Below are 55,825 nucleotides of genomic sequence, written 5' to 3'. Positions count from 1 at the left end.
AAAGATAATGGCGATGATAGAAGCATCAGGGTAAAGAAATCACGCGATCGTTATAGACCACTATCCCCCTGTCAGTAATTTCATACGGCCTGATGGTTCCGTCGAAGCCGCTCCCTCTAAATTTGGTTATCTTGATGCCCCGGGAGAGTCTCCCGTCGACTTCGAAGGCCTTCAGCTCTATCACGCCGCTCACAAGGTACTCCTCGATGTCCGTTCTCTGAAGCTCCGATGTCAGCAGAACGGTCGTCCTCATCCTCATCATCGTCTTTATGAAGGTCAGGAAGGCCCTCCTGTACTCTATCTCCTTCGTCGCTGTCAGCTTGAGCATGGTTATGGGATCGAGAATTATCCGGGTGTAGTGCTTCGTGCGGAGCTGCTGCTTTATGGCCTCCGTCATCCTCTCTATGTTCTTAGCGAAGGACTCAAAGAAGTCGTCCACGAGAACGTATCTCTCAGCCGTTGGAGTCGCGTCTATCAGGGTGAACCTAGGATCGCGGAGGTTAAATCCCAGCTTGGTCATGTCCGCCCTGAGGTTATCTGCCGGCTCTTCTAAGGTCACGTAGAGAACGTTCTCTCCGTTGGCAATGCCGGCCATGGCAAAGTGCATCGCGAGCGTTGTTTTTCCCGTTCCGGGAGCTCCCTTGACTAAATAAGTCCTTCCTGGGATTAGGCCACCGTTGAGCATCGCATCGAGACCAGGAATGCCCGTCGATATCCTTGCGCTCTCCATGTTCCTGCCCCGGGTATATTCTCGTCCCCGGAAATATAAGAACTTTTCGAGCTCTGGCAGATTCTGGCTTCTGCTTGGAGTATTAGTTAAGAGTTATACATATTGAAAATTAGAGGAGAGGGCTAAGCCTCGAGAGTCTTAACAACAAACGCCAGCAGGTCAGTCAATTCTCTTGCCCTCGTCTCAGGCGAAGCGCCCATGTGGCCGCTCTTAGTTTCCACGCGCAGATAAACTGGCGCGCCGACCTCCTTCAACTTCATGGAGAACTTGATGGCATGTGCTGGGTGAACCCTGTCATCGTATAAGCCAGTGTAGAGGAGCGTTGGCGGATATTTCTGCCTTTTGACGTTGTGGTAGGGGCTGTACTTCAGCAGAAACTCCCTGTCCTTCGGGTCGTCGGGATTGCCGTACTCAGGGATCCAAACGCTGCCGATGTAGAGCTTGTGGAAGCGGAGCATGTCAATGACGGGGTAGCCTATCAGCGCCGCGTCCATGACGTCCGGCCGCTGGACGAGCGTCGCTGAGACGAGCAGCCCGCCGTTGCTCCTGCCCCAGGCGGCAACCTTGTAGCCCTCGGCCTTGAGCTTACCGAGAACGGCTATGAAGTCGTCGAAGACGTTCTGCTTGTTTTCCCTCATTCCGGCGCGGTGCCACTCTTCGCCGTATTCACTACCTCCCCTGAGGTTGGCCATCACAAAGGTTCCGCCGCGCCGTATGAACGGAATCGCCTGCGGGAAGAATCTCGGAGTTAAGGCAATGTTGAAGCCGCCGTAGCCGAAGACCCAGGCCTTCTTCTCGTCCCTCTCGCCTTTGACTAGGAAGTAATGAATCCTCGTGCCGTCCCTCGACATCGCAAAGTCCTCGCTCACCTGAAAGTCACCTTCAACTTTCCTCTCGTCGAGAAGCTTCAGCTCTCCGTCAAACTCGTAGAGCCTGTAGGGGACGGTGAAGCTCTCGTATCGGAGGATAACCTTCTTGCCATCGGTGTCGAGTGGGTAGAGGCTTCCGGGCAGGTCGAAGATAATCTCGTCGAGCTTCTTGCCATCAAGTGAGTAAACCTCGAGCCTGTGGCTGGCATGGACGAGCCTGCCGGCGAGGATTCTGTCGCCCACTACTACTGCCCACTCCAGCGGGAACTCGCCCTCGGGGATTATCTCCTCGATTTTGCCGTCCTCGATTGCGATGACCTTTCCGAGGCCCTTTCCTTCCTTCGTGAGGATGTAGATCTTTCCATCGATAACGTCTATCGGCTGTGCCGGAACCTCAGCTGAGTAAACCTTCTCCCACTTTTCGGGCTCCTTTATGGAGCCGAGGTATACCTCAGCCTTGTTCCAGCCAAAGGTCACCACTACCATCGCCCATTTTCCGTCGGTGCTCTTCCCCATGTTGATGAAGTAGCCAGAGCCGAGGCCCCCACCGAAGACCATCCTTTCACCGCTCTCGTCCTTGAAGAAGAGCCTCACCGCCGGCGGCTCCATTCCATCGGGGGTCTTCTCCTTTCTGTAGAAGCGCGCGAAGTAGTAGCCGTCCTCGAGGAAGATGATTCCCCAAACTGAAGGCCTAATCTCTTCGATGAGTTTCCCGCTCTCGAGGTCGATTATCCTTGTTATCCCCTCGTCTGCCCCTCCAATGGAGAAGCTGTAGGCGAGCCTCTTTCCTTCGCTATCTGCTGTGAAGCCCTGCAAAAGCACTTCATCGCCGAGCTCTTCTTCAAGCTTTTTGGAATCGACTATCACATCACCGTCAAGCCACTTAATGACCTGCCTTCCGGCCTCATTGACCATTACGAGCGTGCCCCGTTCGGTCAGCTTTGCCGTTCTGATAATGGGCAGAAAGTAGAGCTCCTTGACCTCCGGAAAAAGCTCGTCGCTGAGCTCTCCAACAAACTCCCTAAAGCGTTTGTTCTCCTCTTCAATCAGTTTAAGAACGCACTTATTGTTCAGATCCTCCATCCAGATGTAGGGGTCATCCATGAAAATCACCGCTTTAACGTTATGAAGGAGACAATAAAAAGATTCCGTGGTGTTGAGTTGATATGGACTTAAAAAGAGAAGGTTCAAGGCCTGACCGCCACTTCCCAGCCACTCTCTTTTTCAACCACCCCAATCGCCAGCACCGGATGGGCGAACTCCAGCCTTAAGACTTTCTCGGCCAGTTCTTCAGCATTCGAAAAGCTCAGCTCCAGCTCTTCAATGCCATCAACGTTGTACGTCGCGGTAAAGAATGCCTTCCCTTCCTCCAGCTTAATGGCTTTAACCCAGAGCTCTTCTCTGCCAACGAAGCCGAGCCAGCCCCTAGCTTTCCCGCACTCCACTATGGCAGCTATCCTCGGTGTGCTGTAGTCATCACGCTCGTAGTCGAGGGCGTCGAGGACATGGATTAACGCTTTTCTCGGGCTTTCCTCTTCGAGAGCCTGCGCTATAAAGACAGTCTGCAGTCCGTTGCTCACGACCGCGTAGTTTTCGAGCAGCTTCACAACGGAATAGCTCACGTAGGGGTTGTCAGTCTCGGTCTGGTTGGCTATGTAAATTTCGTTTCCCCGAATAACCGCCCTCCTGTTAGGGAAGGAGCGGGAGTTCAGGCGGTAGAAGGCGAAGGGCCTCCCGTTGTTTAGGCCCACGCCGAGCATTCTCCCGACGTACCTCAAGTTACCACCTCCTCGAGGTGGTCCTCCTCGAGGGCGAGCTTAATCTCGCGCGCTATCCTCTCGCCCATGAGCATCGGCCTCTCCCAGTAGAGGGCCGAGTACCAGTGTTTGGCATTGCTGCCGCCGTCTATGCGCGAGGCGAAGCCTATGCAGCGGAATTCACCATCGTAGGCGAAGTGGAGAGCGAAGGGACCTATGATGCCGGGAGGTTCAAGCTCTTCCATGGCCTTGACGAAAGCCAATCCGTAATCGTAGAGCATTGGAATGAGCGACTCCCTCAGCGCTATGGCCTTGTTTCCCGCTATGGTGTAGGGGAGGGTCTTGAAGGGCCGCCTCTTGTTTGCGTCCGCGATGACCAAGCGCTCATCAACGCCAAAGAGCTCCAAACGGTTTAAAATCGGCGAATAGAAGAAGTGGACGTAAAGGTAAACGCCGTCTGTGAAGCGTTCAATCCTGTAGGGTTCGCTCAGGCCTTTGATCTTCTCCTCCAGTTCATAGCCGTAAGCCAAGAAGTGCCCGCTTCCGCCCCTCGGTCCCTCAAGGCGGACAAAGTAAAGCTCGTCTGGCTTAGCCTCTTCGGGCTCGATGACTTCAACCATCGGAATGCCGGCCTTTTTAAGGGCCATATCCTGGAGCTCAAAGCTGGTTTCCCACTTGAGGAAACGCTTGTTGCCGAAGAACTTAGTGTTTGCTTTCTCGATGGCCTCTATGCCAAGGTAGGCCACGAAAGAGCCGTGGGGTACGACGATGCCGTCATCACCGAGTACTTCCCTCATGTTTTCCGTTACGACGATTTCATCGACGAGCGGGATGGAGGAGTAGAAGGCCTTTCTATTCGGTTTGACGTAGAGTCTCGTTCTGAAGCCCTCTCTCTTTGCCCCCATGAGTATCTGAAGGGAGGAGTGGGAAGCTATGGTGGAGATTATCATTCTACCACCTCCAGGAGCTCTTCCTGACTCAAAAGCCTTCCACCCTTCATAACGCGCATCGTGTCGCCGCTGAGCTCGTCTATCACCAGAAGCTCTCCATTCAGCCTGCCGAACTCCAGCTTGAAGTCTATTAGCTCAAGCCCCTTTGTAGAGAAGAACTCCGCCAGGACTTCGGCGACCCTTTTCGTTACCTCCTTCATTTCCTCCAGCTCCCCTTCGCTCGCTATACCGAGCCGTAATATTGCTTCTTCGGTTATGAGGGGGTCGCCGAGCGAGTCGTCCTTGAGGGTGAACTCGACTATTCCCAGCTCTTGGAGGGACTCCACCCAGCCGCTGTATCTCCTGAGAAAGCTTCCATAAGCCTTGAAGCGGTATATAGCCTCCAGCGGAATCCTCTCCGCATTCAGAAAGCGCGCCCTTCTCTCGTCAATCCGCTCGACGAAGTGGGTCCTTATCCCGTTCCTTTCCAGCAGGCTGAAGAAGAACTCCGTCTGCTTGAGAACTGCACTCCCCTTGCCAGGTCTCTCGCCTATCACCTCGTTGCCACCCGTGTCCTCTCTGCCGTCTTCGCCCAGCAGGGAGTCCTTGAAGTAAAAGACTAGATACGGGCCATCCTCGTAAACGTCCTTCGTTTTGCCGCGGTAGATGAGCCTCACTCGGCCTCACCCTTCCTCAGCATGTCGTTGATGAGCTTTATCGCGCATAAATCGCCGCACATAGAGCATGCCTCGGTCTTTGTCGGTCTCTCCTTCCTTATCTCAACGAACATCTCCTTGTCCTCGCTGAGCTCGAACTGCTTCGCCCAGTTCAGCCTTCCCCTCGCGAGGCTCATGAGGTAATCCTTCTTAAAATCGGCCTCGAAGCGCGTTAGATTGACTGCGTGAGCGGCTATCCTGGCAGCTATAACCCCCTCTCTAACGTGCTCGACAGTCGGGAGGCCGAGGTGCTCCGCTGGGGTGACGTAGCAGAGGAAGTCAGCCCCGTTTAGAGCGGCTATGGCTCCGCCTATGGCCGCCGTGATGTGGTCATAGCCTGGGAAGACGTCGGTAACTATCGGACCCAACACATAGAAAGGAGCGTTATCCGTGGCGATCTTGGCCAGCTTCACCTGGGCTGCTATCTGGTCTATCGGAACGTGGCCGGGCCCTTCAACCATGGTCTGAACTCCTGCCTCTCTGGCTCTCCTAACGAGCCTTCCGAGGGTGTAAAGCTCGGCTATCTGCAGTTCGTCGCCAGCATCGGGCAGTCCACCAGGCCTCAACCCGTCGCCGAGGCTTAGGACGACGTCGTACTCCCTGGCGAGCTCAAGGAGATAGTCGTAGTTCTTGTAGAAGGGGTTCTCCTCGCCCCAGTGGAGTATCCACGCTGCCAGGAACGTTCCGCCGCGGGAGACCATGCCGACGATCCTCTTGGTTCTCTTCATCTTCTCGACGACCTCTTTCGTAACTCCAACGTGTATCGTCGTGTAGTCAACGCCGTCCCTGAAGTGCTTCTCCACAGCCTTCCACATGTCGTCCTCGGTCATCTCGATGATGGCCTTTCCTTTGGCCAGCATCTCCTCGGCGGCCTGGTAGATGGGAACGGTGCCAATGGGAACGTCCACCGCCTTCATTATGCGCTTTCTTATTTCATCGAGGTCGCCGCCAGTTGAGAGATCCATTATGGTATCGGCGCCATATTTGACCGCGATTTTGGCCTTCTCTATCTCGGCCTCGACGTCTACTATGTCGCGCGAGGTGCCTATGTTGGCGTTGACCTTGACGCGGACGACTTCACCAACTGCAACGGGCTTGACCCAATCGTGCCTCACGTTGCGGAATATGACGGTGTGGCCTTTGGCGACGCTTCTCCTCAGCTTTTCAGCACTTATCCCCTCGCGCTCCGCTATGAACTTCATTTCCTCCGTAACTACTCCGCGCCTAGCTTCCTCCAGCTGGGTCATTGCCACCACCGTGTATAACAAAGTTTTTAAATTTCAAAACTCAGTTTTCACCGCAGCTTATAAGCTTTGGGGTGGTCAGAATGCTGAAGGACCTCGAGATAAGTGGGGCGATAATCGAGGCTTACATGAAAGACCTGCTCGACAACCTCACGCTTGATGTTGCCATCATCGGTGCTGGCCCATCGGGCATGGTTGCGGCTTACTATCTCGCCAAGGGCGGAGCAAAGGTGGCAATCTTCGAGAAGAAGCTCAGCGTGGGCGGTGGAATCTGGGGCGGCGCGATGGGCTTCAACAGGATCGTCGTGGAGGAGAGCGCCAGGGAGATACTCGATGAGTTTGGGATAGATTACAGGGAGTTCAGACCGGGTCTTTACGTAGCCGATGCGATTGAAGTTGCCACGACGATAGCCAGCAGGACGGTGAAGGCTGGGGTAAAGATATTCAACATGGTTGAGGTCGAGGACTTAGTAGTTAAAAACGACCGCGTGGCTGGGGTGGTCATAAACTGGACGCCGGTGAAGATGACGGGCCTCCACGTGGATCCCCTAACGGTAGAGGCAAGGTTCGTGATTGATTCAACAGGCCATGGCGCTCAGATAACCCAGCACCTGCTGAAGAGAGGGCTGATAGAGAAGCTCCCCGGGGAGGGCCCCATGTGGGCCGAGATGGGTGAGAGGCTCACGGTGGAGCATACCGGGGAGGTCTTCCCGGGACTGTACGTCACGGGCATGGCGGCAAACGCAGTTGCCGGTGCCCCGAGGATGGGGCCGATATTCGGCGGCATGTTCCTGAGCGGGAGAAAAGCAGCCATTGAAATCCTCGAGAAGCTCGGGAGGGCCTGAGATGGAGTGGATTGGGGAGGCCCTCAGGAAGGTGCGGGAAAGGAGGCCCCTCGTGCACAACATCACCAACTACGTCGTCATGAACGAGACTGCCAATGCCCTCCTCGCGGTAGGTGCTTCACCCGTAATGGCCCACGCCATTGAAGAAGTGCGCGAGATGGTGGCAATAGCCGACTCCCTGGTGATAAACATAGGAACCCTCTCCTCTCACTGGATAGCCTCAATGGAGGAGGCGGTTAAAGCGGCCTCCGAACTCGGAAAGCCCGTCGTGCTTGACCCGGTTGGAGCTGGGGCAACGAGGCTTAGAACTTCAACCGCCCTCAGGCTTCTTGAGATCGGGGATATCTCGGTCGTAAGGGGGAATTTCGGCGAGGTTTCAGCGCTCCTCGGGGAGCACGGGAAAACGAGGGGCGTTGATTCCGCGGAATACTCCCATGAGTCGGCCAGGGAGCTCGCAGAGAAGGCCGCCCTAGAGTTTGGAGCCACCGTCGCCGTTACCGGACCCGTTGACTTCGTCAGCGACGGAAAAACTACCTATGCCGTTGAAAACGGCCACAAGCTCCTCGGAAGGGTCACGGGGACTGGGTGCATGGCGACGGCGATAACGGGGGCGTTCCTTGCCGTCGAAGAGTCCTTGAAGGCGGCCGTTTCGGCCCTGGTGGCCTTCGAGGTCGCGGCGGAGCTGGCGAGTGAAGTCCCATATCCCGGCACTTTCCACGTGAAGCTCTACGACTACCTCTACGCCGTAACCCCCGAGACGGTAACGGAGAGGGCAAAGGTAAGGAGGGTCTGAGGTGTCCCTCCGCGATTCCCTTCTTCTTTACGTCATCACCGCCCGCGGCGACCGTGGGGAAGTTCAAAAGGTCAGGGAGGCCCTCGAAGGCGGTGCCACATCAATCCAGCTGAGGGCTAAGAGCGTCCCGGCGAGGGAGGCCTACCTGGCAGGTAAAGAGATTCGAAGGCTTACCCGGGACTACGGGGCCCTCTTCTTCGTTGACGACAGGATAGACCTCGCCCTTGCTCTGGACGCGGATGGGGTCCAGCTCGGCCCGGAGGACATACCGATAGAGGTGGCAAAAGAGATTGCGCCGAACCTCATCGTGGGCGCCTCCGTTTACAGCGTTGAGGAAGCCCTAATGGCGGAAAAGCTCGGAGCTGACTATCTCGGAGCTGGAGCCGTCTTTTCAACCCCTACGAAGCCAGAGGCGAGGGTTCTTGGACTGGAAGGCCTCAAGGAGATAGTCAGAAGGGTCAGCATCCCGGTGGTTGCGATAGGCGGAATAACCGCTGAAAACGCGGGGGAGGTAATGAAAGCTGGTGTGGACGGCGTGGCGGTGATTTCTGCCGTCATGAATGCACCTGACGTTAAAAAAGCCACACAGGAGCTGAAAAAAGCTGTGCTGGGGGTCTGACATGGCCGTCCTAATCATAGCGGGCCTCGACACCGGGGGAGGGGCAGGGATTAAGGCGGACATAGAGACTGTCTCCGCTTTAGGGGAGCACCCGCTCCCCGTTGTTTCTTCCATAACATACCAGAACCCCGGCGAGGTTAGGGGCTACCACGTCCTTCCTCCAGAGCTCATCCGCGGGGAGATAAGGGCCGTCAAGGATTTCTTCGAGATTGAGGCGGTAAAAATAGGTATGCTCGGTAACGGAGAGGCTGTAAAAATAGTCGCTGAGGAAACGGAGGGCCTTTTAAGGGTTCTTGACCCGGTTTTGACTTCCTCCACCGGTCATCCCCTGATAGATGTGGAGGGCATCGAGACGCTAAAGGACCTCCTGATTCCGGGTTCAATAGTCACGCCGAACGTTCCAGAGGCCGAGAAGCTTACGGGGATGAAGGTTTCAAGCGTTGAGGACATGAAGAAGGCCGCCAGGATTCTCGTTGAGGAGTTCGGAGCCAAGGCGGCCGTCGTTAAGGGGGGACACCTCGACTACACCGACGTCCTTTACTGGAATGGAGAGTTCTACGAGTTCCGAGGTGAAATGATTGAAGGCTTCACCCACGGAACGGGCTGCGCATTTTCCTCGGCTTTGGCTTCCCTCCTCGCCAAGGGGATGGAGCTTCCAGAAGCTGTGGAGGAGGCAAAGCGCTTCGTTGAAACTGCGATAAGGTTCTCTTCCAGCGAGGGCAAGTGCATCAACCCCCTTGCACCGCTTGAAATCGACGTTGAGCGCTGGAGGACCTATTCAGGGCTCAAAAATGCAGTGAAACGGCTGGTGGAGATGGGTGAGCTTTTGAATCCCTTCGTTCCGGAGGTTGGGACGAACTTCGCCTACACCACTCCCCAAGGCGAGGTCTTCGCGGTGAAGGGTAGGATAGTGCGCTACGGAAAAACGATTAAACCCGTTGGACCGGTCGAGCTAAACGCGTCGGACCACCTAAAACGAGCCCTCCTCAAGTTCCGCGAGTTTTACCCCGAGGTAAGGGCCGTTATCAACCTCCGCTATTCAAGGGAGCTCATCGAGAGGGCAGAAAAGTTGGGCCTCACGGTTTCCTTCTACGACAGGCGCGAGGAGCCAGAGGATGTTAAGATTAAGGAGGGCGGAACGATTCCGTGGGGCATAGAGACGGCGATAAGGAGGGTCAGGGAGAGGCCCGATGTCATATACCACCTTGGTGACTGGGGCAAGGAGCCGATGGTCCTTATATTTGGAGAGAATCCTTTGAAGGTTCTTGAAAAAGTCGAGGGGCTTTTAGACGTTCCAAGGGGACAATCCTAAGGTGTTTCCGGGTTATTCCTCAGCCAGCTCAGGCCGATGGCACGACAGTCGGTAGAGGCATCCCGAACGGATCTCCCCTTTATTTTTCCCACTCCCCAATGGTTTATCAATTCTCTCAGTGGGCAAGCTAAGGTCGTAAAGCCAAATCGCTTTCGGGATCTCCTTATGAACCCCATAAATGCTCGCTTTCTCTTAACGGGCTTCAAAGTGAGCTTCTATTTTGGTGTCTTTACACAGACGTAATGGATCTTCCATTGACAACTGCAGGAGAGTTAAATAGCTTAAAGTTATAATTGTTTAAAATCGTCTAAACGGAAAATAAGGACTCATAAAGTCCCTAAAGTTTTGTTAAAGACTGCTGAATTATGCAACTACAATCACAGCCTATACAGCAACAGTTTTAAATTATCGAACCCTAACTTTCTAAGTGGTGGCATTTACATGGGTATAATTCAAATACTCCTAAGTGCTGAATTTAATGAAACTGTTACCTTGATAATCAACATAGCCACAGTGGCCTTGGCAGTTAAATTCAGAAAGTCCTTCCGGAGCACGTATCCCGGCGTAGGAAAGTTCTACGATGCACTTCTCCTTGCCACAATTGTATGGTTTATCGCAGAATGCTTCTACGCCCCGGGCTATTTTTCTGACTATTTCAGCGAAGAGTTCATAGAAAAATCTGAATTGATAGCCGATAACATATGGATAGTGTTTCAGCTGCTGTTTTTTTATGCCTTTGCGTCACTATTTGGAGCACTTATAAACAACTATCGGGTGGAGGTCGTTAAAGAGGTTCCAAAAGGCGGTGAGAACGAATCGGCATTAATGTTATCCCCTGGCACACACATAGTTTTCCCAGAAAAGGCGAAAGAGCTTTTCCTGAGCCTATTGAAGGAATATCCTGGCCTAGTGATTTCAAGAACACCCCCAGAGGAAATCAAGAGGAGACTCGGGCTTAAGCGGACGCCCGTCATATGGATCACGAGAGTAGAAGGGAAATCGCACGTCTCCCCCACCCGTCTTGAGTACTTGGGACATCTGGTGGTCGAGTTCTTCAAGGAAAACGAAACACCCAAGGTCGTTCTGATAGACTGCATAGAATATCTCGCTATCGAGAACGGCTTTCAGCAGGTTTTCAAGTTTCTCCTGAATCTCAAAGATTATGCCTCGGTGACCGATTCAATAATACTCCTGGTAACGTCCCGTGAAGTCTGGAAGGATCGGGAGTGGAAGCTTCTCACAAGGGAGTTTCCGGTTGTGGAGGGGTAATAATCAGGGGATAATCAGCCTCGCCATAAATGGAGTTAATTCGTGAAGAGAACAGTTATTAATTTCATCTCTCCAATTACCGATGGTGATAGCCGATGATTCTTAGAGGTCGGGTTGTGGGGAGCGAAATCCCGCGCTTCAAGCATCGATGGTTTGGGATTCTCGAGGTTGAAACTGAGGAAGGAAAGTTCAGACTCTACATGACGGGCAACGTTGCCCAGTGGTTTCTGACAGGCGATGAAGTGGAAATTAGGATTAGAGAAACGCCGAAGGAAAAGGAGGACTACAAAGTTCTTGACTTCGACGACTATGAGCTCTATAAGTTCTACTCTGGCGATAAGATAAAGGTCTGGCCCCTCTGGGAGAAGGAGGTAGAGGCCAAGCGCTTCTCCCCACTCACGGGAGAGCTCCTCTACACATACAAGCTGAGGGCAAGAGAGGCCAAATACGAGAGCGACTTCGAAGCTATAGCCGAGCTGGAGCAGTATCACTACGCCAGCCAGAAGGAAAAGGTGGCATTGTGGCGCTGTGAGAACGGCCACATCTTCGAGGCAAACACCAAGCAGAACTGCCCCGTCTGCGGCGCTGAAAGCCACATCCTCGAGATTAAGGGCTCTACTCCAGCTTCTCGCTTCCTGCTCCTTGAACTCGTCGAGAGGGAGGAGTACGAGCCCAGGATTTTAGCCTACGTAAGAATTGATCCGCCGATTCCGCTGATGCACAGACGGTTGCCCAACGGTGAAATTGAAAGGAACATCCGTGAGAAAGTCTTTCCCGAGGACTGGTTCCATCCGGCATTCTGGCCAGAGAAGATCATGAAAGAACTCTACGAGGAGCTCAAAAGGAATCACGGAAGAAAGGTAGCGCGTTCCCTCCTATGGGAAGAGGCTAAGTGGAGAGCTTTGAAAGAAACCAACACCGCTGGCGCTAGAATTGCGCGTGTTGTGGTTCATCCGGACTACCGTTCCGATGGTTTGGGTCAGCTGAGTGTTAGGGCTGCCCTTGAGTGGATAGCTGAGCGCAGGGTCCCGGAGATGAGAAAGAGGAAACACATAGTAGAGACCATAGCGCAGATGGCCCGCTATAACCCCTTCTTCGAGAAGGTCGGCTTCAAGTTCCTCTGGGAGACGGCAAGCGGAAGGCCTGTCCTCTTCTATCCGCTCACTGAGGAGGCCAAAGAATACATCGAGCGCTTCCTTCGCGAAGACCCCTACGCGCCAGAGGACGGTCGCCTGTGGAGGCCGAGCTACGGTAAGGTCGAGCCTCTGAGCGGCCCGATAGTCTTTAAGAACGTCAGCAAGGTCTTCGAGAGCGAGCTCGACGTTAAAGGATTACCTGAGGAGATTCAAGAGCTGCTGAAAGCCTTTGGAGTCAGGCACAGGGTTATACAGCGTCCAGTTTTGAGGAACCTTAACTTTGAGATAAAGCCTGGAGAGCTGATAGCGGTAGTCGGTGCGAGCGGAGCTGGAAAGACGACCCTGCTGAGGCTCATCCTCGGAGCGGCGAAGGGCTACTGGGAGGAGAAGTACAGACCGAGTGAAGGAGAAATCAGCGTCCCGGAGAACGTCAAGGTTTCCGTGCTTATACCCGGAGAATTCGAGCCTTCCTTTGGCTCAGAGAGCATATTGGAGCACGTTTACAGAAAGATTAGAGACCTCAACGCGGCTGTGGAGGTGCTCAACAGGGCTGGACTTAGCGACGCAGTTCTCTACCGCGCAAAGTTCGGCGAGCTCTCTACAGGTCAGAAGGAAAGGGCAAAGATAGCTTCACTCCTCGCTGAGAAGCCAAATCTCCTCCTCATGGACGAGTTTGCAGCTCATCTCGATACGCTCACGGCCATGAGAGTGGCCAAAAAGGTGGCCGAGATTATCAGGGAGGCCGGCATCACCGCCCTCATAATCACCCACAGGCCAGAGGTGCTGAGGGCTCTGGACCCGGATAAGGTGCTCTTCGTCGGCTACGGAACGGCGAGGGTTGAGGCTAAAGGGAAATCCCGGGAAGAGGGCCGTAAATCAGCATGAGGAGACCAACCAGCAGAGGCTGATGGACGAGATATATGCCGAGAGTGTGCCTGCCGACCACGCAGAGGGCTAAAACGAGAGGGTTTGCGGGGATTCTCAACTCCTTTTTCCTCATTCCCTCCGGATAGAAGACGCTGCCTGCTGTGAGACCGAGGAGGTAAACCCCAAACCAGGGAAATACCGGGAAATAGTCCGGGGAAGAAAATCCTTTGAAGGTTATTCCGAGGGGAAGAAGCCACGGAGGGCCGATTAGGTTTCTCACCCAGAGGGAGCCGAAGATGAAGAAGGCCGCCCACAAGAGATTAAGCTTCCCAAAGCGGTAGAAGGGAATCGCTAAGAGCGTTGCGACGCCGAGGAAGTGGAGAATCCCAAAGTAAATTGTCATGCCGTCGAGGAAAAGGTACGTGACGACCGTTATCAGCATGCCCAGGCCGAAGAGCTTAAGGAATCTCCTGAAGTACTTGGCGTAGGGACGGGGGTTCTTCTTGATCGTCCGGGAGTAACTTATCCAGAAGGAGAGGCCGGAGACGAAGACGAATATCGATGCCGTTGCATAGGCGAAAGCCTTCCAGAAGAAGGGATGTCCTGAATAGTTCAGGAAGAGCTGTAAATCCGTGACGAAGTTGGAGACAACCATCATAGTGATGCCTATCCCCCTGAGGAGGTCAACCTCCCAGAAGCGGCCGCGAGAGTACACCTCGGCTCCGAGCATAAACATTCCTTCGAGGCGGATTTAAAAAGGCTTGCTCAAAGGAGAACGCACATGACGTCGAAGAGGACCGAGCCGAGCCAGTGGAGGAGAAAGCTCGGAAGGAAGCTCTCACCCTTCAAATCCATTTTTGCAAAGACTATTCCCGCAAAGAATGCGTAGGGGATTTCGATACCTGGCTTTCCAATATGAACTAAGGTGTAGGGAACATCCTGGGCCAGTATAGCGAGCCACTCATTCTTCTTCGCCAGCGGGAAGAGCAATATCCCCCGATAGAAGGCTTCGTGGGCGAACATTATCGCACCAACAGCAAGCTCCTTGATGAGGAAGTCGGTCCAGCCGGAGTAGGCGAATATTGGATAGTAGTTTTTCATCTCGGGAACCCTCGTCCCGTACAGGCTTATCGGGATCGAGAGCAAAAAGAGAACGACAAACCACTTGTAACCCTTGCGGTTTCCAAGTTGAAAGCCGAGTTCTCTTGGCTTAAAACCGAGAAGATAACCAACGGCCAACGGCAGAACGACGTAAAAAGCTGTGTTGTAAGCTGCCCACTCGAAAACATTGTCTCCCCTGCCCCAGACGAGAGGGATGAACACAAGGGAGAGCGCATAGAGAAGCCAGGGGTTCCGCTTCAGTTCCATGGAGAAAAGTTAGGAAAAGAAGATAAAAGCTTTGGCCTCACTCAGTCTCTTCCTTCTTCTCCTCAGCACTCTCGGCCGACTCCTCGGCCTTCTTTTTGGTGGTCTTCCTCCTCTTGGCCGAGGTGCTCCTCTTTCTGGCGGTTTTGGACTTCTTGGTGGACTTCTTCTTCGGTTTCTCCTCAGCCTGCTCTTCTTTCCTGGTCTCTGGCTCCTCCTTGACCTCCTCCTCAGCCTCGGGAGTCTCTTCCTTCTTCTCCTCGCTTTCCTTGGCCTTCACTTCCTCAGCTTCGGTGATCTCTTCAGCAGGCTTCTCCTCCTCGGTCTTCTCGATGAGCGGCTCGCTGACCTCTTCCTCGAGCTCTATGACCTGCTCCTCCTCTTCCGGCGGCTTGAGGAGCTCGTCGACGCTCGGCTTGAACTTGACTTCCTCGTAGCCTATGAACTTGAGGTCGCTCTCAAGGAGTATCTCTCCGAGAACGAGGGTGTTCTTGTCGACCTCATCAACGAGCTGGCCGAAGTCAACGGTGACGTCCTTCTCGCCGACTTCGATGATGACCTTCTCCTTGTCGACGTTCGGCATGCGGAGCTCTATGAGGGCCTTGACCTTCTCAATCGGGTCCTCTATCTTTTCAAGGACCTCAACCTCGTAGACGAGGTGCTTGCCGGCGTAGGGGTGGTTGAAGTCAACTCTGACGCGGCCGCCGCTGACGGTGAGAACCTTGCCCTTGAGCTTCCTTCCGCTCTCGGTCTCTATCTCAACCGGCATTCCGGGGAACGGGAAGATGCCCTGCCTCCTGAACTGGCCGAGGGTGAAGGTCTTTATGAGCTTGGGATCGCGCTTTCCAAAGCCTTTCTCAGGCGGGATAATTATCTCGTACTTCTTCCCGACCTCGAGGCCCTCGAGCTGCTCGTCAAGGCCCTTGAGGACATGGCCGGCGCCGACGGCTATCGGGACAGGGCCGTAGATGCCCTTCTCGTTGTAGATGCCGGCCTTTTTGGCAACCTCCTCATAGGTGGTGTCAAAAATCTCCCCGGTTTCTTTGACCTTACCGGTGTAGTGAAGCCTTATGACGTCTCCCTTCTGAACCTTGACCATGAGCATTACCTCCTTTTCGTGCTCCTACCCCGATTAAGGGAGTTGGTTTTTAAGCTTTCCCACCGGGCGATAACCTAATAAAACGCCTCGGCAAAGTTCACCCGGTGGTGAGAAAGATGGCCATTAGAGTGTACAACACCTTGACGAAGCAGAAGGAGGAGTTCAGGCCCCTAAGGGAAGGGGAGGTCAGGATGTACGTCTGCGGTCCCACGGTTTACGATTACACCCACCTCGGTCACGCCAGAACCTACATAGCCTTCGACGTCATCAGGCGCTATCTCGAGCACAGAGGTTATACCGTTCTCATGGTCATGAACTTCACCGACATAGACGACAAGATTATCAGGCGCGCCAACGAGACCGGCGAAGACCCTAAGGAGCTCGCTGAGAAGTTCCTTCGCTACTTCCTCGAGGACATGAAAGCTTTGAAGGTCAAACCGGCCGATATCTATCCGCGCGTTACGGAGCACATTCAGGACATTATAGACTTCGTGAGGAAGCTCCAGGAAAAGGGCTACGCCTACGAGGGGAGCGATGGGGTCTACTTCGAGGTCAGGAAGTTCAAGGACTACGGTAAGCTGAGCGGAATAAAGCTTGAAGAGCTGGTTAAGGGAGCGAGGGTTGAGCCCGGCGAAGGCAAGAAGAATCCCGAAGACTTTGCCCTCTGGAAGAAGGCGAAGCCTGGAGAACCCAAATGGGAAAGCCCCTGGGGCGAAGGCAGACCTGGCTGGCACATCGAGTGCTCCACTATGAGCACCAAGTACCTCGGCGAGAGCTTCGACATCCACGGCGGTGGAAACGATCTTATCTTCCCTCACCACGAGAATGAAATTGCCCAGAGCGAGGCCTGCACAGGTCACGAGTGGGTCAGGTACTGGCTCCATACAGGCTTCGTGATGGTTTCCGGCGAGAAGATGAGCAAGAGCCTCGGCAACTTCGTGACGATAAGGGAGCTCCTCCAGAAGTACAGCCCCGAGGTCATACGCTTCTTTGTCCTCCAGAAGCACTACCGCTCGCCGCTCGACTACACAGAGGAGGGCATCCAGCACGCCAAGAACAACCTTGAGAGGCTCTACAACACTCTCGAGAACATCCGCGTGGCGATGGAGAAGGCCGATGTTGCATTCAGGTGGGGCAAGGAGGAGTTCGAGCTCTACGAGACTGTCAGGGAAGCAAGAAAGAAGTTCTACGAGGCCATGGATGACGACTTCAACACGGCCGAGGCACTCAAGGCCGTCTTTGAGGTCTCCAACGCGGTCAACCGCTACCTCACGAAGGTCGAGAAGCCCAAGGAGAGCGTTCTCAGGAAGGCACTGGAGTTCTTCAAGATAATAAGCGAGGTCTTCGGTCTCTTCGAGGACTACTTCAAGGAGCAGAAGGCCAGTGATGAGGAGGCACTCATAGAACTCCTCGTCGCGGTAAGGGCGGAGCTCAGGAAGCAGCGCAACTTCGCTCTGGCGGACAGAATCAGAGACGAGCTCAAGGCTCTGGGCATACAGCTCGAGGACACGCCACAAGGAACAATATGGAAGAGGATTAGTGTTTGATTTTTTTCTGCCTCTTTTTGCCATCTTCCCGTCAAAACGCTGAGCGTAAGGCTTAAATATAACCTTTCCTTTGCTCCGTTAAGGGAAATCCAATGAAGAAGTTTCCGGCTTATCTCGCTTCTTGGGACGATATAGAGAAGTGGGCAAAGGAGGGCGCATGGAAGGTTCTTGAAGACGGCTGGAGACCGGACGTTATAGTCGGTCTTGCCAGAGGCGGCTGGATTGCGGCAAGACTTTACTGCGACTACCTCGGCGTTAAGGACCTCGTCAGCCTCAAGGTGGAGCACTGGGGTGTTACAGCCACTCCGGACGGAAAGGCAAGACTCAAGTACGGCAGCAACTACGACATGAGCGGAAAGAATGTTCTTATTGTGGACGACATCAGTGACACTGGAGAGAGCTTAACCCTAGCGAAGAATTACGTGGAGAACCAGAAGCCGGCAGAGGTTAGGGCGGCAACACTGCTTACAATAAGAGGCTCCCGCTTCAACCCAGACTACTACGGCGAGGAGATCGACTGGGCCTGGATAATCTTCCCCTGGAACTTCGTGGAGGACATGATAAACCTCGTTAACAACCTTTTCGAGGAGAAGGAAGCCCTAACCACCGATGAAATCGTCGAGCTCTTCAAGGAGCTCCATGGCATTGATGTTCCGAAAGGTAGACTTGAGGAAGCCCTCAGAATGGCCGAGCGCAGGAAGGTTTTTAAGTTCCGCGACGGAGCCTGGCGCAAAGCCTGAGGGTGTGGTAGCTTGGACAGGAAGAAGACCGTCGAGGAAATCAAGAACCACAGCGTCTATGCCAGGGAAATCTACGACATGCATAGCGAGAGCATCAACGAGGCCATAGACAACTACGAGCAGCTGAAGGAGGACTACCTGAACGACCACTCGCGGGCGAGGATAGTAAGAATAGTCTTCAACGACGACCATGGCCTCCCATTAGCCATAGAGTTCAACAGAAAGGATGACAGCTTCAAGGGCTTTACCATAGCCATCGGCAAGCCGCACATCAGAAGCGGAGACAATGGCGGAAAAAAGAGGGAAGAAAAGACTCCTCAAGAGGCTTTAGGCTGAACGTAGAATCCCATCTCTATCTCTTTTCCATTGAAGATTTCGTAGCTGCTGAGGTAGTAGGTTGGATTCTTGTAGAGCCTCGTGCCGTAGCGGTCTGCTCCGGCTATCCATACAATGTAGTTCTCAGGGTTGAGCGGGTTCCTGATGGCCATTATCACCGATGCGTTGAGGTAGTTGGCGTTCCACCCCTCAAGGACTGGATAGGCATCGTTCTCTTGGAGTATGAAGGAGGCAATGCCCCAGTCCCAGTGCTCCGACCTTTCCAAAACCCACTCGTCTCCGTATTTCACAAAGCGCAACGGAAAGTCGTCCTGGAGTTCGGCAATAATCTTGTTGGCAAGGGGGCCGCCAATGAGGATAAGGTTCTCCCTCAGTTCTTCGTCGGTAACGTTGACGTCGGCCTTGACGACTACCGCGACGCCGTCTGGCCACTGGGAGTAGAAAGTCTCAAGGTAATTCGCAACAATCTCAGCCGTCTCCCTGTCGTATTCGGTTCCACTCGGGTCTGGATTCTGGGTGCCGTAAACTACGATGACCTTTCCAGCAACGGCCCCCCTGTCGAGGGCCCTGAGGAGTGTCACTGGAACGCGCTCCAGGTATAACTCTCCCGCTTTCTCGGGCGGAATCTTTTCCTTGAGCTCGCTCATCATGTCAACGACGTAGTCGCCCAGAGGTTTTCCTTCCTGAACGCTTATCAGGGTGTACTTCTCGTAGATTTCAACCATGTCTTCTATCCAGAACTCTCCCCATGCCCTCTGCATCCACATCGCCAGCTCCACGTAGGCGGGGTCAACACTCTTCAGTGAAAAGTCCATCCATCCGTCAGCGAAGCCCTCGTACACCATCATCGTGTCCCACCAGAAGTGTATGTCATAGGTCGCAAGGTAAGGCATGTCCTCCTCTATCGTATCCTCGAGGTATCTGAGGTCGTAGGTGAGGCCGTAGTTCCAGTTCAGTTCCTCGGTCGTGATGTCATGGCCAAGCTCGTGGTAGACGAAGCCGAGATAGATGAGCTCGTCCAGTCTCCTGTTCTTAATGTAGTCCCTGTTGAGCGGCAAACCAAACATTGTGTCGCGGGCTGTCTTGTATGTCCACTCAGTCCTCTGAGGGTCGCGCCTCACCAGGGGGATCATTCCGCCAGCGCCGTATATCTGTGTGCCGTTGATTACCGGGTTGAAGCTGTGGCCGTGGATGGCAACGAGGTAAGGATGATAAAACTCAAAGCGGACGTTTGTGAGGTCCATGTACTGTCTCATGAACTCATCCGGCGGAAGGAGTTCAAGGGCACTAGCATAGATGTCAATATCCTGCCAATAATAATCCTGATGGGCCTCATAGAATGCCATGAAGTCGGTTTCCGTTGCGAAGTCTCTCAGAGCATCGAGAAATCCAATGAGCCATTCGTCGGTGAAGTTGTACCATGACTTCAGCTCTGGCGGCTCCGTGCACATCAAGAGATATGCCTCGAGGTAGTAGAGCCTCATGTCCCTGTCTGGGGTCGTCGTAGCGTTCTCCAAATGCTCCCTGAGCATCTTGACGGCCGGATGATTTCTATATGGGCCAAAGTAAGCGTCAACATCACTGAGGTAGTCCCCTCTGTTGATGACGAAGGTGTCGTTTCTTCCAAAAGCCAGATAATATACCACTGAAAGAAGCTCCGAGTTGGGGCTTATAGTTACCGAGACTTTGGAACTGACATTGTAAGCGCTTACTGAAACGGCACTACTCAGGAACAACAGCATGATTATTAACGCTGCTAATCTCTTCATAACGACACCCAGTGGTAGTCCGGGCGGGAACTTATAAAACTTTCCGACAACCTTTAAAGTTAATCGTTGAATTCTGTTAGGGTGACCGAAAATGAGGGCGAGAACTCTACTCATAGCGTTGCTTTTAATCGGATCACTCATTCCACTCACCAGTGGAGCTGGAGAAAAGCCCCTCGTGGTGACGAGTATAGCACCTTTGGCAACGATAGTTCAGGATGCCTTCGGGGATTCTGTGGAGGTTGTCTACATAATCCCCCTCGGCGCAGATCCGCACGAGTACCAGCTGAGGGCAAGCCAGATCGAGCTCCTGCGCCAGGCAGACGTCATAGTGACTACCGGAGGCCATTTACCCATGGAAAAGAAAATCGCCGAGCTGAAAGAGGAAGGAACAATAACCGGCGAGACGCTCTTCATAGACGACTACAAAGCTGAAGGCTTCCGGTATCTAAGCGAGCACTGGTACAACAGCAAGGACAACCCACATGGTATATGGCTCGATCCCTACAACGCGATGGCAATAGCTCAGGCAACCGAGAAAGCCCTCGAAAAGGCCGACCCGTACAATGCCGAGCTATACAGAAAAGAGTTCGAGAGCTTCAGGGAGCGCGTTGGGACTATCGTCGAGGCTTATAAGGCCCTCATGACGGAAAACAGGACTGCTGTTATACAGATGCCCTCCAACCAGTACGCCATTGAGTGGCTCGGCATAAAGGCAGTTGCCTCGATAAAGCCAGAGGAAGAAGTCCCAGCACTTGGAGTTGACGAGCTCGTCTCCACCGCCAGGAAAACCGACCTCATAGTTTATGGAAAGGAAAGCCCTGACCAGCTGAAGGAGGCAGCCAAAGAGTTAGCTGTAAAGAGCGGGAAGCCCCTGGCCGAGATAACGGTCTTCTGGAAGGACAAGCCCTACACGGAGGTGCTTATAGAGAACAGCGCCGCGGTGGTCAAGGCGCTCGGAGAAAAGCCCCCTGAAGAACTAGCCGAGGCCAGGACAGACGTCACACAGTATGTCGTCGTTTCCATCATTGTCGGCCTTGTCTTAGGCACTGCTCTTGGAGTAATCCTCAAGAAGTGAGCCTTTTCTTCCTCCCAACTTTGTCGGGAAAGGGAAAATGAGAAGAGAGAGTCACTCCCTCTTGTAGGGCCTGCCGTCCCACTTGGGCGGGCGGACCTTTCCTATTATTCCTGCCACGATGATGATAGTCATCACGTATGGCAGCATCTGGACGAACTGCCACGGGACAACCTGGCTGGACTGGACCCATATTGCCACCGTGTCGAAGAATCCGAAGAGGAATCCTCCGACCAGAGCCATTAGCGGGTTCCAGCCGCTGAACACCATGTTGGCGAGCGCTATGAAACCCCTTCCAGCTGCAACGTTCTTGGTGACCGCTCCGACCCAGTCTATGCTGATGTAGGCTCCAGCGAGACCCGCCAGTGCAGCACCGTACACTGCCGCCCAGAAGCGGTACTTCTCAACGTTCAGGCCTATGGCATCTGCTGCCTCTGGGTTCTCACCCATGGCCCTTATCCTCAGTCCAAGCGGCGTTTTGAAGAGCACCCAGTAGGTGACGAAAGTTATGACGAGGGTCACTATTATCATGGGGCTGATGTTCCCGTAGGCGGTGTTCCAGTTGGGAACCCTGACGGTGTCTGGAACCTGGTGCTGACCTGCCGTTCCCCAGTAGGCCATGATACCGAAGGGGACGAGACCCATGGCGAGGAGGTTTATACCGATACCCGGGATGATGTGGTCTCCCTTGAGGTAGACCGTGATGAAGCCGTGGAGCATTCCGAGGAGGGCGCCGACAAAGGCTCCCCCAAGGAGACCGATGAACCAGCTTCCGCTGACTTCTGCCGCAATAGCGCCGAAGAAGGCACTTATCATTATGATTCCCTCGTAGCCGATGTTGACTATTCCAGCGCGCTCGCTGACAACCGCACCAACGCTCGTAAGAACTATGGGCACCATGGCCATCAGTGAGGTCACTAGGATTGGGACGATTGATGATCCGAGGCTCATGCCCTCACCCTCCTCAAGTTCTTGAATATGTCAAGCAGACCAGGAATCGCGACGGCAACGACGATTATACCCTGGATGACGTAGATAATCTCGAGCGGAACCCCTGCTCCAATCTGCATCATTGTTGTTCCAGCACGGAGCATGCCAAAGAACATTGCCGCGAAGATTATGCCCAGTGGGTGGTTTCTTCCGACGAGGGCGACGCCTATTCCGTCGAAACCATAGCCATAGATGTTGGCCATTCCCTGGCTTATGGCATAAGTTGGAGGTCTTCCCATGACCTCAACGGCGCCAGCGAGACCGCTCGCAAATCCGCCTATGACAAATGACCATATTATCGCTTTCTTTGGATCGATTCCTCCGTACTCTGCACCCTTCGGATTCGTTAGGATCATTGGGATTAGCGTATGGGCCCGTAACAAGGTATAGGACGGCATACCAAGCTATCCAGTTTAGCATAATGGTTGAGATAACTTCGTGAACACCGCGGAAGACCTTGAGGAAAGCTGCTGGAAGGCCCCACATTGCCCCAACCAGCATGCCCATGAGGAGCCCAAAGATGACGTTGCCGTAGATGTTGGTGAATATTATCGCAGCTATTGCTCCGAAGTAAACAGAACCCTCGGCACCGATGTTAAAGATTCCTGTCCTAGCGCTTATTGCGAATGTCAGAGCGGTGAGCATGATTGGGGTGGCGTAGCTAAGTGTAGAGGCTATTCCTGATGCAGAACCAAGGGAACCCTTCAGGAGCCAATAATAAGCCTCAAGAGGGCTGTAGCCAAACGCGAGGAGGATTATCGCACCTAGGAAGAATCCAATGAACACCGCCAGCAGGCTCTCCGCGAGCGGCTTGAGGAAGCCCTTCACCTTTTCATTCACGTCTGATCCCTCCCATCATCATTCCAATCTCTTCCTCTGTGACCTCCTCGGGCTTCACGATGCCCATGAACTCTCCCTCATACATGACGGCCATCCTGTCGCTCAGCTGGGTTACCTCATCAAGGTCGGCGGAAACGAGCAGAACGGCCTTGTTCTCGTTCCTAAGCTTGACGAGGTAGTTCCTGATGTACTCGGTGGAGGCAACGTCGACACCCCTCGTGGGCTGGGACGCGACTATCAAGACAGGCTCCTTGCTGACCTCTCTGGCAACGATGAGCTTCTGCTGGTTTCCACCGCTCAGGCTCTTTGCTGGAGCGGTTATGCCTGGAACGACTATATCGAACTGCTCAACGAGTTTTTTAGCGTGCTCCCTGACGGCGTTCCACCTTATCGAGTTAAGCGGCCCCTTGAATTTCTCCCTCCACTGAAGACCGAGGATCGAGTTCTCGGCGACGCTCATGTCGACGATGAGACCCATATTTATTCTGTCCTCTGGAATGTGGGCCAGCCCGAGGTCGTAGAGTTCCCTCGGTGGCCTGCCGGTGATGTCCTTATCGTTAAGAATGACCTTTCCTTTCTCAACCTTCCTGAGACCGGTTATGGCCTCTATGAGCTCTGTCTGACCGTTGCCCTCAACGCCGGCTATACCGAATATTTCGCCGGCGCGAACCTCAAAGGAGAGACCCTTGACGGCGTCCTCACCTCTGTCGCCCTTAACCCACAGGTTCTCAACCCTAAGAATAGGCGCTCCCGGCTCTTTGGGGGGCTTCTCCACCCTGAGAACGACCTCCCTTCCAACCATCATCTTGGCGAGTATCTGCGGCGTGGCGTCCTTGGTGTCTATCGTGCCTATGAGTTCACCCTTTCTGAGGACCGTAACGCGGTCGGTTATCTCAATGACCTCCTTGAGCTTGTGGCTGATGAAGATTATCGTCTTGCCCTGGCTCTTGAGCAGGCGGAGAACCCTGAAGAGCTCCTTGACTTCTATCGGGGTGAGAACAGCCGTGGGCTCATCGAGGATAAGTATGTCGACATCCCTGAAGAGCATCTTGAGGATTTCAATCCTTTGCTGGACACCGACGGGCAGCTTCTCAACAGGGATATCAAGGGGAACCTGGAAGTTTAGCTCGTCCATCAGCTTCTGGAGCTTTTCCGTGGCCTTTTCCACATCTATCTTTGAGAATAAACTGTGCCCCTCCATTCCGAGGATTATGTTCTCAAGGGCGTTAAACACCTCAACAAGCGTGAAGTGCTGGTGAACGATACCAATGCCCTTTTCCAGGGCATCGGCGGGGCTCTTAAAGTGAACCTCCTCACCGTTTATGTAGATTTTACCCTCCGTGGGCTTTATCATACCGGAGAGGATCTTCATGAGGGTAGTCTTACCCGCTCCGTTCTCACCTAACAGACCATGAATCTCGCCCTTTTTAACGGAAAAGTCAACCCCCTTCAAGGCCTTCGTACCGTCGGAGTAGACCTTTACAATGTTCTTCATCTGTATCAGCGGCACTTCTTCCATGGCGACACCCCCTGCAAAGAGAAACGGAAAAAGAAGAAAAAGGTTTTCAACCCATCATCTCGGTCCAGTCGTTGGCGTTCCTTATCTTCTCAATGCCGTCCTTGTCCATTGGCGCTGGAACCTGGATCTCACCGTTGATTATCTTCTGCTTGAGCTCGTCAATGGCCTGCCAGATCCAATCGGGAACCTGCTTTCTGGTCTCCTCGAGCTTGGCGAAGAGCTGGTCCTCACTGTCGAATCCGAGCTCCTGGAGCTTCTGCTTCTTGGTGTCCTCTGGGAGGGAGTTGAACATCTCCTTAACGTCCTCGATAGTGCTTATTCCAACACCGCCCTCCTTGAGACCGAGTTCGACGACACCGCCCTTGAAGGTGCCCTCGACGGCCGCTTTAACGGCGGTGTAGACACCGACGTCAACCCTCTTCATCATGCTTGCGATAATGACGCCCGGCTTGATCCAGTCCTGGGCTGAGTCAACACCGATGGCGAACGGCGGTCCCATGTCCTTACTCTGGGCCTTCAGAGCCTCGGCGACGGCATCAAAGACACCGACACCAGTTCCACCGGCGACCTGGTAGATGACCCAAGCGCCCTGCTGGAGCTGGGCCTGGGCGGCAGCCTTACCCTTAGCCGCGTCGGTGAAGGTTCCGGTGTACTGGTAGATAACGTCGACCTTCTTGTTGGTGCCCATCTTCTGGTTGTAGTAGTCAACACCCCATGAAACACCGAACCTGTATCCAGCCTCGAACTTGTAGAGAACCGGGATCTCCATGCCGAGGACGATACCGACCTTGTCCTTATCGTCGTTGGCGGCGATCATTCCTGCAAGAGCACCGACGAGTGCTGAACCCTCGTTCTCCTTGAAGAGTATCATCATGACGTTGTCTGGCATCTCTGGATCAAATCCGTCGATGATGGCGAACTTCTGGTCTGGATACTTGGCGGCAACCTGCTTAACAGCATCGGTCATCATGAAACCGACAGCGATAATTATCTCATAGTCGCCCTGCTGGGCAAGGGTCTCAAGGTTCTGGAGATAGTCGGTCTCCTTGGCACTCTGAACCTCAACCAGCTCCAGGTTGAAGTCCTTGGCTGCCTTTGAAGCACCGAGATAAGCCATGTCGTTGAAGCTCAGGTCACCCCTGCCACCGACGTCATAGACGATGGCTATCTTGCCCTTGGTAGTGGTCTCTTCTCCCCCACCTATGCAGCCGCTGGCCACGACACTAATGGCCAGGAGGCCGATTAAAAACAGACTTAACCACTTCTTCATGTTAACACCCCTGGAGTTTTCAAAGGTATAACTCCAAGTCGAGATATATACTTTGCGGTCTTGAGAACGCCGAAAATTTGAGAAAGAATTTTAACTGTCCAGTAAAAGTTTTTTGTGATGACCATGCTGAAGGAAATAGCCGAACTGAACTCGGGAATTGTTTTAATAACTGGCGACGGCAAGAGACTCGCGAGGATATACCTCAATGCTTGGAGTAAGAGAACGAAGAACATACTTGTCGAATACCTTCCATTCCAGGTTGATGGGGAAGTTTACATCGGCTCACCTTACGCAGGGGGAGATTTCGATGTTTACCTCATAGTGAACCCACTCTCTCGTTCAAAAGCAGAGAGGGAAAAGCTTCACCGCTGGCTCGCGGAGAACAGGAATAAGCTCATCCTGCTCTACGAGACGAAGTACGTAAAGGACTCAATAACGCGCTACCAGATCAGGGAGCTCATCGACTACCTCGTAGCCTACAAGAGGGAAACCGTCGGCTTTGAAAGGGTCGATGTCATGCGCCTTGAGAATGGAAGGGTAGTGGAAAGCAAGACGTACATCAGAAGGAGCTGATTTATAAACATCACAGGATAACTCACTATCGCCCGATGACGAGCGGTTTCGGGTCTGAGGTGTGATGACACCAGCTATCGCCGAGGGTATTTCATAATAATTATATACGTCCAAGCGTCTCGCTCATCAGGTGGTGAATATGTTCGGAAAGCTGAAAGAGAAGTTAGGCTCATTCGTCGAGAAGGTTTCCCAGACTGAGATAAGAGAGAAAGACGTCGAGAACGCCCTCTGGGATCTTGAGCTGGAACTCCTCGAGGCCGACGTTGCCCTCGAAACGGTGGAGGCTCTCAGGGAGAAGATAAAAGAGAAGCTCGTCGGTCAGAAGGTTAAGATAGGGACAAACAAGAAGGAACTAGTCGAGAAAGCCGTAAGAGAGGCTGTTCTGGAGGTGCTGACCCCAGAGAAGAGGATAGACCTCCTCAAGATGATCCGCTCAAAGGAAGAAAAGCCCTTCGTCATAGCCTTTGTTGGCTTCAACGGCTCGGGGAAGACCACGACCATAGCCAAGCTCGCCCACTGGCTCAAGAAGAACGGCCTTTCCGTCGTCATAGCAGCGAGCGACACCTTCAGAGCAGGGGCAATAGAGCAGGTAGAAGAGCACGCAAAGCGTGTTGGTGTTAAGGTTATCAAGCACTCCTACGGCGCTGATCCGGCGGCGGTAGCCTACGACGCAATACAGCACGCGAAGGCGAGGGGCGTTGATGTCGTTCTCATAGACACCGCCGGAAGGAATGAGCTCAACAGGAACCTTATGGACGAAATGAAGAAGATAGTGCGCGTTACCAAGCCTGACCTTGTCATCTTCGTCGGCGACAGCTTAGCCGGAAACGCCGTGGTAGAGCAGGCAAAGCAGTTCAACGAGGCTGTTAAGATAGACGGGGTAATTCTCACAAAGCTCGATGCCGACGCCCGTGGTGGGGCCGCACTCAGCATAAGCCACGCCATAGGGGCGCCGATACTCTTCGTCGGCGTCGGTCAGGGCTACGACGACCTCAAGCCCTTCGACGAGAAGTGGTTCGTGGAGAGGATTTTTGGGGAGGAGTGAACCTCCCCTCTGCGAATTCTTCATCAGCAGCTGACTCCGAGCTCCATGAGTATGCCCATGAGGACCAAAAACCCCGGCAGAAAGCCCTGGATGGTGAGCAACGCTTTTTCCGTTTTGTCCCTTCCCAGGACTACGCCCACTCCGATTGAGGTGATTGGAAGAAGCCACAAGCCCGCCCGCGTTGTTAGAAAGGGGGATAGAACCACCGATAGGGTTGACAGTCCCATAACCAAACCGGACTTCTTGAAGGCCGGTTCCTTAAGGTAAAGGTGCAGGGCGAGCAGGATGATCGCGGGAAGGAGGACGAGGAAAAGGAAGATGGGCGATGGTGAGTACTCCCTCCAGCAGACGTAGGGCCTCCCAGCGGAGCCGGTCCAGTTCTCGAACTACACCATACCTCCCCTGATGTAGTAATCCTCCAGCCAAGGCAGATTATAGGCGAGGACTAGTCCCAGGCGGTACTCAGCGCGAGGGCAAAGGCGTGGAAAACCTTTCTGGGCATGCTCTTCACCTCTGGGTTATACCTTTGAGGAGATTGCTTGGCTAGCCATTCTCAACACGTCCTCCTCACTTCCCATGGCCACGAGGAGATAAAGGTTAGCCTCATCCACGGTTTCCAGCACGAGTAGGGTGTTGTGGTCCTTTTCAAAGAGGGCCCCATTGGGGAGTGTCTTGACCCTGATGTAACCCGAATTCTCCAGAGAGCTCAGGTAATCCTTGATGTACTTCTCCGGACTTTTATGATACCTGAGATGGAAAGCCTCGGCCACCCTGGACTCTTCCGGTGTTTCTCCATACTTTACCTTTGAGATTATGATGGAGGTCTCCCTGGGGTACACATAGAGTGCCAGATAAACTCTTCCAGAGAGGGTTACGTTTGAGAGGGAGGCACCCGGTAGGATGAGACCAGTCCAGTTCTCGGAAAAGCCTTCGAGTGCCTTAAAGTAGCACTTTGGCCTCTTCCCCGTCCAGTTTGAGAGTTCAAAGTTAAAGAACCCAACGAGCACGTGCCTCGGACTTCCGTTTACAATCTCGTCGAGCGTTAGGCCCTCAAACCTCGCCCGGGGGGAAGCCCGGACCTATCACCACCTGAGGTTTAACGCCACTCACGTTCGCCGGCACCGTTGAGAAACACTGACCTTCCCTATTCAGCCCCACAAAGATGCCACCGACTAATGCTAAAGCCAGAACTAAAAGAAAAAGATGTGAAAGTCCTCTCGCCATTAAATTTACCTCCTGCTAACGAAGACAAACCATGCATCCTTCCAATTTCCGTCTGCTATGTAATGATCTGCGCTGTCCCATGTATCATGAATCTCCCAATAGAATGAAGAGGAATATCCAACGTAGCCAACCACGGTAACTGCATGGTTCCCATAATCCTGGGAGCGGTCTAATGCAGAACCGCCATCGAGCATCAACAGTAAAAGGGGATGGTCATTGTTGATATTAGATATTGCATCATAGAATCCAGTTGAACGGCTTTCCAGCCAAGCATCATAGTCATTTCTGACGAAGTTATTGAGTGTTATCATGTTTGAAATACGCTGGTACTCTTCATGGAGATCTTCTATGCCTGGGGCTACATTGGAAATCTGAGTACCCCCATTTTCATCTGTTTTCATAGTATAGTGAAGAACGTCAATTAACGCCTCTCTATCCCAAGAATCTCGAAGCTGAGGTTCGTAATACGCTATCACCATTGAAGCAGCTATTGGAGCACATCCGTCCCACCAAGACCATGGATCCCCACTGGAACCCATATTGTAGGGATATGGATTTGAATAGCTCCCGGGATCCGTTGTGGTCCAAGCCGGTACATTTGGGATATGTTTTTCTACGTAAGTGGACGCAGGATATATACTACTCGTCTCTAAAGACCGTGTATATGGTTTGGAGAATAACGCGATTCTTTTTGGGAAGGAAACGACCCTGCCATGAATGTCCATGGCTTTCCCGTTCCCTACGTCTATGCTGTAGCTCAACGCACCGTAATAGAGCAATCTGTGCTGTCTCCTTGAGAAGCCCCTGATTCTGGCCGCACCAATTCTTCCCAGCCTTCTGCTCGGTGTTTCTCCCTTCCCGAACTCAAGAACCGAGGGCATGTATCTCTGCGCCGCAACGAGTATAAAACCATCTGGCTTTCCATTCACCAGCACTGTGAACTCGTAGGCACTCTTAGTGCCATTTGGGAAGTAATACACTACCGGCTGAGACAGCTTTGCGTTCTGCCAGTCCTTGAAATTCGGCAGGTTTGAAGATGCCCACTGCAGATGTTTTTGGGCTGTGAGAATTGCCTCGTTGGGCGTTACGTAACTGGCTCCGGCATGGATCTGGCTTATGCTCAGAGCTCCTGCAAAGCTACTCAATACCAAAACGGCAAAAAAACCACAGACAAAACGACTGTTTTTTACTTCTCATAATGAACCACCAAACTTGGTAGATGTAAAACCTCTTAAATAGTTTTTGTGTACTTTTATTTTAAATTGGACGTTTACTCAACTTGTTATTTCTAATAATGAATACAATTGCATAATTCTTAGCTATCCTCTATAACAGCTAGTATTTATGGGACTGTTACAAATGGTACTAACAATCTCGGCAAATATGTGAACAAATCGACGTAGTCACATGCTCGAGTTCATGCCTTTTCATTCAAAATTTTCATCACACTCTCAAAGTCCACCCTCGCTGTCATGTCTATGTTTATCGGCGTCACGCTGATCTTCCTCTCCACCTTTAGGGCGTAAGCATCCGTCCCGGGCTCGAACTTCTCGCACTTCCTGCCGACTATCCAGTAGTAAGGATGCCCCCTCGGGTCGATGCGCTCCTCAATGGTTGGCCGGTACCTTCTCCTCGCGAGCCTCGTCACTTCTATCTTCGTCTCAGGGCTGGCATCGTTCGGGATGTTCACGTTGAGCATGTCAACGCCCTCTGGAAGGCCCTTCTCGAGGACGGCCCTGGCTATTCTCCTCAGGAAGTGGGACGCAGCTGAGAAGTCTATCCCTTCGCCCTCGCTGAGGGTCTTTCCCCAGTCGACCTCGAGACTTATCGCTATGCTGGGAATCCCGTGGGTGGCGGTTTCTATGGCAGCGGAAGCCGTTCCGGAGACTGTTATCTCTGTACTCAGGTTCTCGCCGAGGTTGATACCGCTTATCGCCAGGTCGAAGTGGGTGAACCTTGCGAGAGCAAAGATGACGCAATCAACGGGCATGCCGTCTAGGCCGTAGGCAACCTTTGCCCCAGGCACGTTCACAAGCTTTGCCCTCAGCGGCTTGTGAAGCGTCATGGCTCTTCCGCTGGCGCTCCTCTGGAAGAGGGGAGCAACGACATAAACCTCTCCAAGGTCTTTAACGGCCTCTACAGCGGCACGGATGCCCTTTGAATAAATCCCGTCATCGTTGGTTATGAGTATCCTGAGCATACTATGGACTAAGGCCTCACCTTTAAAAACCTTGATTTCCAGCCTAAGCTGGTGTTAAAAGATGACGTACTGGACGAGTGAGGACAACGTTGCTGGAAAGCCCGGGACTGCACTCTTCATAATCCTGCCCACGATAGGCTGCTATCGCTTTAGGATAGGCCAGGCCTGCTACATGTGCGCGTACCCAACGGCAGCCCCGAAGGTTAGATGGAGCCAGGATGCCATAGTCGATTACGTTAGAGAGGCCCTAAAGAAGGTAGAGGGCAGGGAGAGAGTCGCGGTGAGGATGTTCACCTCAGGTTCATTCCTCGACAACGGTGAGCTGAAGCCTGAAACGAGGAGAAAAATCTTCGAGATTCTTGCTGGAATGGAGAATGTAGAGGAGATTGTGATAGAGAGCAGGAGCGAGCTTGTCCGCTACGACGCAGTTAAAGAGCTCGCAGAGATAGTTCCAGACAAGCATTTTGAGGTAGCCATAGGGCTTGAAACCTCCAACGATGATATAGCCGACGTTTCAATAAACAAAGGCAACACCTTCGACGACTTCGTTAAGGCTGCAGAGATAACACACGAAGCGGGTGCGAAGGTGAAAACGTACCTCCTCCTGAAGCCAATCTTCCTTGGTGAGCGCGACGGCATAGAGGATGTCAAGGCGAGCATCATAAAAGCCGAGCCCTACACGGACACCTTCTCCATAAATATCACGGACATCCAGAAAGGGACGCTCTACGAGAGACTCTGGGAGAAGGGTGAATACCGTCCGCCCTGGCTCTGGAGTGCGGTAGAGATACTCCTGTGGGCAAAGAAGCGCTTCCCGGACAAGAGAATCCTGAGCGACCCTGTTGGAGCGGGTTCAAGACGTGGCCCCCACAACTGCCTCACCGACTACGACAGGCAGATAGGCAGAGCGATAAAGAAGTTCTCCGCAACGCAGGATCTCAAATACATCGAGAACCTCAAGCCCGAGTGCAGGGAGAGATGGGAATATATAGTCGAGAACGGTCTCCTCGACTGGCAGCTGATGACGTGGTGAAGGGATTTCGTTTTTGAAATACTTTTTATGCTCTCTTTTCGCCTCCTTTTTAATGTCTGCCGGGCTTCTTTGATGAGCAGAGATGCACACCCACGAAAGCTTTAAATGTTTACATACGTAAACGGGTTTAACAAATCGCGGGTGATGATTATGGCAAACGTCGAAGGGAAAACCGTGGTTGAAAGGAATGGCTACCTTGTGGTTGGAAGGGCCGAGGGTGTTGTGGAAATCGATGTCGATACTTTTCTGTGCAAGGGCTGTGGCATCTGTGTTGAAATGTGCCCGAGGAAAGTCTTTGAGTGGAGCAAGGAGCTGAGCGAAAAGGGCGTGCACTACCCGGTTCCGGTGCACGCCGAGAAGTGTGTTAAATGTAAGCTCTGTGAGCTCCTCTGCCCGGACTTTGCCATAGCGGTAAGGTGGTGACTCATGATAATCCGAGGCGATGAGCCTGAGCAGCTCAGGCTTTTGAAGAGGCTTTACAAGCCGGGCAACTACTTCTTGCAGGGCAACGAGGCCGTTGCATACGGTGCGCTCTTTGCAGGCTGTCGTTTCTACGCGGGATATCCGATCACCCCCTCAAGCGAGATAGCCGAGACGATGGCGAGAGAGTTGCCCAAGCTTGGCGGCTACTACCTTCAGATGGAGGATGAAATCGGAAGCATTGCTGCAATGGTAGGAGCTTCTTGGACTGGATTCAAGGTCATGACTGCAACGGCTGGACCAGGATTCTCGCTCATGCAGGAAAACCTCGGCTACGCGGTAATGACTGAGACTCCCCTCGTTCTGGTTGACGTTCAGAGAAGTGGTCCAAGCACGGGGCAGGCCACCAAGGGCGCTCAGGGTGACTTCTTCCAGGCGAAATGGGGAACTCACGGGGACCACCCGATAGTTGCCGTCTCACCGATAAGTGTTGAAGATGCCTTCTGGGAAACTGTGAGAGCCTTTAACATCTCCGAGAAGCTCAGAACTCCGGTTGTTGTGCTCTTCGACGGTGTTCTTGCCCACACGAGGGAACAGATAAGAATCCCCGACGTGGAAGAAGTCGAGATAACCTACCGCAAACTGCCAAAGAATGAGGAAGAGGCAAAGCTTCCCTTCGGAGACCCGCACGGCGATGGTGTCCCACCGATGCCCCTCTTCGGCCACGGCTACTTCACCCACGTAACCGGCTCCACACACAAGGAGAACGGTCTTAGGGACGTTTACACCCCGGAAGTTCACGACAGGCTCGTGAGAAGAATCCACAGGAAGATAGAGCAGAATAAGCACGTTTATGAGAAGTACGAGGAGTACTTCACGGATGATGCAGAGATACTCGTCGTCAGCTGGGGCGTTACCGCGAGACCCTCACTCGGAGCGGTACTGAAAGCCAGGGATGAAGGAATAAGGGTCGGCCTCTTCGTTCCGAAGACCGTCCACCCGTTCCCGGGGAAGAGGATAAAAGAGCTCGGAAAGAAGGTTCGCGCAATACTTGTTCCCGAGATGAACCTTGGCCAGCTAATCCTTGAAGTCCAGCGCTTCGTCAACGACGACGTTCTTCTCAAAGGCGTGAACAAGATAGGCGGTGTTCCTCTGACCGTTGAGGAAATCCTGCGCGAGATAAGGGGTGTTGCCTGATGGCGAAGGAAATCTATTCCACTTATCCGATGGTCAAATATCTCCGTAAGGAGGCCCTGCCCACAGCCCTCTGCCCCGGATGTGGTGGGGGAACCGTTCTCAACGCCTTTGCAAATGCAGTTGACCAGCTTAAGATAGACCCGAAGGATTTGGTCGTCGTCAGCGGTATAGGCTGTTCCGCATGGATTGCCTCTCCATACTTCCTCGCCGACACCCTTCACACGACTCACGGGAGGGCAATAGCCTTCGCGACGGGAGTTAAGGTCGGTTTGCCGGACAAGAAGGTCGTCGTCATAAGTGGCGACGGTGATCTGGCCAGCATAGGCGGAAACCACCTCCTCCACGCCGCGAGGAGGAACATAGACATAACGGTACTCCTCGTCAACAACTTCATCTACGGAATGACCGGCGGCCAGGTGGCTCCGACGACACCCTTTGGGGCAAAGACCACCACCAGCCCCTACAGAAACATAGAGCACCCGCTCCAGATCTCTGAGACCGTTGCCGCTGCTGGAGCTTCATACGTGGCAAGGTGGACTACCGCCCACGTCTACCAGCTTATAGAGAGCATCAAGACGGCCCTCCAGGTTAAGGGATTCTCCCTCGTCGAGGTCATTTCCCAGTGTCCTGTCCAGTACGGAAGGAGGAACAAGATGAAGGAGCCGGCAGAGATGCTCCGCTGGTTCCTCAAGAACAGCGTCCCCGTGAGCAAAGCTAAGAAGATGTCACCGGAAGAGCTTGAGGGCAAGTTCATCATCGGCGAGATAATCAACAGACAGAGGCCCGAGTTCACCGAAGAGCTGAACAAGCTTATTGATGAAGTCCAGGAACATTTCGGCCTTAAGGGGGAGTGAGAGCCATGCAGATTAGGTTCGCAGGCATAGGCGGCCAGGGTGTCGTCCTGGCCGGTGTTATCCTTGGCGAGGCGGCCGCGATTGAGGGTCTGAACGTTCTTCAAACACAGGACTACAGCTCGGCCTCCCGCGGCGGTCACTCCATAGCGGACGTTATCATCTCAAAGGAGCCAATTTACGATGTCATTGTCACCAAGGCTGACGTTCTGGTTGCCCTTCACCAGCTCGGCTACGACACCGTTAAGGATGAGCTGAAGGAAGACGGCCTTCTCATCATCGACACCGATCTCGTTAAGCCCGATAGAGAGTACATCGGCGCGCCCTTCACGCGCCTGGCCGAGGAGAACACCGGGCTCGCTTTGACTGTTAACATGGTAGCCCTTGGCTATCTGGTCGCGAAGACCGGTGTTGTGAAGAAGGAGAATGTGGAAGAGGCCATAAGGAGGCGCGTCCCAAAGGGGACGGAGGAGATAAACATCAAGGCATTCAATGCCGGCTATGAGGAGGGATTGAAATGAGATACCCGTTTCCTGTCGGTAAGAGCGACTTCATCCAGGGTGATGAAGCCATAGCAAGGGCGGCCATCTTGGCAGGCTGTCGCTTTTACGCTGGCTACCCGATAACTCCCGCGAGCGAGATTTTCGAGGCCATGGCGCTCTATATGCCGCTCGTCGATGGAGTGAGCATACAGATGGAGGACGAAATAGCAAGTATCGCCGCTATAATCGGCGCATCCTGGGCAGGGGCCAAGGCCATGACGGCAACGAGCGGCCCCGGCTTCTCGCTCATGCAGGAAAACCTTGGCTATGCTGTAATGACGGAAACGCCGATAGTCGTTGTCGACGTCCAGAGAGGCGGCCCGAGCACGGGTCAGCCGACGTTAGCTGCACAGGGAGACATAATGCAGGCAATATGGGGCACCCACGGCGACCACAGCCTAATCGTTCTCAGCCCGTCAACCGTTCAGGAAGCCTTCGACATGACGATAAGGGCCTTCAACCTGGCTGAGAAGTACAGAACTCCTGTGGTCCTCCTTACCGACGCCGAGATAGCCCACATGCGCGAGAGGGTGTACATACCTAATCCGGACGAGATAGAGCTTATAGAGAGGAAGCTCCCCGCCAACGAGGAAGAGGCGAAGTATCCCTTTGGGGACATCCACGGCGATGGAGTTCCACCGATGCCGATATTCGGCAGGGGCTACCGCACCTACGTCACCGGTTTAACCCACGATGAGCGCGGAAGGCCGAAGACCGTTGATGCCGAAGTCCACGAGAGGCTCATCAGGAGGATAATCGGCAAAATTGAGAACAACAAGCATGACATAATCTCCTACGAGACCTACGCGCTTGATGATGCGGAGATAGCAATAATCACCACTGGAATAGTCGCCCGTTCAGCCATCAGAGCGGTCAAGTTACTGCGCGAGAGGGGCATCAAAGCAGGCCTGCTCAAGCTCAACACCATCTGGCCCTTTGACTTCGACATGATTGAAGAGCTGGCGGAGCGCGTGAAGAAGATATACGTGCCGGAGATGAACCTCGGACAGCTCTACCACCTTGTCAGGGAGGGAGCAAACGGGAAAGCCGAGGTCGAGCTGATAAGCAAGATTGGCGGCGAGGTTCACACTCCGATGGAGATAGTCGAGAAGGTGGTGGGCTGAATGTACCTGAAGTCCGCTTACGAGATTCGCGATAAATACTTGAGAAAGGACATGCTCCCGACGATATTCTGCCCGGGTTGTGGAATAGGCTCGGCCCTGCAGTACACGCTCAGAGCCATAGACGACCTCGGCCTCAACCCGGACGAGATAGTATGGGTCAGCGGTATAGGATGTTCCTCCCGCGTTCCGGGATTCGTCAACTTCGATGGCCTACACACGACCCACGGAAGAGCCTTAGCGTTTGCCACGGGTATAAAGCTAGCCAATCCAAAGCTCAAGATCATCGCCTTCATGGGTGACGGTGACGCGGCAGCTATCGGAGGAAACCACTTCATCCACGCTATAAGGAGAAACCTCGACGTCACGGTGATACTCATCAACAACTTCACCTACGGAATGACCGGCGGCCAGGTGGCTCCTACAGCCCTCAAAGGCCTGCGCGGAACTACTGCTCCCTACGGTCAGTTTGAGAACCCCTTTGATATAGCAGATCTTGCCGTTTCAGCCGGGGCCAACTACGTCGCCCGCTGGAGCGTCTTCAACTACCTCCAGGGAATCAACAGCATCAAGAAAGCACTCCAGAAAGAGGGCTTTACGCTCGTTGAGTTCCTCTCGCCGTGTCCGATAAGCTTCGGAAGGAGGAACAGGATGAAGACGTCTCCAGAACTGCTCCGCTGGTACCAGAAGATAACCGTGCCGATAAGCAAGGCCAAGAAGATGTCTCCGGAGGAGCTCGAGGGCAAGATAGTCATCGGCGAGTTCGCCGACAGGGACAGGCCGGGTCTCGTTAGGGAGTACGAGGAGTACAAGAAGAGGGCCAAGAGGATGATGGGGTGGGAAGAATGAGGAAGGAAATCCTCTTCAGCGGTTTCGGCGGCCAGGGTGTTATCCTCGCCAGCGTTATCCTTGGCAGAGCCGCTGCCGTTTATGAGAACCTCTACGCGGTTCAGACGCAGGCATACGGGCCAGAGTCAAGGGGTGGAGCGAGCAAGGCTGAGGTGGTGATAAGCGACGAGCCGATCGACTATCCCAAGACCCTCCACCCGGACTGCGCGGTCTTCTTCTCCCAGGAGGCCTACAGCAAGTACCTCCACACCGTCAAGGAAGGAGCCACAATAATAGTCGAGAGCGACCTCGTGCCGCACCGCGATGAGGAGTTCGAGAAGAAGCTGAAGGTTTATGCCCTCCCTCTAACGGAGATAGCGGAGGAAACCACCGGCCTTAGCTTAACAATGAACATACTCACCCTCGGCCTGCTGGTCGCTCTAACGGACGTCGTGAGCAGGAAGGCAATAGAGAAGGCCGTTCTTGACGCTGTCCCAAAGGGGACGGAGGAGATAAACCTCAGGGCGCTCCGCAAAGGCTTTGAGCTCGGCGAGAAAGCCAAAAAAGGCGAGCTCTGAGTTTGTCTATTTTTCTCTCATTTCCCAAAAACTTATCAACCCGGGGGTGGAGTTGGTTCTATGCTTGTAAACGAGACCAAGGGCAAGATATGGCACGGAAGGGTAAGGCTCGCGGACACATTCTTCAAGCGGTTTAGAGGCCTAATGCTGGTTAGAGACATCAACTACGCCCTTGTTTTTGTATTGCCAGCCGAAACGAAGGCTAACGCTTCGATTCACATGTTCTTCATGCTGAGTGATATCGACGTTATCTGGCTTGACTCCTCCCGTCGGGTGGTGGATTTCAAGACCGCCAGGAAGTGGCGAGTCTATGTCCCTAAGAAGGCCGCCCGGTACATCATCGAGAGTCCAGTTGGGATGATAAACGTCCTCGAGGTTGAGGAAGGGGATTTAATAAGCTGGTCACCAACCGAGGAGAAAAGCAAGGCCGTTCCGGTAAAGATTTCGCTGCCGGAGAAGATTTCCTTTGAAGGTTCGAACGGCATAGCAATGGCCGAGAGCGTTAAGGAAATAAGGGCGGAGAAAGCTTAAAACTCAAACTCCACGCCGTTTTCCTCGCCTTCCCAGAGGACTATCCTCTGAATCCTTATGCCATCGGGAAGCCTCTTCTCAATCTCTCCCGCTATCCAGAGGGCAACGTTCTCGGTCGTCGGGTTCTCAAAGAGGGCGTTGAGGTTCCTGTGATCGAGCCTCTCGATAATTTCATTGACTATTCTTCTCAGCTCAAGGAAGTCCATAACGTAGCCGTTCCTCAGCGGGCCCTCAAGGGCAACCTCAAGCCAGAAAGTGTGGCCGTGGATCTCCTCAGGCTTTCCATCTATGATAACGGCATGGGCCGCCTCGAATTTGAAACGCTCAACGATGCGGGACTTCATTTTACTCACCTTGACTTTCTTACCATCCGAAACCCAAATTAGCGCCAACGCCCTAAAACCTTTGGGATCCATTTATGTATAACTCAACATATTTTCGGCCTTTAAAAATAACCCACCGTAATGCTTAAAACCCGCAGGTCTTATAAGGGGCTAAAACGACGGTGTGGCGGTGGTTAAAATGGTCAGGTACATGGTGACTTCCGCTCTTCCCTACGCCAACGGGCCGATTCATGCTGGACACCTTGCTGGAGCATATCTCCCCGCGGATATATTCGTCCGCTATCTGAGGCTCAAGGGAGAGGAAGTGATTTTCATCAGCGGAACCGATGAACACGGGACACCGATAACCTTCAGAGCGCTCAAAGAGGGGAAAAGCCCGAGGGAGATAGTCGACTACTATCACGAGCACATCAAAACGACCTTCGAAAGGGCCAAGATAAGCTTCGACTACTTTGGCAGAACTGAACTGCCAGTCCACTACCGCATAAGCCAGGAGTTCTTCCTAAAGGCCCTCGAAAACGGCCACCTCGTTAAAAAGGTGAGCAAGCAGGCTTACTGTGAGCACGACAAGATGTTTCTCCCGGACAGGTACGTCATAGGCACATGCCCCTATTGCGGTGCCGAGAACCAAAGGGGCGACCAGTGTGAGGTCTGCGGCCACCCGCTCACGCCGGAAGAGCTCATAAACCCGCGCTGCAACATCTGTGGCAATCCAATAACCTTCAAGGACTCTGCTCACTATTACATAAAAATGCAGGACTTCGCAGAAAAGCTGAAGGAGTGGGTGCAGAGCCAGGAGCACTGGAAGCCGAACGTCAGGAACACAGTCCTCGGCTGGATTGAGGAGGGCCTTGAGGAGAGGGCCATAACAAGGGACTTGAACTGGGGCATTCCAGTGCCGCTCGACGATGAGGACGTCAAGGGCAAGGTTCTCTACGTCTGGTTTGAAGCACCGATAGGGTACATCAGCATAACCATCGAGCACCTCAGGAGGGAAGGCAGAGAGAACGAGTGGAAGAAGTTCTGGCTCAACCTTGACGGACAAACAAAGGTCATCCACTTCATTGGCAAGGACAACATACCCTTCCACGCGATATTCTGGCCGGCTTTCCTGATGGCCTACGGCAAGTACCAGGACGGAGAGACCGAGGCCGAGTGGCTCCTTCCGTACGACATCCCCGCCAACGAGTACCTCAACCTGGAAGGCAAGAAGTTCTCAACGAGCAGGAACTGGGCCATCTGGGTGCACGAGTTCCTCGACGCCTTCCCGGCTGACTACCTCCGCTATTACCTCACCGCCATAATGCCCGAGACGAGGGACAGCGACTTCAGCTTCGCCGACTTCAAGACAAAGATTAACGAGGAGCTGGTGAACAACCTTGGAAACTTCGTGCACAGGGCTCTAACCTTCGTGAACCGCTACTTCGACGGCGTCGTCCCCGAAAGGGGCGAGCTTGATGATCTGGACAGGCAGGCCTTTGAGGAGATTGAGAAAGCTCTGAAAGAGACGGGCGAGCTGATAAGCACCTACCGCTTCAAAGACGCTCTCAGGCGTGTAATGGAGCTGGCAATCTTCGGCAACCGCTACTTCGACTACCAGAAGCCGTGGAAAACAGCCAAGGAAGACCGCGAGAGGACAGCAACAACTGTTAATGTCTCGCTCCAGATCGTCAAGGCCCTTGGAGTGCTCCTCGAGCCGTTCCTGCCGGATGCCAGTGAGAAGATATGGCACCTGCTCAATCTCGAGGAGACCAAGCGCTGGGAGTTCACCGAAATTCCCGCTGGCCACAGGGTTAGGAGGGCCGAGATTCTCTTCAGGAAGGTCACTGACGAGGACATAATATTCTTCATCGTGAACTACATAGCCAGGGGCAACCCTGAGAGCGCAAGGCTGCTCCTTGACAAGTACCACAGGGCAGACGACGTCGTTAAGGTTGCCCTCGAGAGGTTCGGTGAGAAGCGTAAAGATGAAGCCACGGCAATCCTTAAGAGCATATACGGCGAAAGGCTTGAGAAGAAGGCCAAAAAGGAGAAGAAAAAGGAGGGTGGGAAAATGGAGTACGTCAAGTTCGAGGACTTCATGAAGCTCGACTTGAGGGTTGGAAAGATTGTTGATGTGCAGGACCATCCGAACGCGGACAAGCTCTACGTGGTAAAGGTCGACCTCGGTGACGAGGTCAGGCAGCTCGTCGCTGGACTCAAGAAGTACTACAGCAAGGACGACCTCCTCAACCGCTACGTCGTCATCATAGCCAACCTCGAGCCCAAGAAGCTCAGGGGAATAGAGAGCCAGGGAATGCTGCTGGCAGCGGACGACGGTGAGAACGTTGCCCTCCTCATGCCAGACAAGGAGGTAAAGCTTGGGGCAAGAATAAGGTGAGGGAGCTCAAAGCCTGAGCTCCACCCAGTTTTCCCTCTTCTTCTTGTAGACCCTCACGAGGCCCTGCTTTTCGAGCCTCTGAAACATTCTCCAGGCAGTTGTCTTCGGGATTCCGAGCGTCTCCCTGACCTCGGACTGCCTTGCCTTTCCGCCTCTGTCGAAAAGATAAAGCAGTGCTTTTTCTTCATCCTTTGTCAAGTCGTATTCCGTGAGCCTCTTTTCAAAGTCCTCCCTGCTGATGCTTGGTGCCGATCCGCTCTCTTCCCTACCCCCCTTCAGGTAGATGAAGCCGCCTATGGCGAGGGCAAGGAGAGCGAGTATTCCAATCGTCGCCCAGCTGGTGGAGCCACCCGAGGGGGTTTCAGTTGACGAGCCAGTGGTTGAGGGTGCGGTGGAGTTAACGAAACTTTCAGAGGCAGATGTTCCCGAGATGGACTGGGTAGTCTGTGTCTGGGCCGTCTCTGTCCCAGCTGGCAGGTATTCCAGAACATAGGAAACCGTCTGATTGCCCGCAGGCATGACGATTGAGTTGCCGTTTATCTCGAGGGGGATGTCGCTCAGGTCAACAATGACAGCATTTTCGGGAAAAGTTATTTTGACAGGTATATTTGAGCTAACACGGACGCTCCATATGGCCCTGTTCTTGACGGTCAGGTCGGGGGTGTAGTAGGTTATCTTAATGCCAGTGGCGTTTTCAAAATACACGATGAGCTTGGAGCCATTTATTTCATAGGGCAAAGGACTGCCCTTTTCATCAATAACGACTAGGCCCTCAACGTTGGCCGCAAGAAGGGGAATAGCAACGCTTACAGTATAGTTCTCCGGCTGGATAACCTCAACTACCTTAACGTATCCATCGGCATATACGGTAATGCTGATGGACGTGATGGTGTACTGCCCCGCGACAAGGGGCAAGAGCATGACTGCAATTGCGAGTACCACCGCTGCCTTTGTTTTCATCCCAACACCCCCAAGAAGTTGAGAGAATCACCTTAAAAAATATGAGTAAAAAAGGGACGTTCACTCGTCCTCCTCATCACTGTAGTCCTCATCCTCGTAGTCGTCGCTACTACTTCCCTCGTCCGAGTCATTATACTGGCCATCGTCGCTTTCGTGGTCATCATGTTCTTCGTAGTCTCCACTTTGGTCATCCGCCTTGTAGTCCTCATTCTGGTCGTCGTGGCTCTCATCGTCCTCATACTCATCATCGTACTCCTTTTCTTCGTGCATCTCTTTCTCAATCTCCTTGGTTTCGTCGACTATGTCCTTGAGCTCTTCGTTGATGTCGTGGAGCATATCAAGCGCTTCCTCGTACTGACCACTCTCAACGAGCTGGGTAAACTGTTCGTACATCATCTGCAACTCCGCAAAGTCTTCCGCTAGATAAGTTGCGTTGATGATAGTAGAGTTCTGGAGCATGGCCATTAACTCCTGCATGAGCTTCATCTGTTCCTGGAGCTTTTCCATGAAGGCATAGCTTATCTCCTCTGCCTTGGCGTCCACTATCTGCTCGGTCAGCTCCTCAACGGCGTCTTCGAGCTTGTCCATGAGCTCTTCTGCATAATCAAGGTCGTTCTCAAGCTTCGTTATGTTGCCGTCGGTGTTGGCGATGTCCTGGGCAACCACTAGATAAGCCTCTTTTGTCTGGTTGTAGAGCTCTACAACAGCGGTAACGTTGAGGCCTTCAGCCTGAGCCTCCTTAATTACCTTCTCAACATACGGGAAGTATTCAGCTGCCCTGTTGAGTTCTTCCTTAGCCTCCATAATGAGTTCATAGTACTCATATTGCTCCTCTATCTGGTGTTCCTGGTGATCTGTGTAGTAGTCCATTAGTTCTTCAACTGCCTCCTTGTAGAGTTCTAGTGCAGACATCGATGCGTTTATACTCCCTTCATAATTTCCTGCATAGTAAAGATCCCACGCCTCTTTCCTCATTGTCTCCGCTTGGTAATATGCCTCCAATGTCCAGTTTGGCAAGGTAACGTTACTCACGTTGAGATCGGCTATCATATTGGCAGTGTAGTTCGCGACGTTATCCACTATAATCAGGAGGTTATACGCCGCTGTCTGGAGGCTAGTATTGGTGGTGTTCGTGACGTTGGTCATGTTGGTAGCATTTACTAACAGGGTTCCGTTGGCTGGTGCAGTAACGTTGGTGGTCTCAGTAGCGTTTACACTGGCAGCCCACGCTGCAGTGCTAAGGGGTATCAGTGCCCCTATAAAGAGCACCAACAATGTTTTCATACTCATCTTCATGGCTCTCACCTTGATAATGATTAGGCACGACTAATATATTAGGAACCCGCTGGAATTTTCGTGTTTCAGAACGTTTCCCCACGTTTCCATAGGGGAAATTAGAAATTGAAAGGCCAGAAATAAACTTTTAAGGCTAGAGAAACTCATGTTCTGGTTAAAACCTCAGCTCCACCCAGTTTTCCTTTCTGCCCTTTATAACCTTCACCAGCCCTTTCCGCTCCAGGCGCTTGAACATCCTCCAGGCAGTAGTTTTGGGAAGTCCAATGGCCTCCCGTACCTCCGCCTGACTCGCTCTGCCGCCTTTGTCAAAGATATAGAGCAGGGCCCTCTTTTCCTCATCGTTTAGCTCGAGTCCCTCAAGCCTCCTCTCAAACTCCTCGCGCGTGAGCTTGGGTCTTTCCACCCTCCCGCTGCCTCTCCCTTTGATGAGATATGCGACTATACTCCCAACCGTGGCAGCACCAACGAGGAGAGCAATGAGGAGGTAGTTCGACGAGTTCCTCTCAGAAGTTCCCGTATACTGGATTGTGTAGGAGACGCTCTGATTTCCGGAAGGCATAGTTATGGAGTCGCCTGCTATTTCAAGAGGAATGTCACTCAGGTCAACCACTATGGAGTTCTCTGGGAGAACCACGGTGAAAGGACTCTCAGACGAAACCTTGAGTGTCCAGACAATGCCCTCCTTGGATGTTAAGTCGGGGGTATAATAGGAGACCCTGACGACCTGGGCATCCTCTGAGTAAATCAAAAGGCTACCGTTATCTAGCCGGAAGTTCAGGGGGTTCCCGTTCTCATCCTCTACAAAGAGGTTCTCATAATGCTCTCCGAGGAGGGAAACCTCAATTTGAGAGGCGTAATCAGCGGGGAGGAGCTCGTATTCAACCTTAACGTAGCCGTCCTCGTAGACGGTCAGAACCAGAGACGAGACGGTATACTCTCCACTAACCACCGGAACGAGAATGAGAGCCGTTATCATGAATATCACGAGCGACTTCCTCTCCATTTAAGCATCCCTCCAAATCAAATGAAAAAAGGGAAAGGTCATGCATGGGCAAGGATGAACTCGTCGACCCTGTGGAGCATGTCCAGGGCTATTGCGAAATGAGCCTTGGCCTGGAGCGGCTTCCTGTCCTTAAGGAGTTCAACGCCGATCCTGAGCTCCTGCACCGCGACCTTCAGCTGAATCTCCGCGGGGATGGTGTCCACGCCCTCCCTCTTGAGCTCGGCCAGCGCCTTGGCATCCTTCTCAATCCTGTTCTTCATCTCCATGAGGAATGCTCTCACGTCCTTGAGCTTCTCCTCGAGCTCCCTTTCGTAGACCTTCATCCTAATGAACTCAATGGCTTTTTGGAATTCCCTGATGGTTTCTCTGTTTTCATCCATTACTTTGAGGGCCTCCTCCCACTTGCCCTCGTCGGCAAGGGTCTTCACCTCATTGTACACCGCGACGAAGGCATCGAGTCTCTCCTGGAGCTCGGTGACGTTATAGCCGTTCTCCCGGGCCTTCTCGATTGCCTGCTGGGCTATTTCTATTCCTTTCTCGCCCTTGATGAGGAACTCCTGGACTATCTTATCTGCGTTGGCATAGGCGAGCTTCTCGCGAACCTTCCTCAGCTCTTCGTCAAGTAGGGCCTTCTTCTCCTTGGCGGCTTCATAGTCAGCCTTGGCCTTCTCTATGTCTCCGGCCTTCAGATCATCGAGGACGAGCTTGTATGCCTCTTTGGTCTCGTTGTAAAGCTGAGTTAGATTGCTCACGTCGATCCCCTGGTTCTGGGCGAACCTGATGGTCTTCTCGACCATCTGGAAGTACTCCATCATCCTCTCCGTCTCGATCCTGATGCGCTCCCTGAGATCCTGAACCCTATCTGCCGCTTCCTGAAGTCTCGAGAGGGCGAGCTTGTAGTAGTGCATCGCCGTCAGGCTGTCCAGGATTGAGTTGTAGTAATCGCCAGCCTCGTATTCACTGATAGCTCTGTCCTTATATTCCTCTGCGGTTTCATAGTTGGCCAATATGCTGGAATTCTCGGGCAGCTTGTCCTTAATAGGTTCTATCTTATCCTCAGCAAACTTACTCAGCCTCTGCAGCTGGTTAATGAGCTGCTCCGCTATCACCATCTCCCTGGTGCTGTTGTCCAGAAGGGTTGCATCGCTTGCAGTGGCGTTGTCTTCGGCCATGCTCAGTGGAACGACGCTTCCAAGCAGCAACAGGACGAGGGCAAGTGCCCCCCACTTTGTGCCTACCATCGGCATCACCGTTCATACCTACTGGCTCAACCTATTTGAGGAATCCTGTGAAAAGTACGTTTCACACCGTTCCATTCTTCTCAAGCTCCCTTATATGCAGAGCAGCGGCACAAATTTCCTCAATTATGCTTCCAAACGTTGGAATATCCCCAAACTGAGCATATAAGCTTCCGTAGTTCGGATGCCACGCATCGACTTGCTTTCTGTCTTTAGCAGTGATTATGTAGACTACCCATCCCCTTTCCTCGAGTGCCTCGATGAGCTTCCACGCATTGGTCATATCACTCTCATCCTTTATCTCAACCCCGTACTCAGACTTAACAGCCTCGAAAAGTTCATCCATTTTTGCCACCGTTAATAGTTCGTCAACGGGCTAATAAACGTGAGCCTTAGAGGAGCATCTTCAGTGCCACGATAATGAGAAGGGCGGAAAAGGCCCTCTTGAGGTGGCAGGGGTGAAGTCTGTGAACCAAAAGGGCACCGATTCTGGCCCCCACAAGCAGACCTGGGGCAAGTAGGAGTGCGGTATGAACGTCAACCTGACCGAGGCGGTAGTGACCGAGAGAACCGGCAAGGGCGGTAAAGAAGAGCGCCAGACTCGAAGTTCCAACGGCATATCTCATGGGGATTCCGACGTAGGCATGGAACAGAGGGACGTTCAGAATTCCCCCGCTGATGCCCAGGAGACCGGACGTTAGTCCCGAGGCAACCCCCACGACGGAGATCTTTGATGTTTCAATCTCTTTCTCTTCAAACTCGAAGGTGCCCCTGCCCCGCCACATTCTAAATGACAGATAGACAAGAAGCAAGGCAAAAACAAATTTAAGGGTTCTTTCGGGAAGTAAAGACGATATATATGCCCCAATTAATGCGGCAGGAATTGAAAAGGCTTCTTTAATCAGGACAACCCTGTAGAGTACCGTCCCTCTTCTTACGTGGGTAGCTACCGCGGAAAGGGAGCTGAGGACTATGCACGTCAAACTCGTGCCTATGGCCACGTGTATCGGGAGGCCGAGTATCGTGAGGGCGGGAACTATGAGAAATCCCCCTCCAACCCCAAAAAGACCGGCTATGAGGCCAATGCCAAGGCCGAGGATGAAGTCTAGGAGGTAATTCAGCATAAAAACTCTTTTTAGGGGGAGCGTTAAAAATCCTCCGGTGGTTCTATGAGGAGCTCAGAACTTAAGTTCTGGCTTTTAGTGGTTCTTGTCTTCGCCCTCACCCATCCCGGCTCTATCGCCTTCGCCAACTGGGACGCTCCCTACGGGTTTTATAAAGACCTTTCGGTCTGGCTCAGCTCCGTGGCAGGTGGATTGTTGCTGGTGCTCGCCTACGGTGTGCACGAGTGGAGAAATGGAAAGCTGAGTTCCCCGAACCTTCTTCTGGCGGCGATTCTGGTGGTTTCAACTGCCATAATCGGCTACCGTGCGGAGCTTACTCTCGGAGGGAAGATGGGTTACGGCAGTGGAAACATAGTGCTTTTCGTAATCGGGGGAGTCCTCGGATTTACGTTATCGATAATGCTCCTCCCGCTTTCCCTGCCCTACGCCCTCACAGGGGAGCTCTACTACCCCTACGACAGGCCGTTGCTGGTGGCGTGGCTCCTTACGGTGGCTTTGGCTGTTTTCCTCGGCGTTGCCTACGTAAAGGTAAGAAAGGCAGAGAGACCTCACGGCACAGGATAACCCAGCCCCTTCAGAATCATCCTCAGGGCAAGCAGAGCCATGACGACCGCAAAGGCGTTCTTCAGGTTCTTTGCTTTGGTTCTCTTGGCAATCCTTGCCCCGAGCTGGGCGCCGACTATCAAGCCCGGAATGAGGAGAACGAGCCAGTGAAGCTCAACGTTTCCGAGGGTGTAGTGCTTTATGGTACCAGCCATGGCGGTGAAGACTATGGCGAAGCTGGAAGTGGCCACCGCGTAGTGTATAGGGAGACCGAGCCACGTCAGGAAGGGCACGTTGATTATCCCTCCGCCAACGCCGAGCAGGCCGCTTGCTATTCCGGCGAAGAAACCTCCAAACGGAACGAGTCTATAGTCAACCTTCACGTCTTCAAGCCTTACCTCCGTTGGCTCCGCCGTTTTCTTGCGATAAATCCTGATTGCGACTATGATGAGCGTCGCACCGAATATGACCTTAAGCGTTCCAGCGCTTATGAAGCTCGTCATCCAGGCCCCAATGTATGCTCCAATCACTGCAGTACTAGCGAGCAGGAGGCCAATCTTGTAGTGTATCCTCTTCTGCCTCGAGTATGCGATGGCAGAGCTCAGTGAGGTAAAAACAACCGCAGCGGAGGACGTTCCCACTGCGTGGTGTATCTCAACCCCAAGCAGGTTAAGCGTTGGCACTATCAGAAAGCCCCCACCGAGGCCGAAGAGGGCCGCGAGGATCCCAATGAACACACCAACCGCGAAATAGCCAAGATATTTGAGCAATTGATCACCTCCGTTTTCTCAGCGTCTATCACAGCTCGAAAGCTATCGCCTCTATGAGCTTTATCAATGCCTCAAGGTCTTCCAAGTGGAGCGTCTCGACCTCGCTGTGGAGGTACTTTATGGGCACGCTCAGGGCCAAAACCTCGCTCTTGCTCTGGAAGACAGAAGCGTCTGTTCCTCCACCCGTTACACCTATCTGAATAGGTATATCGTTCTTCTCCGCTATTTCCCAGACCTTCCTAGCGAGCCTGCGAGTGTAAATTGCTGAGTTGTCTACGGCCCTTATGAGCGCCCCGCCACCGAGCTTCACATCTCCGGTCAGCTCGGAGCAGCAGGCAAAGGAATCGATGGCGAATGCGTACTTTGGAGAGTAGTGCTCCGCGAGGAACTTGGCTCCCTTGAGGCCTATCTCCTCCTGGACGGTGAAGGCAAAGATGAAGCGGCCGTTCAGATCGTGATCGACGAGGTCCTTAATAGCCTCGACAAGGGCAACCACACCGAAGCGGTCGTCCAAGGAGCGGGTCGAGACGTAGCGGTTGCTGAGCACCGCGAAGTGCTTCTTGAAGACCGCATAGTCCAGAACCTTGACTCCCATGTCGAGGGCTTCCTCCTTGCTCTCCGCTCCGATGTCAATGGTGAGCCTGTTCCATGGGACCGTATCGAACTTCCTCTCAAGGTTCAGGTGGACTGGCAAGGCTCCTATAACGCCGTCGAGCTTCCCGCTCTCGGTGATTACATCCACGTGCCTGCCGTAGAGGAGGCGGTCGTCTATTCCACCGATTTTCCTGAAGCGGAGCTTTCCATCGGGGGTTATGCCCGTAATCAGAAGCCCAATCTCGTCCATGTGGGCCATAAAGATGGCCTTGAGATCACCCTCGCCCAGCTCTACGATGAGGTTTCCGATAGTGTCCACAGTGCAGTCCGCGTAGGGCTCAAGCCATTCCATGAGCTTCTCCCTAACATTCTCCTCGTAGCCGGAAATACCGGGTATGGCGGTTATTTCCCTCAGCTCTTCAACGAGCATTTCCATCACCTCAGAGCATCTTTACCTCCTCAATCGGCCTGACCTTTAGAACCTCCCGATTAACTAGGTCTCCTAGAACCTCACCCCGGAGAACGGTGAGAAGGTTCTCCACAGCCCGAAAGCCCATGTCCTCCATTGCTTCCCTGCTCAGACCAGCGTGGTGCGGCGTTAGAACAGTCTCCCACTCCATGCCGAAGAGCTCGTGCTCGGTAACGGGCTCCCTCTCGAAGACGTCCGTGGCGTAGCCCTTCAGCTTTCCATCTTTCAGTGCCTTTACGAGGGCCTCCTCATCCACGAGGCTTCCGCGGCCGATGTTGACGAGGTATTTCCCTTCCATGAGCTTTAGGCGTTCCTCGTTGATGATGTGGTAGGTTTCCGGCGTTGCAGGGAGGGCCAAAACAACGATGTCAGCGCTTTTGAGAACCTCCTCGAGCGGGAGGTACTTCGCGTTAACCTCTTCTTCAATGTCTTTCTTCCTCGAGCGCGACCAGTACACCACTTCCGTGCCGAGCGCCTTGACTCGCCTCGCTATGGCCTTCCCTATCGCCCCCATGCCGAGTATCCCGACGGTTTTGCCGTAAACGGTCTCAATGTCCTTGAAGCCACTCCATATTACTGTGTGAGACTCCCACTTTCCAGCGCGTATGAACCTGTCGGTGTAGGCTATCTTCCTGAGGAGGGCTATCATAAGCCCGACGGCGAACTCGGCGACTGCCTCGCTTAGAACACCGCTAACCTTTGTGACGTATATTCCCCTCTCGGTGGCGGCCTTCACGTCGACGTGGTCGTAGCCGGCGGAATGGCAGCTTATAACTTTGAGCCTTTCGGCCCTCTCGATGACTTCACGCGGGATTGGGTTTAAGGGGGAAACAATTATCCCGTCGAATTCCCCAATCTTCTCCTTGAGCTCCTCAACACTTGGATATAGGAGCAGCTCAACGTCTGCGTGCTTTTTGAGTTCCTCTAAAGGCTTGCTCTTCATCTTGAAAAGAACCGCGACCTTGGGCCTCATGATATCACCTTAAGATGGTTATCGAAACGGACTATTAAGGTTTTTGCCCGAGGTTCGTCAGAATGTCCGCCGCCCCCCGGGAAAGCTTAAAAAGTTTTTTCGGCCTCTCACTTTAGGTGGTGTCGATGAAGGTTGAGCGCAAGAAGTGGAGCGAGGAGTTCAGCGAGTGGTACAACGAGCTGATTGAAACTGCCGGGATACAGGACAAGCGCTACCCGGTCAAGGGAATGAACATCTGGCTCCCGTACGGGCTTAAAATAATGCGCAACATTGAGAAGTTCATACATGCCGAGATGGAAAGAACCGGCCACGATGAGGTTCTCTTCCCGGCACTCATCCCTGAAACCGAGTTCCAGAAGGAAGCAGAACACATAGCGGGCTTTGAAGGTGAGGTCTTCTGGGTCACCCACGCAGGTCACGATCCCCTCGACATCAAGCTTATCCTCAGGCCGACGAGCGAGACTGCAATGTACTCAATGTTCGCTCTCTGGATTCGCTCACATGCCGACCTTCCTTTCAAGGTCTATCAGATAGTTAACACTTACCGCTACGAGACCAAGCACACGAGGCCGCTCATACGTGTCAGGGAAATCAGCAGGTTCTTCGAGGCCCACACGGCTCACGACAGCTTTGAGGATGCCGAGAGGCAGATAAAGGAGGATCTTGAGATATTCGACAACCTCGCCAAGTTCCTTGCGATTCCTTACATCGTCTCCAAGAGGCCCGACTGGGACAAGTTCCCGGGAGCTTACTATTCCCTCGGTGCCGAAGTAATGATGCCCGACGGCAGGACGCTCCAGATAGGAACGATGCACAACTACAGGCAGAACTTCGCAAAGGCCTACGAGATACTCTATGAGACCGAAACCGGTGACCACGAATACGTCCACCAGACAACATTCGGAATGAGCGAGAGGCTTCTCGCAGCTGTTATAGCAATCCACGGCGACGACAGGGGAATGGTTCTGCCACCGACGATAGCGCCGATCCAGGTAGTCATAGTACCGATTCCAAAGAAAGACGCCGAGGCAGATGTATTCGCCTACGCTCGCGAGATTGCCGAGGAACTTAGAACGGCCGGCTTGAGGGTGCATGTAGACGAGCGCGACATAAGGCCTGGCAGGAAGTTCTACGACTGGGAGCTCAAGGGCGTACCGCTTAGAATAGAGGTCGGCCCGAGAGACGTCGAAGGAAGGAAAGCAGTTCTGGCGAGACGTGACACGCTCACGAAGGAGACCGTTGAGAGAGATGGAATAGTCGAGGCTGTCAGGAGGACCCTTGACGAAATCCACGAGAACCTCTACAAGAGGGCTGAGGAGTTCCTCAGGACCCACATCAAGCGCGTTGACACCATCGAGGAGGCCAAGGCTGTCTTTGATGACAGGCGCGGAATAGTCGAGATTCCCTGGTGTGGCGAGGAGGAGTGCGGCCTGAAGATGGAGGAAGAGCTTGACGCCAAGATGCTCGGAACGCCCTATCCTGAGGAGAAGGCCAAGGAAGGCATCGAGGGTAAGAAGTGCCCCGTCTGCGGAAGAGAAGCCAAGTTCATTGCCAGGTTTGCCAGAACATACTGAGCTTTCCTTTCTATTCTCCTAAACTTCGCTTTTGAAGCACAGGTAGAAAACAGCTGAGAAAAGGAAATATGATAAAATCAGGCGCTCTCGTTCTCGATGACGGCTTCAAGGAGCTCGATGGCCTGCTCGATGTAGAGGTAGGCCTTCCTGATGTGGACGCTGAAGACAACCCAGCGCAGGCTCCTTCCCTCGTCTGGAATGCCGTACATCAGCGCCTTCTCGAACTCAGCGGTGGCGTTGGTGTAGAGCTCCATCGCAAGCTGGAGTGTCTCGTTGCTGACGTTGGCCTGGACGCTGAGGTTGTAGAGCTCGTTGAACTTCTCCTCATCGCTCTGGTAGAGGTAGTACCAGGCGATGGACTGCTTGATGAAGTTCTCATAGCTCCAAGTGGTGGCACCGGCGGTTCCCGCGAATGGGACAAGTGCCACCATCAAAACCGCAAGGAGTGCAACGGCCCTCTTCATGGTTCCACCTCCTTCAAATGTATTCATTCGGCAGGGCTTTTAAATTCTTCCCTCCCCTAATGTTTAAAAAACGAACATCGAATGCACGACCATGATTTTGGGAATTCACGACGGCCACGATGCGGGAGCTGTGCTGATAGACGGCGAGAGGATCTTCGCGGTTAACGAAGAGAGGCTGAACAGGGTTAAGAAGTACCGAGGATTTCCAACTCTCAGCGTGAGGAAAGTCCTAGAGATGGCGGGTGTTTCGCCCGAGGAAGTTGAAATCATAGCCGTTGCTGGCATCTTCCGGAAGCAGAAGCGACTCTTAGAGCTTGAGAACAACCTGCGCGTCATTTTCGGGCTGGATTTCAAGCGAAAGGTCCTCTTCGTCGAGCACCACCTCGCCCACTCCGCGAGTGCCTACTACACGAGCGGCTGGAAGGATGCTATAGCCCTGAGCATAGACGCCGCTGGAGATGGGTTGAGCTCATCAATCTACATCGCGAGAGATGGAGAGATGATTAAAATCGCCCAGAGCACCTATCTAGATTCCCTCGGCGACTTCTACGCATCTGTTACAGAGCTCCTTGGCTTTAAGCCAATGCGCCACGAGGGCAAGGTGATGAGCCTGGCAGCATACGGAAAGCCGACCTATGATCTGAGCAGCATCATAGAGCTGAACGGTTTAACCTTCGACAACCACCTCAAGCTCATAGGCGTTGAAGCTACGAGGAAGCTGGCCGAACTCTTCAGCTATCCCTTGAGCAGGGCGAAGGAAATAGCGAATCAGATGAAGCGCGGGAAGCTCGACGGGGAACTCCAAAGAAGGGCAATAGAGATAGCGGCCAGCGCTCAGGCACACCTCGAAAAGCTCATTGACGAGCTAGGCCTCACGCTGAAGGACTATGGCCTTCCGCTCGCCTACGCCGGCGGAGTTGCCCAGAACGTCAAGGCCAATGCCATTTTGAGAAAGCTCTTCCCAAGCTTGTGGGTGTTCCCGGCGATGGACGACGGAGGACTGGCTTTTGGAGCGGCAATCTTCGTCAAGGCACAGCTTGAGAGACTTGACGGCAAATGGAAACCATTCAAGCTTGAACACGTCTACCTTGGGCCAGACTACTCGAAGGAAGAGGTAGAGGGGTTCCTGAGGGGTGAGGGTGCCGAGTTCGAGGAAATAGACGACGTCCCGGGCTTCGTCACCGATTCCCTGATTGATGGAAAAATCGTCGCCTTTTTCCAGGGGAGGATGGAGTTCGGACCGAGGGCCTTGGGCAACCGCTCTATTTTAGCCGACCCAAGGGACGAGGGAGTTAAGGAGAGACTCAACGTGGCCCTAAAGCGCGACGTCTTCCAGCCGTTTGCTCCTTCGATGCTCGAGGAGAGAGCGAGAGAGTATCTGGCGGATCTCAACGGTGAGCCCAACAGGTTTATGACGATGAGCTACACTGCGAGCGAGGAGTTTAGAAGGGAAGCTCCAGCGGTTGTTCATGTGGATGGGACGACGAGGCCGCAGAGCGTTGTGAGGGAGCTCAACCCAGTTTACTACGACATCATAAAAGCCTTTGAGAGGAGAACGGGTCTTGGGGCGGTCTTAAACACCAGCTTCAACATGCACGGTGAACCAATAGTCTGCTCGCCGAAGGACGCGCTAGAGAGCTTCAGAAAGGCTGGGCTGGACGTGCTGATTCTCGAGGGATTTGTCGTTCATCAGTGAACTCCTCAGCACTTCGATGTCCATCTTTTCGCTGAGGTAAAGTTATAAACATTGGGCCGAAGAACTTTCGGTGATGTTCATGGCGCTGAGCGACAGGTTAGAACTCGTTAACCCTTCTGAGATCAGAAAACTTTTTGATCTCGCTCAGGGTGTTGAGGGTCTTATCTCACTTGGAATCGGTGAACCTGACTTTGACACTCCCGAGCACATAAAGGAGTATGCGAAAGAGGCCCTGGACAAGGGAATGACGCATTATAGCCCCAACGCTGGAATCATGATGCTCCGTGAGGCCGTCGCGTGGAAGCTCAAGGAGCAGAACGGCATCGAAGTTGACCCAAAGAGCCAGGTAATGATAACCGTCGGAGCCAACCAGGCGTTCATTCTGGGGCTTGCCGCGTTCCTCAGGAATAATGAGGAAGTTCTGATTCCGAGTCCAATGTTCGTCAGCTACGCTCCTGCAGTTCTTCTCGCGGGAGGGAAGCCGGTCGAAGTTCCTACCTACGAGGAGAACGAGTTCAGGCTGAGCGTTGATGACCTCGAGAAATACGTTACCGAGAAGACGAGAGCGCTTATCATAAACAGCCCGAACAACCCGACCGGGGCAGTTCTCACCAAGAAGGACGTGGAGGAAATTGCCGACTTCGCGGTGGAGCACGACCTTATCGTCTTCAGCGACGAGGTTTACGAGCACTTCGTTTACGACGATGTCAAAAACTACAGCATAGCGGCTCTCGACGGCATGTTCGAGAGGACGATAACGATAAACGGCTTCTCCAAAACCTTTGCCATGACCGGCTGGCGTCTCGGCTTCATCGCCGCGCCGGAGTGGATAATCGAAAAGATGACCCGCTTCCAGATGTACAACGCCACCTGTCCAGTGACCTTCGCCCAGTACGCCGCTGCAAAGGCCTTGAGAGACGAGAGGAGCTGGAAAGCCGTTGAGGAGATGAGAAAGGAGTACGAGAGGAGAAGAAACCTTGTCTGGAAGCGTCTCAACGAGATGGGCCTGCCGACGGTCAAACCGAAGGGAGCCTTCTACATATTCCCGCGCATAAGGGACACCGGACTCACGAGCAAAGAGTTCAGCGAGCTGATGCTCCTCGAGGCCAAAGTCGCCCTTGTTCCGGGAAGTGCTTTTGGAAAGGCCGGAGAGGGCTACATAAGGATAAGCTACGCGACTGCCTATGAACAGCTTGAGGAAGCTATGGATAGGATGGAGAAAGTTTTGAGGGAGAAGAAACTCGTCTGAGATTTTATATCTTTTCCAGCTTCGCCTTTACTTCTTCTCCAACATCAACCACCGCATAGTAGCCCCTGAAGAGTGGTCCAGGATTCACGATGAGGGTTTCTCCAATCCTGTCTATCCCCCTGCCCTCGTGGATGTGGCCGCAGACCACAAGTGGGGGTTGCTTCTCCTCGATGAACTCACGGAGGGCTCTGCTGCCTACGTGAATGCCAGAATGGACTCTGTCCGCAATGGTATTGTACGGAGGCACATGAGAAAGGATTATGTCTCCGTCGTGATAGTTTTGCTCGAGAATATCTCTAATCTCTTCCTCGCTAAGCTCCCAGACGGTGTTAAATGGCGTTATGTTCGAGCCGCCTATCCCTATAATACCAAGCCCATTGAGCTCGGCCCTTTTATTGTGAACGGTTATCCCCAGCTTCTCCAGAAGCCCTGGAACGTCCCTTCCATCGCAGTTACCGTGGACGGCTATTATCGGTTTTCCGAGGTTCATGATGGGTTCAAGTACCTTCTCAGCAGTCTCAGCGCCAGTGAAATGCGTGAGATCCCCCGCTATGAGAAGAGCATCGAAGTCCTCATTTTGCACCGTTTCAGCGAGCTTTTTTGACATCCTACTGTTCCCGTGTATGTCCGTTACAGCGAGGAGCCTCATGAGATCACCCCCATTTAGGTGTAGGTATCCATCTGCTCCGCGAGCTTCATCAATCGTTCAATTCTCTTCTCGATTGGAGGATGGGCCGATACCAGCTTGGCTAGACTCCCCCTGAAGGGGTTCACAATAAAGATCGGCGCCGTTGCAAGGTTTCCTCCCTTCATGGGCCTGAAGGAGACGGCTTTATCTATTTTAAGCAACGCACTCGCAAGTGCCAGGGGTTTGCCGCTTATCCTGGCGGCGCTCTCATCAGCCAAGTACTCCCTTGATCTACCCAGGCCAAGCCAGAGGATTCCAGCGGCGAATGGTGCCAAGAGTCCTAAGAGTAGACCTTTTTGTGAGTCTTCCATTTTTCCACCAGAGAATAACCTTGGAATGCTCCTAATCCAATAAGCGACTCCCAGTATTGAACCTGCTATCACTGAGGCAATCGTCTGCACGAGAGTATCACGGTGTTTAATATGAGCGACTTCATGGGCTATGACGCTCTCTATCTCCTCTGGATCAAGCATCCTTAAAAGCCCGTAAGTCAGCACGATGATGCTGTGTTTGGAATTCCTGCCCGTAGAAAATGCGTTGGGTGTCCCGACGGGTGCAAGTGCCAGTTTGGGTGTCGGAATCCCAGCTTTGGCGGAGAGTTTACTCACCATCTCATAGAGATATGGATAATCCCTCTCATTGACGATTCTAACCCGGTACCACTTCAGCACGATTCTATCGCCG

56 protein-coding genes and 1 pseudogene (2 of these 57 cut by a window edge) are annotated in these 55,825 nt (G+C 53.2%); 27 read left to right on the top strand and 30 right to left on the bottom strand.

Annotated elements, in window-relative coordinates; all coding sequences use genetic code 11:
* Positions 1–34, top strand: the final stretch of a protein-coding gene (locus E3E26_RS06535; protein ID WP_167900482.1) for an ATP-dependent helicase. It extends 2,567 nt beyond the left edge of the window; the window shows 34 of its 2,601 coding nt (coding positions 2,568–2,601); its start codon lies off the left edge, out of view; its stop codon occupies positions 32–34.
* On the opposite strand, the gene E3E26_RS06530 is transcribed toward E3E26_RS06535, so the two are convergent.
* From E3E26_RS06530 to thiC, 6 genes are all read right to left on the bottom strand, one after another.
* Complete coding sequence (locus E3E26_RS06530) at positions 26–730, bottom strand: gas vesicle protein GvpD (RefSeq protein ID WP_167900481.1); 705 nt, start codon at positions 728–730, stop codon at positions 26–28. The genes E3E26_RS06535 and E3E26_RS06530 overlap by 9 nt on opposite strands.
* 122 nt (positions 731–852) lie before the next feature.
* Complete coding sequence (locus E3E26_RS06525; RefSeq protein ID WP_167900765.1) at positions 853–2,703, bottom strand: prolyl oligopeptidase family serine peptidase; 1,851 nt, start codon at positions 2,701–2,703, stop codon at positions 853–855.
* 83 nt (positions 2,704–2,786) lie between these two features.
* Positions 2,787–3,377 (bottom strand): IMP cyclohydrolase, encoded by a 591-nt coding sequence (locus tag E3E26_RS06520; RefSeq protein WP_167900480.1) that lies wholly within the window; start codon positions 3,375–3,377, stop codon positions 2,787–2,789.
* Positions 3,374–4,306 (bottom strand): formate--phosphoribosylaminoimidazolecarboxamide ligase, encoded by a 933-nt coding sequence (locus E3E26_RS06515; protein WP_167900479.1) that lies wholly within the window; start codon positions 4,304–4,306, stop codon positions 3,374–3,376. Before E3E26_RS06515 ends, E3E26_RS06520 begins: the two co-directional genes overlap by 4 nt.
* The gene (locus E3E26_RS06510) at positions 4,303–4,962 is read right to left on the bottom strand and encodes a phosphoribosylaminoimidazolesuccinocarboxamide synthase (RefSeq protein WP_167900478.1); all 660 of its coding nucleotides are present in this window, start codon (positions 4,960–4,962) and stop codon (positions 4,303–4,305) included. The genes E3E26_RS06515 and E3E26_RS06510 overlap by 4 nt, the downstream gene beginning before the upstream one ends.
* Positions 4,959–6,248: a phosphomethylpyrimidine synthase ThiC gene (gene thiC / locus E3E26_RS06505; RefSeq protein WP_167900764.1), complete on the bottom strand. Its 1,290-nt coding sequence runs from the start codon at positions 6,246–6,248 to the stop codon at positions 4,959–4,961. Before thiC ends, E3E26_RS06510 begins: the two co-directional genes overlap by 4 nt.
* A gap of 80 nt (positions 6,249–6,328) precedes the next feature.
* Here thiC and E3E26_RS06500 point away from each other — a divergent pair, with 80 nt between their 5' ends.
* The 6 genes from E3E26_RS06500 to E3E26_RS06475 all read left to right on the top strand — a co-directional run bounded on the left by E3E26_RS06500 (position 6,329) and on the right by E3E26_RS06475 (position 13,104).
* A complete protein-coding gene (locus E3E26_RS06500) occupies positions 6,329–7,090 on the top strand; it encodes a sulfide-dependent adenosine diphosphate thiazole synthase (protein WP_167900477.1) in 762 nt (253 codons plus the stop codon).
* Position 7,091: 1 nt separating this feature from the next.
* Positions 7,092–7,883, top strand: coding sequence for a hydroxyethylthiazole kinase (thiM, locus tag E3E26_RS06495; RefSeq protein WP_167900476.1), 792 nt, complete (start codon positions 7,092–7,094; stop codon positions 7,881–7,883).
* A gap of 1 nt (position 7,884) precedes the next feature.
* Positions 7,885–8,502 (top strand): thiamine phosphate synthase, encoded by a 618-nt coding sequence (gene thiE, locus E3E26_RS06490; RefSeq protein WP_167900475.1) that lies wholly within the window; start codon positions 7,885–7,887, stop codon positions 8,500–8,502.
* A 1-nt stretch (position 8,503) separates the two neighbouring features.
* Entirely contained in the window at positions 8,504–9,814 is a 1,311-nt protein-coding gene (thiD, locus tag E3E26_RS06485) for a bifunctional hydroxymethylpyrimidine kinase/phosphomethylpyrimidine kinase (RefSeq protein WP_167900474.1), read from the top strand.
* Between the two features lie 441 nt (positions 9,815–10,255).
* Positions 10,256–11,083, top strand: a complete 828-nt coding sequence (locus tag E3E26_RS06480) for a DUF835 domain-containing protein (protein WP_167900473.1) — start codon at positions 10,256–10,258, stop codon at positions 11,081–11,083.
* A gap of 95 nt (positions 11,084–11,178) precedes the next feature.
* The gene (locus E3E26_RS06475) at positions 11,179–13,104 is read left to right on the top strand and encodes a GNAT family N-acetyltransferase (RefSeq protein WP_167900472.1); all 1,926 of its coding nucleotides are present in this window, start codon (positions 11,179–11,181) and stop codon (positions 13,102–13,104) included.
* On the opposite strand, the gene E3E26_RS06470 is transcribed toward E3E26_RS06475, so the two are convergent.
* From E3E26_RS06470 to E3E26_RS06460, 3 genes are read right to left on the bottom strand one after another with little or no spacing between them, the layout of a single operon-like run.
* Positions 13,064–13,816 carry a heparan-alpha-glucosaminide N-acetyltransferase gene (locus E3E26_RS06470; protein ID WP_167900763.1) on the bottom strand — a complete coding sequence of 251 codons (753 nt, stop codon included), beginning with the start codon at positions 13,814–13,816 and terminating at the stop codon, positions 13,064–13,066. The two genes, E3E26_RS06475 and E3E26_RS06470, sit on opposite strands and share 41 nt — an antisense overlap.
* Positions 13,817–13,851: 35 nt before the next feature.
* Complete coding sequence (gene mrtA / locus E3E26_RS06465) at positions 13,852–14,454, bottom strand: CPBP family archaeomyxosortase MrtA (RefSeq protein ID WP_167900471.1); 603 nt, start codon at positions 14,452–14,454, stop codon at positions 13,852–13,854.
* Between the two features lie 37 nt (positions 14,455–14,491).
* Complete coding sequence (locus tag E3E26_RS06460; protein WP_167900762.1) at positions 14,492–15,550, bottom strand: peptidylprolyl isomerase; 1,059 nt, start codon at positions 15,548–15,550, stop codon at positions 14,492–14,494.
* Positions 15,551–15,666: 116 nt separating this feature from the next.
* Here E3E26_RS06460 and cysS point away from each other — a divergent pair, with 116 nt between their 5' ends.
* The 3 genes from cysS to E3E26_RS06445 all read left to right on the top strand — a co-directional run bounded on the left by cysS (position 15,667) and on the right by E3E26_RS06445 (position 18,173).
* Positions 15,667–17,097, top strand: a complete 1,431-nt coding sequence (cysS, locus tag E3E26_RS06455) for a cysteine--tRNA ligase (protein ID WP_167900761.1) — start codon at positions 15,667–15,669, stop codon at positions 17,095–17,097.
* A 92-nt stretch (positions 17,098–17,189) separates the two neighbouring features.
* Positions 17,190–17,837, top strand: coding sequence for a phosphoribosyltransferase (locus E3E26_RS06450; protein ID WP_167900470.1), 648 nt, complete (start codon positions 17,190–17,192; stop codon positions 17,835–17,837).
* 12 nt (positions 17,838–17,849) lie between these two features.
* Positions 17,850–18,173 (top strand): hypothetical protein, encoded by a 324-nt coding sequence (locus E3E26_RS06445; RefSeq protein WP_167900469.1) that lies wholly within the window; start codon positions 17,850–17,852, stop codon positions 18,171–18,173.
* Here E3E26_RS06445 and E3E26_RS06440 read toward each other — a convergent pair.
* Positions 18,155–19,942, bottom strand: a complete 1,788-nt coding sequence (locus tag E3E26_RS06440; RefSeq protein WP_167900468.1) for a DUF4932 domain-containing protein — start codon at positions 19,940–19,942, stop codon at positions 18,155–18,157. The two genes, E3E26_RS06445 and E3E26_RS06440, sit on opposite strands and share 19 nt — an antisense overlap.
* 91 nt (positions 19,943–20,033) lie before the next feature.
* On the opposite strand from E3E26_RS06440, the gene E3E26_RS06435 reads away from it, so the two are divergent.
* Entirely contained in the window at positions 20,034–21,017 is a 984-nt protein-coding gene (locus E3E26_RS06435; protein ID WP_167900467.1) for a metal ABC transporter solute-binding protein, Zn/Mn family, read from the top strand.
* 51 nt (positions 21,018–21,068) lie between these two features.
* Here E3E26_RS06435 and E3E26_RS06430 read toward each other — a convergent pair whose 3' ends face one another.
* The 4 genes and pseudogenes from E3E26_RS06430 to E3E26_RS06415 all read right to left on the bottom strand — a co-directional run bounded on the left by E3E26_RS06430 (position 21,069) and on the right by E3E26_RS06415 (position 25,633).
* Positions 21,069–21,965 carry an ABC transporter permease gene (locus tag E3E26_RS06430; protein WP_167900466.1) on the bottom strand — a complete coding sequence of 299 codons (897 nt, stop codon included), beginning with the start codon at positions 21,963–21,965 and terminating at the stop codon, positions 21,069–21,071.
* Positions 21,962–22,844: pseudogene (locus tag E3E26_RS06425) on the bottom strand (ABC transporter permease). The gene E3E26_RS06430 and the pseudogene E3E26_RS06425 overlap by 4 nt, the downstream one beginning before the upstream one ends.
* A complete protein-coding gene (locus E3E26_RS06420; RefSeq protein WP_167900465.1) occupies positions 22,837–24,363 on the bottom strand; it encodes an ABC transporter ATP-binding protein in 1,527 nt (508 codons plus the stop codon). The pseudogene E3E26_RS06425 and the gene E3E26_RS06420 overlap by 8 nt, the downstream one beginning before the upstream one ends.
* 46 nt (positions 24,364–24,409) lie before the next feature.
* Positions 24,410–25,633: a BMP family protein gene (locus E3E26_RS06415; RefSeq protein ID WP_167900464.1), complete on the bottom strand. Its 1,224-nt coding sequence runs from the start codon at positions 25,631–25,633 to the stop codon at positions 24,410–24,412.
* A 123-nt stretch (positions 25,634–25,756) separates the two neighbouring features.
* Between E3E26_RS06415 and E3E26_RS06410 the strand changes: the two genes are divergently transcribed.
* Both E3E26_RS06410 and ftsY read left to right on the top strand, forming a co-directional pair.
* A complete protein-coding gene (locus tag E3E26_RS06410) occupies positions 25,757–26,206 on the top strand; it encodes a hypothetical protein (protein ID WP_167900760.1) in 450 nt (149 codons plus the stop codon).
* 139 nt (positions 26,207–26,345) lie between these two features.
* A complete protein-coding gene (gene ftsY, locus E3E26_RS06405; RefSeq protein WP_167900759.1) occupies positions 26,346–27,251 on the top strand; it encodes a signal recognition particle-docking protein FtsY in 906 nt (301 codons plus the stop codon).
* 518 nt (positions 27,252–27,769) lie between these two features.
* On the opposite strand, the gene E3E26_RS06400 is transcribed toward ftsY, so the two are convergent.
* From E3E26_RS06400 to surE, 3 genes are all read right to left on the bottom strand, one after another.
* Positions 27,770–28,258 carry a hypothetical protein gene (locus E3E26_RS06400; protein WP_167900463.1) on the bottom strand — a complete coding sequence of 163 codons (489 nt, stop codon included), beginning with the start codon at positions 28,256–28,258 and terminating at the stop codon, positions 27,770–27,772.
* Positions 28,259–28,480: 222 nt separating this feature from the next.
* Positions 28,481–29,620: a C39 family peptidase gene (locus E3E26_RS06395; RefSeq protein ID WP_167900462.1), complete on the bottom strand. Its 1,140-nt coding sequence runs from the start codon at positions 29,618–29,620 to the stop codon at positions 28,481–28,483.
* A 272-nt stretch (positions 29,621–29,892) separates the two neighbouring features.
* Positions 29,893–30,675 (bottom strand): 5'/3'-nucleotidase SurE, encoded by a 783-nt coding sequence (surE, locus tag E3E26_RS06390; protein WP_167900461.1) that lies wholly within the window; start codon positions 30,673–30,675, stop codon positions 29,893–29,895.
* Positions 30,676–30,736: 61 nt separating this feature from the next.
* Between surE and E3E26_RS06385 the strand changes: the two genes are divergently transcribed.
* From E3E26_RS06385 to E3E26_RS06345, 9 genes are all read left to right on the top strand, one after another.
* Positions 30,737–31,708, top strand: coding sequence for an archaeosine biosynthesis radical SAM protein RaSEA (locus tag E3E26_RS06385; RefSeq protein WP_167900460.1), 972 nt, complete (start codon positions 30,737–30,739; stop codon positions 31,706–31,708).
* A 150-nt stretch (positions 31,709–31,858) separates the two neighbouring features.
* Positions 31,859–32,131 carry a 2-oxoglutarate ferredoxin oxidoreductase subunit delta gene (locus E3E26_RS06380; RefSeq protein ID WP_167900758.1) on the top strand — a complete coding sequence of 91 codons (273 nt, stop codon included), beginning with the start codon at positions 31,859–31,861 and terminating at the stop codon, positions 32,129–32,131.
* A gap of 3 nt (positions 32,132–32,134) precedes the next feature.
* Positions 32,135–33,325, top strand: coding sequence for a 2-oxoacid:acceptor oxidoreductase subunit alpha (locus E3E26_RS06375; protein WP_167900459.1), 1,191 nt, complete (start codon positions 32,135–32,137; stop codon positions 33,323–33,325).
* Positions 33,325–34,179 carry a 2-oxoacid:ferredoxin oxidoreductase subunit beta gene (locus E3E26_RS06370; protein WP_167900458.1) on the top strand — a complete coding sequence of 285 codons (855 nt, stop codon included), beginning with the start codon at positions 33,325–33,327 and terminating at the stop codon, positions 34,177–34,179. Before E3E26_RS06375 ends, E3E26_RS06370 begins: the two co-directional genes overlap by 1 nt.
* 5 nt (positions 34,180–34,184) lie before the next feature.
* Positions 34,185–34,697 carry a 2-oxoacid:ferredoxin oxidoreductase subunit gamma gene (locus E3E26_RS06365; protein ID WP_167900457.1) on the top strand — a complete coding sequence of 171 codons (513 nt, stop codon included), beginning with the start codon at positions 34,185–34,187 and terminating at the stop codon, positions 34,695–34,697.
* Complete coding sequence (locus tag E3E26_RS06360; RefSeq protein WP_167900456.1) at positions 34,694–35,842, top strand: 2-oxoacid:acceptor oxidoreductase subunit alpha; 1,149 nt, start codon at positions 34,694–34,696, stop codon at positions 35,840–35,842. Before E3E26_RS06365 ends, E3E26_RS06360 begins: the two co-directional genes overlap by 4 nt.
* Positions 35,843–36,688, top strand: a complete 846-nt coding sequence (locus E3E26_RS06355) for a 2-oxoacid:ferredoxin oxidoreductase subunit beta (RefSeq protein WP_167900455.1) — start codon at positions 35,843–35,845, stop codon at positions 36,686–36,688.
* Positions 36,685–37,245: a 2-oxoacid:ferredoxin oxidoreductase subunit gamma gene (locus E3E26_RS06350; protein ID WP_167900454.1), complete on the top strand. Its 561-nt coding sequence runs from the start codon at positions 36,685–36,687 to the stop codon at positions 37,243–37,245. Before E3E26_RS06355 ends, E3E26_RS06350 begins: the two co-directional genes overlap by 4 nt.
* A gap of 60 nt (positions 37,246–37,305) precedes the next feature.
* On the top strand, positions 37,306–37,776 hold the full coding sequence (locus tag E3E26_RS06345) for a DUF192 domain-containing protein (RefSeq protein ID WP_167900453.1): 471 nt from the start codon (positions 37,306–37,308) through the stop codon (positions 37,774–37,776).
* Here the strand turns inward: E3E26_RS06345 and E3E26_RS06340 are convergent.
* The gene (locus tag E3E26_RS06340; RefSeq protein ID WP_167900452.1) at positions 37,773–38,120 is read right to left on the bottom strand and encodes a 6-carboxytetrahydropterin synthase; all 348 of its coding nucleotides are present in this window, start codon (positions 38,118–38,120) and stop codon (positions 37,773–37,775) included. The two genes, E3E26_RS06345 and E3E26_RS06340, sit on opposite strands and share 4 nt — an antisense overlap.
* A 178-nt stretch (positions 38,121–38,298) precedes the next feature.
* Here E3E26_RS06340 and metG point away from each other — a divergent pair, with 178 nt between their 5' ends.
* Complete coding sequence (gene metG, locus E3E26_RS06335; protein ID WP_167900451.1) at positions 38,299–40,500, top strand: methionine--tRNA ligase; 2,202 nt, start codon at positions 38,299–38,301, stop codon at positions 40,498–40,500.
* Positions 40,501–40,506: 6 nt separating this feature from the next.
* Here metG and E3E26_RS06330 read toward each other — a convergent pair whose 3' ends face one another.
* The 6 genes from E3E26_RS06330 to E3E26_RS06305 all read right to left on the bottom strand — a co-directional run bounded on the left by E3E26_RS06330 (position 40,507) and on the right by E3E26_RS06305 (position 46,121).
* The gene (locus E3E26_RS06330; protein ID WP_167900450.1) at positions 40,507–41,460 is read right to left on the bottom strand and encodes a helix-turn-helix domain-containing protein; all 954 of its coding nucleotides are present in this window, start codon (positions 41,458–41,460) and stop codon (positions 40,507–40,509) included.
* 60 nt (positions 41,461–41,520) lie between these two features.
* Entirely contained in the window at positions 41,521–42,750 is a 1,230-nt protein-coding gene (locus tag E3E26_RS06325; RefSeq protein WP_240911665.1) for a hypothetical protein, read from the bottom strand.
* Positions 42,751–42,910: 160 nt separating this feature from the next.
* On the bottom strand, positions 42,911–43,759 hold the full coding sequence (locus tag E3E26_RS06320; RefSeq protein WP_167900448.1) for a helix-turn-helix domain-containing protein: 849 nt from the start codon (positions 43,757–43,759) through the stop codon (positions 42,911–42,913).
* A gap of 38 nt (positions 43,760–43,797) precedes the next feature.
* Positions 43,798–45,006: a hypothetical protein gene (locus tag E3E26_RS06315; RefSeq protein ID WP_370520094.1), complete on the bottom strand. Its 1,209-nt coding sequence runs from the start codon at positions 45,004–45,006 to the stop codon at positions 43,798–43,800.
* Between the two features lie 55 nt (positions 45,007–45,061).
* Positions 45,062–45,343 carry a hypothetical protein gene (locus E3E26_RS06310; protein WP_167900756.1) on the bottom strand — a complete coding sequence of 94 codons (282 nt, stop codon included), beginning with the start codon at positions 45,341–45,343 and terminating at the stop codon, positions 45,062–45,064.
* A 46-nt stretch (positions 45,344–45,389) separates the two neighbouring features.
* Positions 45,390–46,121: a sulfite exporter TauE/SafE family protein gene (locus tag E3E26_RS06305; RefSeq protein ID WP_167900447.1), complete on the bottom strand. Its 732-nt coding sequence runs from the start codon at positions 46,119–46,121 to the stop codon at positions 45,390–45,392.
* 45 nt (positions 46,122–46,166) lie between these two features.
* Here E3E26_RS06305 and E3E26_RS06300 point away from each other — a divergent pair, with 45 nt between their 5' ends.
* Positions 46,167–46,685 (top strand): hypothetical protein, encoded by a 519-nt coding sequence (locus E3E26_RS06300; RefSeq protein ID WP_167900446.1) that lies wholly within the window; start codon positions 46,167–46,169, stop codon positions 46,683–46,685.
* Here the strand turns inward: E3E26_RS06300 and E3E26_RS06295 are convergent.
* The 3 genes from E3E26_RS06295 to E3E26_RS06285 are packed head-to-tail and all read right to left on the bottom strand — an operon-like array spanning position 46,670 to position 49,470.
* Positions 46,670–47,434 (bottom strand): sulfite exporter TauE/SafE family protein, encoded by a 765-nt coding sequence (locus tag E3E26_RS06295; protein ID WP_167900445.1) that lies wholly within the window; start codon positions 47,432–47,434, stop codon positions 46,670–46,672. The genes E3E26_RS06300 and E3E26_RS06295 overlap by 16 nt on opposite strands.
* Positions 47,435–47,462: 28 nt before the next feature.
* Positions 47,463–48,458, bottom strand: coding sequence for a M42 family metallopeptidase (locus E3E26_RS06290; protein WP_167900755.1), 996 nt, complete (start codon positions 48,456–48,458; stop codon positions 47,463–47,465).
* Between the two features lie 10 nt (positions 48,459–48,468).
* Positions 48,469–49,470, bottom strand: coding sequence for a 2-hydroxyacid dehydrogenase (locus E3E26_RS06285; protein WP_167900444.1), 1,002 nt, complete (start codon positions 49,468–49,470; stop codon positions 48,469–48,471).
* Positions 49,471–49,595: 125 nt separating this feature from the next.
* Between E3E26_RS06285 and proS the strand changes: the two genes are divergently transcribed.
* Positions 49,596–51,044, top strand: a complete 1,449-nt coding sequence (proS, locus tag E3E26_RS06280) for a proline--tRNA ligase (RefSeq protein ID WP_167900754.1) — start codon at positions 49,596–49,598, stop codon at positions 51,042–51,044.
* 77 nt (positions 51,045–51,121) lie between these two features.
* Here the strand turns inward: proS and E3E26_RS06275 are convergent, their stop codons facing one another.
* Positions 51,122–51,508 (bottom strand): pyrolysin, encoded by a 387-nt coding sequence (locus E3E26_RS06275; protein ID WP_167900443.1) that lies wholly within the window; start codon positions 51,506–51,508, stop codon positions 51,122–51,124.
* A gap of 91 nt (positions 51,509–51,599) precedes the next feature.
* On the opposite strand from E3E26_RS06275, the gene E3E26_RS06270 reads away from it, so the two are divergent.
* Both E3E26_RS06270 and E3E26_RS06265 read left to right on the top strand, forming a co-directional pair.
* Positions 51,600–53,204, top strand: coding sequence for a carbamoyltransferase (locus tag E3E26_RS06270; RefSeq protein WP_167900442.1), 1,605 nt, complete (start codon positions 51,600–51,602; stop codon positions 53,202–53,204).
* Positions 53,205–53,283: 79 nt separating this feature from the next.
* A complete protein-coding gene (locus tag E3E26_RS06265; RefSeq protein WP_167900753.1) occupies positions 53,284–54,453 on the top strand; it encodes a pyridoxal phosphate-dependent aminotransferase in 1,170 nt (389 codons plus the stop codon).
* A gap of 4 nt (positions 54,454–54,457) precedes the next feature.
* Here the strand turns inward: E3E26_RS06265 and E3E26_RS06260 are convergent, their stop codons facing one another.
* Positions 54,458–55,102: a YfcE family phosphodiesterase gene (locus tag E3E26_RS06260; protein ID WP_167900441.1), complete on the bottom strand. Its 645-nt coding sequence runs from the start codon at positions 55,100–55,102 to the stop codon at positions 54,458–54,460.
* Positions 55,103–55,116: 14 nt separating this feature from the next.
* Positions 55,117–55,825, bottom strand: partial view of a M48 family metalloprotease gene (locus E3E26_RS06255; RefSeq protein WP_167900440.1) — the 3' portion only. Its footprint extends 149 nt past the window's final position; only the last 709 of its 858 coding nucleotides appear in the window; the start codon falls outside the window, past its right edge; its stop codon occupies positions 55,117–55,119.

Origin of the sequence: Thermococcus sp. LS1 (genome assembly GCF_012027395.1) — an archaeon.
GTDB lineage: Archaea > Methanobacteriota_B > Thermococci > Thermococcales > Thermococcaceae > Thermococcus.
The sequence above is the reverse complement of the archived record's forward strand: the minus strand, read 5'-3'. Positions and strand labels throughout refer to the sequence as shown.

Excerpts from the sequence above, each read along its gene's own strand:
- E3E26_RS06530 (WP_167900481.1), bottom strand. The coding sequence starts at position 730 with ATGGAGAGCGCAAGGATATCGACGGGCATTCCTGGTCTCGATGCGATG.
- E3E26_RS06525 (WP_167900765.1), bottom strand. The coding sequence starts at position 2,703 with ATGGATGACCCCTACATCTGGATGGAGGATCTGAACAATAAGTGCGTT.
- E3E26_RS06515 (WP_167900479.1), bottom strand. The coding sequence starts at position 4,306 with ATGATAATCTCCACCATAGCTTCCCACTCCTCCCTTCAGATACTCATG.
- thiC (WP_167900764.1), bottom strand. The coding sequence starts at position 6,248 with ATGACCCAGCTGGAGGAAGCTAGGCGCGGAGTAGTTACGGAGGAAATG.
- E3E26_RS06500 (WP_167900477.1), top strand. The coding sequence starts at position 6,329 with ATGCTGAAGGACCTCGAGATAAGTGGGGCGATAATCGAGGCTTACATG.
- thiM (WP_167900476.1), top strand. The coding sequence starts at position 7,092 with ATGGAGTGGATTGGGGAGGCCCTCAGGAAGGTGCGGGAAAGGAGGCCC.
- thiD (WP_167900474.1), top strand. The coding sequence starts at position 8,504 with ATGGCCGTCCTAATCATAGCGGGCCTCGACACCGGGGGAGGGGCAGGG.
- E3E26_RS06480 (WP_167900473.1), top strand. The coding sequence starts at position 10,256 with ATGGGTATAATTCAAATACTCCTAAGTGCTGAATTTAATGAAACTGTT.
- E3E26_RS06475 (WP_167900472.1), top strand. The coding sequence starts at position 11,179 with ATGATTCTTAGAGGTCGGGTTGTGGGGAGCGAAATCCCGCGCTTCAAG.
- E3E26_RS06470 (WP_167900763.1), bottom strand. The coding sequence starts at position 13,816 with ATGCTCGGAGCCGAGGTGTACTCTCGCGGCCGCTTCTGGGAGGTTGAC.
- mrtA (WP_167900471.1), bottom strand. The coding sequence starts at position 14,454 with ATGGAACTGAAGCGGAACCCCTGGCTTCTCTATGCGCTCTCCCTTGTG.
- E3E26_RS06460 (WP_167900762.1), bottom strand. The coding sequence starts at position 15,550 with ATGGTCAAGGTTCAGAAGGGAGACGTCATAAGGCTTCACTACACCGGT.
- cysS (WP_167900761.1), top strand. The coding sequence starts at position 15,667 with ATGGCCATTAGAGTGTACAACACCTTGACGAAGCAGAAGGAGGAGTTC.
- E3E26_RS06450 (WP_167900470.1), top strand. The coding sequence starts at position 17,190 with ATGAAGAAGTTTCCGGCTTATCTCGCTTCTTGGGACGATATAGAGAAG.
- E3E26_RS06440 (WP_167900468.1), bottom strand. The coding sequence starts at position 19,942 with ATGAAGAGATTAGCAGCGTTAATAATCATGCTGTTGTTCCTGAGTAGT.
- E3E26_RS06435 (WP_167900467.1), top strand. The coding sequence starts at position 20,034 with ATGAGGGCGAGAACTCTACTCATAGCGTTGCTTTTAATCGGATCACTC.
- E3E26_RS06430 (WP_167900466.1), bottom strand. The coding sequence starts at position 21,965 with ATGAGCCTCGGATCATCAATCGTCCCAATCCTAGTGACCTCACTGATG.
- E3E26_RS06420 (WP_167900465.1), bottom strand. The coding sequence starts at position 24,363 with ATGGAAGAAGTGCCGCTGATACAGATGAAGAACATTGTAAAGGTCTAC.
- E3E26_RS06415 (WP_167900464.1), bottom strand. The coding sequence starts at position 25,633 with ATGAAGAAGTGGTTAAGTCTGTTTTTAATCGGCCTCCTGGCCATTAGT.
- E3E26_RS06410 (WP_167900760.1), top strand. The coding sequence starts at position 25,757 with ATGCTGAAGGAAATAGCCGAACTGAACTCGGGAATTGTTTTAATAACT.
- ftsY (WP_167900759.1), top strand. The coding sequence starts at position 26,346 with ATGTTCGGAAAGCTGAAAGAGAAGTTAGGCTCATTCGTCGAGAAGGTT.
- surE (WP_167900461.1), bottom strand. The coding sequence starts at position 30,675 with ATGCTCAGGATACTCATAACCAACGATGACGGGATTTATTCAAAGGGC.
- E3E26_RS06385 (WP_167900460.1), top strand. The coding sequence starts at position 30,737 with ATGACGTACTGGACGAGTGAGGACAACGTTGCTGGAAAGCCCGGGACT.
- E3E26_RS06380 (WP_167900758.1), top strand. The coding sequence starts at position 31,859 with ATGGCAAACGTCGAAGGGAAAACCGTGGTTGAAAGGAATGGCTACCTT.
- E3E26_RS06375 (WP_167900459.1), top strand. The coding sequence starts at position 32,135 with ATGATAATCCGAGGCGATGAGCCTGAGCAGCTCAGGCTTTTGAAGAGG.
- E3E26_RS06370 (WP_167900458.1), top strand. The coding sequence starts at position 33,325 with ATGGCGAAGGAAATCTATTCCACTTATCCGATGGTCAAATATCTCCGT.
- E3E26_RS06365 (WP_167900457.1), top strand. The coding sequence starts at position 34,185 with ATGCAGATTAGGTTCGCAGGCATAGGCGGCCAGGGTGTCGTCCTGGCC.
- E3E26_RS06360 (WP_167900456.1), top strand. The coding sequence starts at position 34,694 with ATGAGATACCCGTTTCCTGTCGGTAAGAGCGACTTCATCCAGGGTGAT.
- E3E26_RS06355 (WP_167900455.1), top strand. The coding sequence starts at position 35,843 with ATGTACCTGAAGTCCGCTTACGAGATTCGCGATAAATACTTGAGAAAG.
- E3E26_RS06350 (WP_167900454.1), top strand. The coding sequence starts at position 36,685 with ATGAGGAAGGAAATCCTCTTCAGCGGTTTCGGCGGCCAGGGTGTTATC.
- E3E26_RS06345 (WP_167900453.1), top strand. The coding sequence starts at position 37,306 with ATGCTTGTAAACGAGACCAAGGGCAAGATATGGCACGGAAGGGTAAGG.
- E3E26_RS06340 (WP_167900452.1), bottom strand. The coding sequence starts at position 38,120 with ATGAAGTCCCGCATCGTTGAGCGTTTCAAATTCGAGGCGGCCCATGCC.
- metG (WP_167900451.1), top strand. The coding sequence starts at position 38,299 with ATGGTCAGGTACATGGTGACTTCCGCTCTTCCCTACGCCAACGGGCCG.
- E3E26_RS06330 (WP_167900450.1), bottom strand. The coding sequence starts at position 41,460 with ATGAAAACAAAGGCAGCGGTGGTACTCGCAATTGCAGTCATGCTCTTG.
- E3E26_RS06325 (WP_240911665.1), bottom strand. The coding sequence starts at position 42,750 with ATGAGTATGAAAACATTGTTGGTGCTCTTTATAGGGGCACTGATACCC.
- E3E26_RS06320 (WP_167900448.1), bottom strand. The coding sequence starts at position 43,759 with ATGGAGAGGAAGTCGCTCGTGATATTCATGATAACGGCTCTCATTCTC.
- E3E26_RS06315 (WP_370520094.1), bottom strand. The coding sequence starts at position 45,006 with ATGCCGATGGTAGGCACAAAGTGGGGGGCACTTGCCCTCGTCCTGTTG.
- E3E26_RS06310 (WP_167900756.1), bottom strand. The coding sequence starts at position 45,343 with ATGGATGAACTTTTCGAGGCTGTTAAGTCTGAGTACGGGGTTGAGATA.
- E3E26_RS06305 (WP_167900447.1), bottom strand. The coding sequence starts at position 46,121 with ATGCTGAATTACCTCCTAGACTTCATCCTCGGCCTTGGCATTGGCCTC.
- E3E26_RS06300 (WP_167900446.1), top strand. The coding sequence starts at position 46,167 with ATGAGGAGCTCAGAACTTAAGTTCTGGCTTTTAGTGGTTCTTGTCTTC.
- E3E26_RS06290 (WP_167900755.1), bottom strand. The coding sequence starts at position 48,458 with ATGCTCGTTGAAGAGCTGAGGGAAATAACCGCCATACCCGGTATTTCC.
- E3E26_RS06285 (WP_167900444.1), bottom strand. The coding sequence starts at position 49,470 with ATGAGGCCCAAGGTCGCGGTTCTTTTCAAGATGAAGAGCAAGCCTTTA.
- proS (WP_167900754.1), top strand. The coding sequence starts at position 49,596 with ATGAAGGTTGAGCGCAAGAAGTGGAGCGAGGAGTTCAGCGAGTGGTAC.
- E3E26_RS06275 (WP_167900443.1), bottom strand. The coding sequence starts at position 51,508 with ATGAAGAGGGCCGTTGCACTCCTTGCGGTTTTGATGGTGGCACTTGTC.
- E3E26_RS06270 (WP_167900442.1), top strand. The coding sequence starts at position 51,600 with ATGATTTTGGGAATTCACGACGGCCACGATGCGGGAGCTGTGCTGATA.
- E3E26_RS06265 (WP_167900753.1), top strand. The coding sequence starts at position 53,284 with ATGGCGCTGAGCGACAGGTTAGAACTCGTTAACCCTTCTGAGATCAGA.
- E3E26_RS06260 (WP_167900441.1), bottom strand. The coding sequence starts at position 55,102 with ATGAGGCTCCTCGCTGTAACGGACATACACGGGAACAGTAGGATGTCA.